Source organism: Actinoallomurus sp. NBC_01490, from assembly GCF_036227085.1.
Taxonomy (GTDB): domain Bacteria; phylum Actinomycetota; class Actinomycetes; order Streptosporangiales; family Streptosporangiaceae; genus Actinoallomurus; species Actinoallomurus oryzae.
In genome coordinates, this window is sequence record NZ_CP109433.1 from 7,554,214 (window position 1) to 7,610,556 (window position 56,343).

At 72.4% G+C, this 56,343-nt stretch carries 54 protein-coding genes and 1 riboswitch (2 of these 55 cut by a window edge); of the genes, 27 read left to right on the top strand and 27 right to left on the bottom strand.

Features of this window, described 5'->3' with window-relative positions:
• On the top strand, positions 1–1,057 hold the 3' portion of the coding sequence (locus tag OG417_RS34900; RefSeq protein ID WP_329237913.1) for a protein kinase domain-containing protein. The gene continues 941 nt to the left of window position 1, outside the view; only the last 1,057 of its 1,998 coding nucleotides appear in the window; the start codon falls outside the window, past its left edge; the stop codon is at positions 1,055–1,057.
• Between the two features lie 14 nt (positions 1,058–1,071).
• Here the strand turns inward: OG417_RS34900 and OG417_RS34905 are convergent, their stop codons facing one another.
• Both OG417_RS34905 and OG417_RS34910 read right to left on the bottom strand, forming a co-directional pair.
• Entirely contained in the window at positions 1,072–1,911 is an 840-nt protein-coding gene (locus OG417_RS34905; RefSeq protein ID WP_329237916.1) for an EamA family transporter, read from the bottom strand.
• A gap of 6 nt (positions 1,912–1,917) precedes the next feature.
• Complete coding sequence (locus OG417_RS34910; RefSeq protein WP_329237919.1) at positions 1,918–2,439, bottom strand: MarR family winged helix-turn-helix transcriptional regulator; 522 nt, start codon at positions 2,437–2,439, stop codon at positions 1,918–1,920.
• A 147-nt stretch (positions 2,440–2,586) separates the two neighbouring features.
• Here OG417_RS34910 and OG417_RS34915 point away from each other — a divergent pair, with 147 nt between their 5' ends.
• The gene (locus tag OG417_RS34915; protein WP_329237921.1) at positions 2,587–3,981 is read left to right on the top strand and encodes a sugar porter family MFS transporter; all 1,395 of its coding nucleotides are present in this window, start codon (positions 2,587–2,589) and stop codon (positions 3,979–3,981) included.
• 22 nt (positions 3,982–4,003) lie between these two features.
• Here the strand turns inward: OG417_RS34915 and OG417_RS34920 are convergent, their stop codons facing one another.
• Positions 4,004–4,924, bottom strand: a complete 921-nt coding sequence (locus tag OG417_RS34920; RefSeq protein WP_329237923.1) for an oxidoreductase — start codon at positions 4,922–4,924, stop codon at positions 4,004–4,006.
• 121 nt (positions 4,925–5,045) lie between these two features.
• On the opposite strand from OG417_RS34920, the gene OG417_RS34925 reads away from it, so the two are divergent.
• From OG417_RS34925 to OG417_RS34940, 4 genes are all read left to right on the top strand, one after another.
• Positions 5,046–5,576, top strand: a complete 531-nt coding sequence (locus OG417_RS34925; protein ID WP_329237926.1) for a TetR/AcrR family transcriptional regulator — start codon at positions 5,046–5,048, stop codon at positions 5,574–5,576.
• Positions 5,577–5,792: 216 nt separating this feature from the next.
• Positions 5,793–6,215, top strand: a complete 423-nt coding sequence (locus OG417_RS34930) for a Zn-ribbon domain-containing OB-fold protein (protein ID WP_329237929.1) — start codon at positions 5,793–5,795, stop codon at positions 6,213–6,215.
• Positions 6,212–7,354 carry a thiolase C-terminal domain-containing protein gene (locus OG417_RS34935; RefSeq protein ID WP_329237932.1) on the top strand — a complete coding sequence of 381 codons (1,143 nt, stop codon included), beginning with the start codon at positions 6,212–6,214 and terminating at the stop codon, positions 7,352–7,354. The genes OG417_RS34930 and OG417_RS34935 overlap by 4 nt, the downstream gene beginning before the upstream one ends.
• 92 nt (positions 7,355–7,446) lie before the next feature.
• Positions 7,447–9,552 carry a DUF6351 family protein gene (locus OG417_RS34940; protein WP_329237934.1) on the top strand — a complete coding sequence of 702 codons (2,106 nt, stop codon included), beginning with the start codon at positions 7,447–7,449 and terminating at the stop codon, positions 9,550–9,552.
• On the opposite strand, the gene OG417_RS34945 is transcribed toward OG417_RS34940, so the two are convergent.
• Together OG417_RS34945 and OG417_RS34950 are read right to left on the bottom strand one after the other, a co-directional pair.
• A complete protein-coding gene (locus OG417_RS34945; RefSeq protein ID WP_329237939.1) occupies positions 9,543–10,031 on the bottom strand; it encodes a DUF6194 family protein in 489 nt (162 codons plus the stop codon). The two genes, OG417_RS34940 and OG417_RS34945, sit on opposite strands and share 10 nt — an antisense overlap.
• Before the next feature lie 170 nt (positions 10,032–10,201).
• Entirely contained in the window at positions 10,202–10,861 is a 660-nt protein-coding gene (locus tag OG417_RS34950; protein WP_329237943.1) for a TetR/AcrR family transcriptional regulator, read from the bottom strand.
• Positions 10,862–11,016: 155 nt separating this feature from the next.
• On the opposite strand from OG417_RS34950, the gene OG417_RS34955 reads away from it, so the two are divergent.
• Positions 11,017–12,000, top strand: a complete 984-nt coding sequence (locus OG417_RS34955; protein WP_329237945.1) for an amidohydrolase family protein — start codon at positions 11,017–11,019, stop codon at positions 11,998–12,000.
• Positions 12,001–12,039: 39 nt separating this feature from the next.
• On the opposite strand, the gene OG417_RS34960 is transcribed toward OG417_RS34955, so the two are convergent.
• From OG417_RS34960 to OG417_RS34970, 3 genes are all read right to left on the bottom strand, one after another.
• Entirely contained in the window at positions 12,040–13,188 is a 1,149-nt protein-coding gene (locus OG417_RS34960; protein ID WP_329237948.1) for a phosphoribosylaminoimidazolecarboxamide formyltransferase, read from the bottom strand.
• A 32-nt stretch (positions 13,189–13,220) separates the two neighbouring features.
• A riboswitch (ZMP/ZTP riboswitch) is annotated at positions 13,221–13,305 on the bottom strand.
• A 10-nt stretch (positions 13,306–13,315) separates the two neighbouring features.
• Positions 13,316–15,511 (bottom strand): acetate--CoA ligase family protein, encoded by a 2,196-nt coding sequence (locus OG417_RS34965; protein ID WP_329237951.1) that lies wholly within the window; start codon positions 15,509–15,511, stop codon positions 13,316–13,318.
• Entirely contained in the window at positions 15,508–16,668 is a 1,161-nt protein-coding gene (locus OG417_RS34970; RefSeq protein WP_329237954.1) for an acyl-CoA dehydrogenase family protein, read from the bottom strand. The genes OG417_RS34965 and OG417_RS34970 overlap by 4 nt, the downstream gene beginning before the upstream one ends.
• 167 nt (positions 16,669–16,835) lie before the next feature.
• Between OG417_RS34970 and OG417_RS34975 the strand changes: the two genes are divergently transcribed.
• Together OG417_RS34975 and OG417_RS34980 are read left to right on the top strand one after the other, a co-directional pair.
• Complete coding sequence (locus OG417_RS34975; protein WP_329237957.1) at positions 16,836–17,471, top strand: TetR/AcrR family transcriptional regulator; 636 nt, start codon at positions 16,836–16,838, stop codon at positions 17,469–17,471.
• Positions 17,472–17,523: 52 nt separating this feature from the next.
• Positions 17,524–18,885, top strand: coding sequence for an NAD(P)/FAD-dependent oxidoreductase (locus OG417_RS34980; RefSeq protein ID WP_329237961.1), 1,362 nt, complete (start codon positions 17,524–17,526; stop codon positions 18,883–18,885).
• Here OG417_RS34980 and OG417_RS34985 read toward each other — a convergent pair.
• The 4 genes from OG417_RS34985 to OG417_RS35000 all read right to left on the bottom strand — a co-directional run bounded on the left by OG417_RS34985 (position 18,882) and on the right by OG417_RS35000 (position 22,471).
• Positions 18,882–19,892: a hypothetical protein gene (locus tag OG417_RS34985; RefSeq protein WP_329237964.1), complete on the bottom strand. Its 1,011-nt coding sequence runs from the start codon at positions 19,890–19,892 to the stop codon at positions 18,882–18,884. The genes OG417_RS34980 and OG417_RS34985 overlap by 4 nt on opposite strands.
• Before the next feature lie 181 nt (positions 19,893–20,073).
• Positions 20,074–20,709, bottom strand: a complete 636-nt coding sequence (locus tag OG417_RS34990) for a PHP domain-containing protein (RefSeq protein WP_329237967.1) — start codon at positions 20,707–20,709, stop codon at positions 20,074–20,076.
• A complete protein-coding gene (locus OG417_RS34995) occupies positions 20,706–21,551 on the bottom strand; it encodes a MaoC/PaaZ C-terminal domain-containing protein (RefSeq protein WP_329237970.1) in 846 nt (281 codons plus the stop codon). Before OG417_RS34995 ends, OG417_RS34990 begins: the two co-directional genes overlap by 4 nt.
• Before the next feature lie 2 nt (positions 21,552–21,553).
• Complete coding sequence (locus OG417_RS35000; RefSeq protein WP_329237973.1) at positions 21,554–22,471, bottom strand: SDR family oxidoreductase; 918 nt, start codon at positions 22,469–22,471, stop codon at positions 21,554–21,556.
• A 185-nt stretch (positions 22,472–22,656) separates the two neighbouring features.
• Here OG417_RS35000 and OG417_RS35005 point away from each other — a divergent pair, with 185 nt between their 5' ends.
• Positions 22,657–23,430, top strand: a complete 774-nt coding sequence (locus OG417_RS35005; protein ID WP_329237976.1) for an SDR family NAD(P)-dependent oxidoreductase — start codon at positions 22,657–22,659, stop codon at positions 23,428–23,430.
• Between the two features lie 186 nt (positions 23,431–23,616).
• Here OG417_RS35005 and OG417_RS35010 read toward each other — a convergent pair whose 3' ends face one another.
• From OG417_RS35010 to OG417_RS35020, 3 genes are all read right to left on the bottom strand, one after another.
• Positions 23,617–24,021 (bottom strand): hypothetical protein, encoded by a 405-nt coding sequence (locus tag OG417_RS35010; protein WP_329237979.1) that lies wholly within the window; start codon positions 24,019–24,021, stop codon positions 23,617–23,619.
• A 52-nt stretch (positions 24,022–24,073) separates the two neighbouring features.
• A complete protein-coding gene (locus tag OG417_RS35015; RefSeq protein WP_329237982.1) occupies positions 24,074–24,595 on the bottom strand; it encodes an SPW repeat protein in 522 nt (173 codons plus the stop codon).
• Between the two features lie 104 nt (positions 24,596–24,699).
• Positions 24,700–25,773: a glutamate--cysteine ligase 2 gene (locus OG417_RS35020; protein ID WP_329237985.1), complete on the bottom strand. Its 1,074-nt coding sequence runs from the start codon at positions 25,771–25,773 to the stop codon at positions 24,700–24,702.
• Between the two features lie 97 nt (positions 25,774–25,870).
• Here OG417_RS35020 and OG417_RS35025 point away from each other — a divergent pair, with 97 nt between their 5' ends.
• Positions 25,871–26,524 (top strand): hypothetical protein, encoded by a 654-nt coding sequence (locus OG417_RS35025; RefSeq protein WP_329237988.1) that lies wholly within the window; start codon positions 25,871–25,873, stop codon positions 26,522–26,524.
• A 100-nt stretch (positions 26,525–26,624) separates the two neighbouring features.
• Here the strand turns inward: OG417_RS35025 and OG417_RS35030 are convergent, their stop codons facing one another.
• Positions 26,625–27,284 carry a GntR family transcriptional regulator gene (locus tag OG417_RS35030; RefSeq protein WP_329237990.1) on the bottom strand — a complete coding sequence of 220 codons (660 nt, stop codon included), beginning with the start codon at positions 27,282–27,284 and terminating at the stop codon, positions 26,625–26,627.
• A 320-nt stretch (positions 27,285–27,604) separates the two neighbouring features.
• On the opposite strand from OG417_RS35030, the gene OG417_RS35035 reads away from it, so the two are divergent.
• The 3 genes from OG417_RS35035 (at position 27,605) to OG417_RS35045 (ending at position 30,586) form a co-directional block, all read left to right on the top strand.
• Positions 27,605–28,789, top strand: a complete 1,185-nt coding sequence (locus OG417_RS35035; RefSeq protein WP_329237993.1) for an acyltransferase family protein — start codon at positions 27,605–27,607, stop codon at positions 28,787–28,789.
• Positions 28,790–28,892: 103 nt separating this feature from the next.
• Positions 28,893–29,858 (top strand): non-homologous end-joining DNA ligase, encoded by a 966-nt coding sequence (gene ligD, locus OG417_RS35040; RefSeq protein WP_329237996.1) that lies wholly within the window; start codon positions 28,893–28,895, stop codon positions 29,856–29,858.
• Complete coding sequence (locus OG417_RS35045) at positions 29,855–30,586, top strand: maleylpyruvate isomerase family mycothiol-dependent enzyme (RefSeq protein WP_329237999.1); 732 nt, start codon at positions 29,855–29,857, stop codon at positions 30,584–30,586. Before ligD ends, OG417_RS35045 begins: the two co-directional genes overlap by 4 nt.
• Positions 30,587–30,654: 68 nt before the next feature.
• On the opposite strand, the gene OG417_RS35050 is transcribed toward OG417_RS35045, so the two are convergent.
• Positions 30,655–31,935 (bottom strand): serine hydrolase domain-containing protein, encoded by a 1,281-nt coding sequence (locus tag OG417_RS35050; protein WP_329238002.1) that lies wholly within the window; start codon positions 31,933–31,935, stop codon positions 30,655–30,657.
• A 210-nt stretch (positions 31,936–32,145) separates the two neighbouring features.
• Here OG417_RS35050 and OG417_RS35055 point away from each other — a divergent pair, with 210 nt between their 5' ends.
• The gene (locus OG417_RS35055; RefSeq protein WP_329238005.1) at positions 32,146–34,308 is read left to right on the top strand and encodes a molybdopterin-dependent oxidoreductase; all 2,163 of its coding nucleotides are present in this window, start codon (positions 32,146–32,148) and stop codon (positions 34,306–34,308) included.
• A gap of 13 nt (positions 34,309–34,321) precedes the next feature.
• Here OG417_RS35055 and OG417_RS35060 read toward each other — a convergent pair whose 3' ends face one another.
• A complete protein-coding gene (locus OG417_RS35060) occupies positions 34,322–35,515 on the bottom strand; it encodes a DNA polymerase domain-containing protein (RefSeq protein WP_329238008.1) in 1,194 nt (397 codons plus the stop codon).
• A gap of 149 nt (positions 35,516–35,664) precedes the next feature.
• Between OG417_RS35060 and OG417_RS35065 the strand changes: the two genes are divergently transcribed.
• From OG417_RS35065 to OG417_RS35080, 4 genes are all read left to right on the top strand, one after another.
• Positions 35,665–36,573 carry an alpha/beta fold hydrolase gene (locus OG417_RS35065; RefSeq protein WP_329238011.1) on the top strand — a complete coding sequence of 303 codons (909 nt, stop codon included), beginning with the start codon at positions 35,665–35,667 and terminating at the stop codon, positions 36,571–36,573.
• A 9-nt stretch (positions 36,574–36,582) separates the two neighbouring features.
• The gene (locus OG417_RS35070) at positions 36,583–37,170 is read left to right on the top strand and encodes a hypothetical protein (RefSeq protein ID WP_329238013.1); all 588 of its coding nucleotides are present in this window, start codon (positions 36,583–36,585) and stop codon (positions 37,168–37,170) included.
• Between the two features lie 164 nt (positions 37,171–37,334).
• Positions 37,335–38,513, top strand: coding sequence for an RNA-guided endonuclease InsQ/TnpB family protein (locus tag OG417_RS35075; protein ID WP_329238016.1), 1,179 nt, complete (start codon positions 37,335–37,337; stop codon positions 38,511–38,513).
• A 5-nt stretch (positions 38,514–38,518) separates the two neighbouring features.
• A complete protein-coding gene (locus OG417_RS35080) occupies positions 38,519–38,761 on the top strand; it encodes a hypothetical protein (RefSeq protein WP_329238019.1) in 243 nt (80 codons plus the stop codon).
• Here OG417_RS35080 and OG417_RS35085 read toward each other — a convergent pair.
• Positions 38,748–39,557, bottom strand: a complete 810-nt coding sequence (locus tag OG417_RS35085) for a dienelactone hydrolase family protein (protein ID WP_329238021.1) — start codon at positions 39,555–39,557, stop codon at positions 38,748–38,750. The two genes, OG417_RS35080 and OG417_RS35085, sit on opposite strands and share 14 nt — an antisense overlap.
• A 124-nt stretch (positions 39,558–39,681) precedes the next feature.
• On the opposite strand from OG417_RS35085, the gene OG417_RS35090 reads away from it, so the two are divergent.
• Genes OG417_RS35090 through OG417_RS35100 form a run of 3 tightly spaced genes read left to right on the top strand, consistent with a single transcriptional unit; the run spans position 39,682 to position 43,355 of the window.
• Positions 39,682–41,286 carry a glycosyltransferase gene (locus OG417_RS35090; protein ID WP_329238023.1) on the top strand — a complete coding sequence of 535 codons (1,605 nt, stop codon included), beginning with the start codon at positions 39,682–39,684 and terminating at the stop codon, positions 41,284–41,286.
• Positions 41,287–41,289: 3 nt separating this feature from the next.
• Entirely contained in the window at positions 41,290–42,384 is a 1,095-nt protein-coding gene (locus OG417_RS35095; RefSeq protein ID WP_329238025.1) for a phosphotransferase family protein, read from the top strand.
• A gap of 8 nt (positions 42,385–42,392) precedes the next feature.
• On the top strand, positions 42,393–43,355 hold the full coding sequence (locus OG417_RS35100; protein WP_329238028.1) for an acyltransferase domain-containing protein: 963 nt from the start codon (positions 42,393–42,395) through the stop codon (positions 43,353–43,355).
• A 332-nt stretch (positions 43,356–43,687) separates the two neighbouring features.
• Here OG417_RS35100 and OG417_RS35105 read toward each other — a convergent pair whose 3' ends face one another.
• Both OG417_RS35105 and OG417_RS35110 read right to left on the bottom strand, forming a co-directional pair.
• Positions 43,688–43,870, bottom strand: a complete 183-nt coding sequence (locus OG417_RS35105) for a trypsin-like serine protease (protein ID WP_329238033.1) — start codon at positions 43,868–43,870, stop codon at positions 43,688–43,690.
• Complete coding sequence (locus tag OG417_RS35110) at positions 43,867–44,502, bottom strand: S1 family peptidase (protein WP_329238036.1); 636 nt, start codon at positions 44,500–44,502, stop codon at positions 43,867–43,869. Before OG417_RS35110 ends, OG417_RS35105 begins: the two co-directional genes overlap by 4 nt.
• A gap of 396 nt (positions 44,503–44,898) precedes the next feature.
• On the opposite strand from OG417_RS35110, the gene OG417_RS35115 reads away from it, so the two are divergent.
• The gene (locus OG417_RS35115; protein ID WP_329238039.1) at positions 44,899–45,648 is read left to right on the top strand and encodes a hypothetical protein; all 750 of its coding nucleotides are present in this window, start codon (positions 44,899–44,901) and stop codon (positions 45,646–45,648) included.
• Between the two features lie 7 nt (positions 45,649–45,655).
• Here the strand turns inward: OG417_RS35115 and OG417_RS35120 are convergent, their stop codons facing one another.
• From OG417_RS35120 to OG417_RS35145, 6 genes are all read right to left on the bottom strand, one after another.
• Positions 45,656–46,297, bottom strand: coding sequence for an SRPBCC family protein (locus tag OG417_RS35120; protein WP_329238042.1), 642 nt, complete (start codon positions 46,295–46,297; stop codon positions 45,656–45,658).
• On the bottom strand, positions 46,294–46,641 hold the full coding sequence (locus OG417_RS35125; RefSeq protein WP_329238046.1) for an ArsR/SmtB family transcription factor: 348 nt from the start codon (positions 46,639–46,641) through the stop codon (positions 46,294–46,296). The genes OG417_RS35120 and OG417_RS35125 overlap by 4 nt, the downstream gene beginning before the upstream one ends.
• 45 nt (positions 46,642–46,686) lie before the next feature.
• Entirely contained in the window at positions 46,687–47,481 is a 795-nt protein-coding gene (locus tag OG417_RS35130) for an endonuclease/exonuclease/phosphatase family protein (protein WP_329238049.1), read from the bottom strand.
• Entirely contained in the window at positions 47,478–50,576 is a 3,099-nt protein-coding gene (locus tag OG417_RS35135) for an alpha-mannosidase (protein WP_329238052.1), read from the bottom strand. Before OG417_RS35135 ends, OG417_RS35130 begins: the two co-directional genes overlap by 4 nt.
• Positions 50,576–51,931 carry a 6-phospho-beta-glucosidase gene (locus OG417_RS35140; protein ID WP_329238056.1) on the bottom strand — a complete coding sequence of 452 codons (1,356 nt, stop codon included), beginning with the start codon at positions 51,929–51,931 and terminating at the stop codon, positions 50,576–50,578. Before OG417_RS35140 ends, OG417_RS35135 begins: the two co-directional genes overlap by 1 nt.
• A 161-nt stretch (positions 51,932–52,092) precedes the next feature.
• Entirely contained in the window at positions 52,093–52,929 is an 837-nt protein-coding gene (locus OG417_RS35145) for a class II fructose-bisphosphate aldolase (protein ID WP_329238059.1), read from the bottom strand.
• A 118-nt stretch (positions 52,930–53,047) separates the two neighbouring features.
• Between OG417_RS35145 and OG417_RS35150 the strand changes: the two genes are divergently transcribed.
• The 4 genes from OG417_RS35150 to OG417_RS35165 all read left to right on the top strand — a co-directional run.
• Positions 53,048–54,400 carry an FGGY-family carbohydrate kinase gene (locus tag OG417_RS35150; RefSeq protein ID WP_329238063.1) on the top strand — a complete coding sequence of 451 codons (1,353 nt, stop codon included), beginning with the start codon at positions 53,048–53,050 and terminating at the stop codon, positions 54,398–54,400.
• Positions 54,401–54,507: 107 nt separating this feature from the next.
• Complete coding sequence (locus tag OG417_RS35155) at positions 54,508–55,272, top strand: ATP-binding cassette domain-containing protein (RefSeq protein ID WP_329238066.1); 765 nt, start codon at positions 54,508–54,510, stop codon at positions 55,270–55,272.
• Positions 55,269–56,297 carry an ABC transporter permease gene (locus tag OG417_RS35160; RefSeq protein ID WP_329238068.1) on the top strand — a complete coding sequence of 343 codons (1,029 nt, stop codon included), beginning with the start codon at positions 55,269–55,271 and terminating at the stop codon, positions 56,295–56,297. Before OG417_RS35155 ends, OG417_RS35160 begins: the two co-directional genes overlap by 4 nt.
• A 36-nt stretch (positions 56,298–56,333) precedes the next feature.
• Positions 56,334–56,343, top strand: partial view of an ABC transporter substrate-binding protein gene (locus OG417_RS35165; RefSeq protein ID WP_329238070.1) — the start only. The gene runs 974 nt beyond the window's last position; the window shows 10 of its 984 coding nt (coding positions 1–10); its start codon is at positions 56,334–56,336; the stop codon falls past the right edge of the window.

Consider the following 56,343-nt stretch of genomic DNA (forward strand, 5'->3'; position numbering starts at 1 on the left):
CGGACCGGGGCGGACCGTCGAGACCACGCCGGACCGTACGGCCCCGGCCGGGCCCGCCGCACCGGGTGCCACCGCCCCCGGCGGGTCCCCGGCCGGGGGCCGGGGCAGGGTGCTCCTGGCCGCCGTGGCGGCGGTCGTCGTCGCGGCGGCGGTGACCGGCTGGCTGGTCACCCGCGACGACGGAGGAAAGCCCTCCGGGGCCACGGCCGGGGCGGGACCGGCGCCGTTGCCGAGCGACGCCCTGCTCGTGCGCATCGACCGGCAGAGCGGCTGGCCGAGCCGTTGCCACGGCAGCATCGGCAGGCTCGTCCCGACGACGCGTGTGGCGACCAAGGTGATCAGCGACGACGACAAGTGCGACATCCTGCCGCGCTGGTCGCCGGACCGGAAGCAGATCGCCTTCACCCGGAACGTCAGCGCCACGGTCAACGAACTGTGGATCACCAACGCCGACGGGTCCGGGACGCCCCGGATGATCACGAACATCATCGACGGCCGCACCCGTACCGCCTGGTCGCCGGACGGCAGGAAGGTGGCGATCGTCGCCAAGACGCCGTCAGGACGGCAGATCGCCGTGATCACGCTCGCCCGCCCGCAGACGCCGTTGCTGCTCACCGGCGACGGCGACGACAAGGACGACCCGGCCTGGTGCGGGAGCCGCATCGCGTTCTGGAGCACGAAGAGCGGTACCCAGCAGATCTACACCATCGACGCGGCGACGGCGGGCGGCCGGTGGACTCAGGTCACCCATGACGACCACGACGTCAACGACCCGTCGTTCTCGCCGGACTGCAAGACCATGGCCTACACCGAGCAGCCGACCAAGGACGCCCGGCACGTCTGGCTCACCCCGTCCGACGGCACCGGCACGCCGCGCCGGCTGACCTCGGAGGCGACCCGCGACATGGACGCGACCTTCTCGCCGGACGGCGCGTGGATCGCGACCGCCCGCGGCGAGACGGCACACCAGAGCATCTGGGCGATCCGCGTCGACGGCACGGGGGCGGTGCCCGTCTCCTCCGGCGACCTGGGCATCGCCCACCCCGACTGGTCGTGAACCGCGACGCCGCCCTAACCGAGGGTGAGCAGGCCGATCGCGGCGGCGGCACCGAGGAGGCCGGCGGTCTGCGGGACGTTCAGCCGCTCACGCAGCGCGGTGATGCCCAGCAGGACCGGGATCGCCGGGTAGAAGGAGGACAGCACGACCGCCACGACCAGCATTTCCTCCCGCGTCGCCGCCAGGTAGAACATCAGCGCGGTGGCGGCCAGAGCGCCGGCGCCCGCCGCGAGGAGCACCTGGCGTACGCCCGCGCGCCGCGCGGCGGCGCCGGCCGTCAGGAGCAGCGGGAGGATGGTGAGCGCGGCGGCGAGGCGGCCCGTGACGACCGGCCAGGCACCCGCGCGCGGCGCGGCCTGGGCCAGCGCGACGTACTGCAGGGCGATGCCGGTGCCGGCGACCAGGCCGTCGAACGCGGAGGCGCCCGTACGCCGTCCGCCGGCCGGACCACCGCGGGAGACCAGCCACAGGGCGGGCACGGCCACGGCGATGCCGAACCAGGACAGTGCCGAGGGGTGGTCGTCCAGCAGCGCGACGCCGGCCACGGCGGGCAGCGCGACGCCGCTGACCGCGCTGACCGGCACCACCACGCTCATGGCGCCACGGCTGAGGCCGCGGAACAGCGACAGCATGCCCACCCCGGTTCCGACTCCGGACAGCGCACCCCAGCCGAGGTCGGACGGCGGCACCGCGGTCACCGGGAACGCCGGGGCGGCGGCCAGCGCGAGCACGAGGCCGCCGACCTGCCCGGCGAGGGCGACGGCGACGAAGCCCGCGCGGCGTGAGAGCAGCCCGCCGCCGAAGTCCGACAGCCCGTAACACACCGCCGACGCGAGCGCGAGGAGCGTACCCACGCCCGCTCAGTCCGGCCGGTCGCGCTCGGCCTGACCGACCGGGCAGACCGCGTTGTCCGTGCAGGCGCCGCGGTCGCAGAACCGGCAGAGCAGCTCGGTGTCGCCGATCTCCCCGTACGCGCGGTCCAGCAGCTTGGCCAGCAGGACCGCCAGCGCCTGGTGCTCCTCGTCGTCGAGGGCGCCGAGCAGGTGGGTGAGCGGGGCGTCGCGCGCGGTCAGCAGGTCACGCGCGAGCCTCCGCCCGGCGCGCGTGCACGCCACGGTGACGCTCCGGCCCTCGCCCCGCCGCCGCTCCACCAGGCCGGCTTCCTCCAGGGAGTCGACCATGCGTGCGGCGGCGGACTGGGTGAGCCCCACCCGGCGGCCCAGCTCGGTCACGCCGACGCCGCGCGACCAGTACAGCACCACGAGGGCCGATGCTCCGCTCACGCTCACGCCCGCGGCCCGCGCGGCGCCGGCCAGCGCGAGGTCGCCCACGGCCAGAGCGGTGGCGCCCAGGAGGTTGGCGGTACGCGCTCGATCATGCATGACTCATGCATATCACAGCCCGGCGGGCTCACGGCGCGTACATGAAGGCACGCAAACCGGGTAGGCGCGATGACCGGTGCGGAAACGCCGCGGCTCGCGACGTCCGCGCCGATCGACGGCCTGAGAACGTCGAGAGGAGTACATGGCATGCCGAGTTTCACGCGCGAGGCGGCGCGTAATCCGTTCATTTTGAAGATCTCGCTGCTGGCCGCCCTCGGCGGGCTGCTGTTCGGCTACGACACGGGCGTCATCTCCGGCGCGCTGCTGTACATCAAGAAGGATCTGCACGCCGGCGACCTCTCCCAGTCGTGGATCGTCGCCGGCCTGCTCGTCGGCGCGGTGTTCGGCGCGCTCGCCGGCGGGCGCCTGGCGGATCTGATCAGCCGGAGATGGACGCTGTTGGTCAGCGGTCTCGTGTACGTCGTGGCCGCCCTGGCGGCGGCGTTCTCCCAGTCGTCCGGCCAGCTCGTCGCGGCACGGATGGTGCTGGGCCTGGCCGTGGGCGCGGCGTCGGCCGTGGTGCCGCTCTACATCGCCGAGCACACGCCGCCGAAGATCCGCGGTGGCACCGTGTCGTACAACCAGCTGATGGTCACCGTCGGCATCCTCGTGGCGTACCTCGTCGACTTCGCGCTGCGCGGCATCGGCTCGAACTGGCGCTGGATGCTCGGTCTCGGCGCCCTGCCGGGCGTGTTCCTGGTCCTCGGCATGCTCTTCGTGCCCTACTCCCCGCGCTGGCTGATGCAGCGGGACCGCCGGGACGAGGCCCGCGAGGTGCTGCGCCGCACCCGTGGGGGCGAGGACTACGAGGAGGAGATCACCGAGATCGAGTCGGTGCTGTCGGAGGAGCGCCGCGCCGGGCTCGGCGCGCTGCTGCGGCCGTCGCTGCGCCCCATGATGGTCGTCGGGATCGGCCTCGCCGTCATTCAGCAGGTCGTCGGCGTCAACACGGTCGTGTACTTCTCCCCGACCATCCTCACCTACACCGGCCTGCACGCCAACGACGCGATCGCCCAGGCGCTGTCGGTCGGCATCACGAACGTCATCTTCACCGTCATCGCGGTCCTGCTGCTCGACCGGGTCGGCCGCCGCGTGCTGCTCATCGTCGGCACCGTCGGGCTGACCATCGCCCTCCTGACGCTCGCCGCGTTCTTCGCCTTCCACTGGCAGCACTCCGCGCCGTGGGTGGCGCTGGTCGCCCTGGTGGTCTTCATGGCCTCGTTCGCCGTCGGGCTCGGCCCGGGGTTCTGGCTGATGATCTCCGAGATCTTCCCGCTGGGCGTACGGGGCACGGCGATGGCGGTGTGCAGCGTGTTCAACTGGGCCGCCAACTTCGTCGTCTCCTACTACTTCCTGCAGCTGGTCGACGCCATCGGCAAGGCCTGGACGTTCAGCCTGTACGCGGTGATGGGGCTCATCGGCATCGCGTTCTTCGTCACCAAGGTCCCCGAGACCAAGAACCGCACGCTGGAGCAGATCGAACGCGACCTCGGCGCCCCCTCGTCGCCCGCGCGCACGAGCACGCGCCACCGGACGGCCTGACCAGGTCGGGGGGCGAGCGCGCTCACGAGTGCTCCACGAGGTCGTAGCGGACGCCGGTCAGTTGCGCGGACCGCAGCCACAGACGGCGCTGCAGGTCGGCGTCGTGGGACTCTGCGCTCGACTCTCGGCGGACCGGATGTCCCTTGAATTCCATGCGGCCGTCCGGGCAGTAGTACTCACCGCCACGGGCCGCCGGGTCAACGGCGGCGCGCACCACAGACAGCGCTCCGATCTCGGCGGGATGGGTGATCGGCCGCCAGATGCCCCATGAGGCGCCGCGGGCCAGGGTGTAGACGGGCATGTTCCGGTTGAGCTCGGTGCGGGCGCCGCCGGGATGCGCGGCCAGTGAGACGGCCCGCGCGCCGGCCGCTTCGAGGCGACGCTGCAGTTCGTAGGCGAAGAGCAGGTTGGCCAGCTTGGACCGGCCGTAGGCCGATCCCGCCCGGTACTTGTGCTCGGATTGGAGATCGGTGAAGTCGATCCCGCCGCGGGGCTGGCGATGCGCAGGGCTGGTCACGGTGACGACGCGGGCGCCGTCGACGTCGTGCAGCAGGTCGAGCACCAGGCCGGTGAAGGCGAAGTGGCCGAGGTGGTTGGTGCCGAACTGCAGCTCGAAACCGTCTTCAGTGCGCCCGTACGGAGGCCGCATGATCCCGGCGTTGTTGATCAACAGGTCCAGCTTCGGGTAGTCCCGGTGCAGGTCGGCGGCGGCCTGGCGGATCGAGGCGAGGGAGGCGAGGTCGAGGTGCAGGGTCTGTGCTCCGCGGCCGATGCGGGCGGCGGCGGTCGCCGCCTTCTCAAGGTCCCGGCAGGCCAGCACGACGGTCGCACCGTGCTCGGCGAGGAGCCGTGCGGTCTCGAAGCCGGTGCCGGTGTTGGCCCCGGTGACGACGGCGATCCGTCCGTGCAGGTCGGCTATGTCGGCAGCGGTCCATCGGGTCATGACATCCTCCAGATGTCCGGATAATAACCGGGACGTCCGTCCCGGTTACGGTAACGGACTATCCGGGATGCTCATCCCGTTTGTCAATGAGTTCGAGCGGGAGATTCGGAGAGGTGTGCCGGTGCGAGCTGATGCGGAACGGAACCGGGCGAAGGTCCTCGAGGCGGCCTGGCGGGCATTCGCCGCCGAGGGTCTCAAGGTGCCGGTGCACGAGATCGCACGGCGGGCCGGGGTCGGCACCGGCACGGTGAGCCGGCATTTCCCGACGAAGGAGTCGCTCTTCGAGGCGGTCCTGCTCAGTCGGGTAGAAGCGATCGTGGAGCGGGCGGAGTCGCTGCTCGAGGCCGGCGATCCGGGAGCGGCGTTCTTCGACTTCTTCGCCGGCCTGGTCGCCGAGGGGGCGGCGAGCCAGGGCCTGGCCGAGGCATTGATCGGTGCGGGATTCGATCTGGAGGCCATCTCCACCGGCGACGACTACAACGTGATGGGCCTGCTGCAACGATTGCTGGTCCGGGCCCAAGAGGCCGGGGCCGTCCGGAGAGACGCCGAAATCAGCGATCTCAAGGCACTGATCGGAAGCTGCACGTCGCGGCGGGACGAGGCCGCACGAGAGCGGATGGTCGCCATCGTCCAGGCCGGGCTGCGCCCCTGAGTTACTTCGCGGCACAGGACGAACCCCGTGACCGCGTGACGGACGAGAGCGCCGGCAACGCCGCACGAACTCGGCCGCGGGACGCCGGGGCCCATGGTCGCGGAGTGTCACCGTCGGTGCGAGTCGCGACGCTGGCCATCTTTTAGAAAAGCGTTCTAGAATCAGGATCGCATCCGCGAGGGGGTGCTCAGGCAGCTTCCACGGAGGGGGCGAGGCATGTCCGCCGACCGGCCCAAGGCGATCCCCGGACCGACACCCGAGACGCGGCCGTTCTGGGACGGCGCCGCAGCCGGTGAGCTGCGGATCCAGCGCTGCGTCGCCTGCGCCCGGCACTACTTCTACCCGCGCCCGCTCTGTCCCCACTGCGGGTCGGGCGAGGTGGAGTGGGTGACGGCCAGCGGACGGGCCAGCCTCTACTCCTACGTCATCAGCCACCGCCCGGCACCGGGCTTCGCCGGCGACGGCCCGTACGCGATCGCCGTCGTCGAGTTGGAGGAGGGCGTGCGGATGATGACCAACATCGTGCACACCGAGATCACTCCGGAGAACCTCGAGCTGGACATGCCGCTGCGCGTGGTGTTCGAGCCACGCGGCGACGTCCACGTCCCCCTCTTCGAGCCGGCGCGGGAGGTGTCGTGACCGCGGTCATCGTCGGTGCGGCCGAGACCGACGAAGTGGGCCGGCTGCCGGAGCACTCGGCGTTCCGGCTGCACCTGGAGGGCGCCCGCAACGCGCTCGCCGACGCGGGCCTGACCAAGGATGACGTCGACGGGGTCGCGACGGTCGGCACGCCCGGCCCGGTGCAGGTCGCGCACGCGCTGGGCATCACCCCGGCGTGGCTCGACGGCACCTCGGTCGGCGGCACGTCGTTCCTGTTCCACGTACGCCACGCGATGGCGGCGATCGAGGCCGGGCTGTGCCACACCGTGCTCGTCACGCACGGCGAGTCCGGGCGGTCGCGGGTCGGCGCGCCGCCGCGGGCGTTCGGCCCCGACTCGCTGCTGGGCCAGTTCGAGCTGCCGTACGGGACGATGGGGCCGGCCACGACCTTCACCGTCACCGCCCTGCGGTACATGAAGGAGACCGGGCTCACCCACGAGCAGCTCGCCTCGGTCGCGGTCGCCCAGCGCCGGTGGTCCAGCCGCAACCCGCGCGCCGCGATGCGCGACCTGGTCACCGTCGAGGACGTGCTCGCCTCACGGCTCGTCGCCTACCCCTTCCACCTGCTCGAATGCTGCCTCGTCACCGACGGCGGCGGGGCTCTGGTCGTCACCTCGCGCGAGCGCGCGGAGGCGCTCGGCACCCGCAGGCCGCCCGTGTACGTGCTGGGCGCCGGCGAGTCGGCCGAGTCGCCGATCATCTCCCAGATGGAGGACTTCACCACGTCGCGGTCGTTCCGCCTGTCGAGCCAGGCGGCGTTCGCCGAGGCGAAGATCACCCACGGCGACGTCGACCACCTGATGATCTACGACGCGTTCGCGCACGTGCCGATCTACGGGCTGGAGGACATGGGCTTCGTCGGCCGGGGCGAGGCCGGCGCCTTCATCGCGGAGGGCCACACGTCCCCGGGCGGCCGGCTGCCGATGAACACCAACGGCGGCGGCCTGTCCTACACCCACACCGGGATGTACGGCATGTTCGCGATGCAGGAGTCGATCCGGCAGCTCCGCCGCGAGGCCGCCGCGCAGGTGCCCGGCGTCGAGATCGGCGTCGTCCTCGGCAACGGCGGAATGTTCATGTCCGCCGCCACACTGGTGCTGGCGAACCGCCTGCCCTGACACTGGTCCCCGGCATCCGCCCGTGCCTCCTCGGGCGGTGACCGGTCCCCCGGCGCCGCGCCCCGCGGTGCCCCGACTGAGCGGAGTGGCCCGTGGCAGATCCACGACGGCTCCTCACCGTCGCCTGCGTCACGCTGGCGACGGCGTTGTCTCTCGTGCCGGGCGCGGCGAGCGCGTCGCCGGCCTCGCACGAGCGCCTGACCATCACGTCCGTGTCCAATCCCCGGCCCGACCTCGTCAGCGGCGGCCAGGTGCTGATCCGCGTCGTCCCGTCGGGCTCCTCGGGCTCCCGCCGGGTGACCGTCACCGCGAACGGGCACGACGTCACCGCGGCGCTGCGCCGGGAGCCCGACGGCAGCCTCCTCGGGACGGCCGGCGGCCTGCGCGACGGCGCGAACACGATCGAGGCCCGGCAGTCCGGCGCCCGCGCCACGCTGCGCGTCGTGAACCACCCGATCACCGGGCCGGTCTTCTCCGGCCGGCAGCAGCTCCCGTTCTACTGCGAGACCCAGGCGTTCGGGCTGCCGGCGGCCGGCCAGCCGTACTGCTCGGCGCCCACGCAGGTCACCTACCAGTACCGCACGACCGCCGGGACGTACGCGCCGCTCGCCGACCCCTCCGCACGGCCGGCCGACCTGGCCACCGCGACGGTCGACGGCACGACGGTCCCCTACATCGTGCGGGTCGAGCGCGGCACGATCGACCGCGCGGTGTACGAGATCGCGGCGCTGTACGACGGCGCGGCGCCCTCGCCGACCACGCCGGACCGGAGCTGGAACGGCCGGCTCGTCTACACCTTCGGCGGCGGCTGCAACGCCGGATACCACCAGGGCCGCTCGACCGGCGGCGTGCTGAACGACCTGTTCCTGGGGCAGGGGTACGCCGTCGCCTCCTCCACCCTGAACGTCCTGGACAACAACTGCAGCCCGATCATCTCCGCCGAGGCGGCGATGATGGTCAAGGAGCACTTCGCCGAGACGTACGGGCCGGTCGCCCACACCATCGGCTGGGGCGGCTCCGGCGGCGCGATCCAGCAGTACGACATCGCCGAGAGCTACCCGGGCATCGTGGACGGCATCATCCCGGGCGTCTCCTTCCCCGACCCGCTGACGACGCTCGGGCCGGTGACGGACTGCCGGCTGCTGGACCGCTTCTTCGCCGGCGCGGGGGCCGCGTTCACCGACGCGCAGAAGAAGGCGATCGCCGGGTTCAACGACTTCACCACCTGCCCGTCGTGGGACCAGACGTTCGCCAGCCGCGCCACCGCGACGGACAGCTGTGACACGGCCATTCCGGTCTCCGCGCGCTGGAACGCGGTGACGAACCCGTCCGGCGTCCGGTGCAACGCCGACGAGCAGTTCGCCAACCAGCTCGGCCGCGACCGGCGGACCGGGTTCGTCCGCAGCACGCTGGACAACGCCGGCGTTCAGTACGGCCTGGCCGCGCTGAAGGCACACGCGATCACGCCGGCCCAGTTCACCGCGCTCAACACCGCGATCGGCGGCCTCGACTACACCGGCAGGCCCGTGGCGGCCCGCACCGAGGCCGACCCGAAGGCGCTCGCGGCGGCGTACGCGAACGACATCGTCAACTCCGCGGCACAGGGCCTGCGGCAGACCCCGATCATCGACCAGCGCACCGACCTCGACCTCGCCGGGCCGGGGAACGACATCCACACGACCGAGTGGTCGTTCGTGATGCGGCAGCGGCTGCTGCGGTCGAACGGCACGGCGGCCAACCAGGTCATCATCGAGAGCGACACGACCCCGGCGCAGGTCGCGGCGGCGGCCGCGTACGAGCTGGACGCGATGGACCGCTGGCTCACCGCGATCGACGCCGACCACTCGGGCCGTGACCTGCGGCACAAGGTCCTCGCGGACCGGCCCGCGGACCTGGCCGACGGCTGCTACCTGTCGGCCACGGACCGGATCCGCGAGCCCCTCACCTACCCGTCCGGCGGGCGGTGCGGCGCGCGGTACCCGGTGGCCTCCGACACGCGCATGGTGGCCGGGGAGCCGCTCGCCATGAACGCCATGAAGTGCGCGCTGAAGCCGCTGGACTTCCGCGACTACCCGGTCACCTTCACCGCGGACGAGCAGCGGCGACTACGGGCGACGTTCCGCACGGGCGTCTGCGACTACGACCGGCACCCCACCGGCTGGCGCAAGCCCACCGGCACCTGGCTCTCCTACCGCTGAGCCCCGCGGCCCCGTGCGGTGCGGCGTTGATACGCACGCACCGCACGGGCGTGGGCGCCGGTGAGGAGTTTCCGCGCCGGCTCCGCGGTCCTCTCCCCCGGGTTGAGGATGGCGACCCAGGACTGGGCCGCGTACACCGGGTGCGGAAGCAGCGTGTCCAGCGCGGTGTAGTCGACGTCCGCCGGCGGTGAGAGGTGTTCGCCGAGCAGCTCTTCGAACGCCGCGCGGCCGACGGCGATGTTGAGACGGAACACTCCGGGGCGGTTCAGGTCCGAGGCGGTGTCGAAGCCGTCGTAGTCCTTGGTGACGATCGTGGCGAAGGGCATCCGGCGGTCGGCGGGCGTGTCGCCGTCGGGGTCGTGGAAGAAGAACGTGTCGCCCCAGGCGACCTCCGGCGCTCCGGTCCGCGCACTGGCGGTCTCCGCCAAGACGCCGGGCAGAGCCGCCACGAACGCGATGATCTCGTGCTGCGATTCCATGCCTTCGAGCGTCTCATTGAAGCACCCAGTGAGACTTTCCCCGCGAAGTCGCAGGAAGAGCGCGGCCGAACCCTCAACGCCGGGAGATCAGGCAGCGCCGCTCGAGAGTCCGGGGCGCCGTACGGCTCCACCGCCACGACCTGGCCGGGCCCGTTCGTGAGGAAGACCCGTCACCGGTCCGGCCCGCCGGCGGCGAGACCGCCGAGGACCAGTTCCAGCTTGGCCGACAGCGCGGGGCCGAGTGCGAACGGCGCCGACCGCCCGGTGATCTGAGGCAGGGCCCAGCGACTGAGCGTGTCCGCGTAGCAGGCCGAGAGCACCTCGGCGACCGTCTGGGCCGGAACCGCGGCGCTGAACTCCCCTCGGTCCTGACCCAGCCGCACGACGGCTCGGAGCGGCTCGAAGGTCGGGAACGGCTCGCCGGCGTCGCCGATCTCCGTCATCCGGCCCTGAACCAGCACGATCGTCAACCGGACATCGGACTCGCTGAGCCGGGCGAACAGCGCGAACTGCCGCCGGAGGAGGTCGGCAGCGGACACCTGCCGGCCGTCCTCCTCCCCGGCCGCGCCCGGCAGAGCGGCGGCGAGCCGCTCACCCCGCTCGGCTCGCCAGGCCGCCAGGATCGCCTGCTTGGCGGGGAAGTGGTTGAACAGTGTCCGGCGGGCGATGTCCGCGCGGTCCGCGATGTCGTCCATCGTGGTATTGGCGTACCCGCGTGCGCAGAACAGCTCCAGCGCGGCCTCCAGGATGCGGCGCCGGGTGCGCTCACGTTGCCGGGCCCTGCGGTCGACGACCGGGGGTGCCTCGCTGTTGCCGGTGACGTTATTCATCTCCCTCATCATCCCAGGTACTGCCGCTGATCGTTCGGCCGTGGTGCACTTCAGTGCATTTTTGCACTAGAGTGCACTCATGGCGAGCGTCCGCGCCCGCCCGGCGACGGTCGTCGTCATCTCGTTGTTCGATCCGCGATGGGGAGGAACCACCGATGTCGGCTCACAGCTCGGTCATCGACTTTCACGCGCACTTCGTGCCCGACTTCTACCGGGACGCCGCTGTGGGAGCCGGATACGGGAACCCGGACGGCATGCCGGGCTTCCCGCACTGGAGTGTGGATGAGGCGCTGGCCATGATGGACCGGTGCGGGGTCGCGGTGGCGGTGGCCTCGGTGTCATCGCCCGGAGTCCATTTCGGCGACGACACCGAGGCACGGCGGCTGGCCCGCAGAGTCAACGAGTTCAGCGCGACCGTGAGGGACGAGCACCCGGACCGGTTCGCCTTCCTGGCCTCGCTGCCGCTGCCCGACGTCGAGGGCGCGCTCGCCGAGATCGCCTACGCCTACGACGTGTTGCACGCCGACGGCGTCACGCTGAAGACGAACGCCCACGGGCTGTACCTCGGCGATCCGGCGATGGAGCCGGTTCTGGACGCCCTCGACCAGCGGCACGCGCTCGTCGTCCTCCACCCGACGTCGCCGCCCGGCGGGGAGGCGGTCTCGCGGGGCTGGGGGCGGCCGATGATCGAGTTCCCGTTCGACACCACGCGGGCCGTCGCCGACCTCCTCCTGCGCGGCGGGCTCATCCGCCATCCGGGCATCCGGATGGTGGTTCCGCACGGCGGCGGCGCCCTCGCGACGTTCGCCGACCGCGTCGACGAGTTCACACGCATCTTCGCCGTCGCCGACGGTCCCGACGTGGCCGGCCAGCTCCGGAACCTGTACTACGACCTCGCCGGTTTCCCGGTCCCACGGCAACTGCCGTCGCTGCTGGCGATGACCGATCCCTCCCACCTGCTGTACGGAACGGACTGGCCGTGGACACCCGAGGCGGTCATCACCGCCGTCACCGCCGAGATCAAGGCGACCCCGCTCCTTGACGAGGACCAGGTCACCGCGATGATGACGACGAACGGGCTCCCCCTGCTCGACCGATTCGGCGCCGATGAGGGCGCGTCGTCGGATCCGGCGGCATAAGGTGTCCGCTCCGTACCGCGATGAGGCCGTCCGCCCGGCTCAGTGATGGAAGAGCCGGAGCCCGGTCCGTACGAGCGCGATCCCGTGTTCACGGCAGGCGTCGGCGACCTCGCCGGAGCGGATGGAGCCGCCCGGCTCGGCGATGTACGCCACGCCGTGGCGGCGGGCGTGGTCGACGTTGTCGCGGAAGGGCAGCGCGCCGTCGGAGGCGAACGCCACGCCGGTCAGACGGCGCGCCCACTCCTCGCGGTCCGCCGCGGTGAGGCCGGTGACCGGGCCGGACAGCGCCTCGGCCAGCCGCCGTTCCTCGTCGGGGGTCAGGCCGCCCTCGGCGTACCGGATCCGCCAGTTGAGCCGGTCCTGCGGCCGGACTCCCGGTGCGAAGGCCAGGCCCCGCACGGCCGGATGACGCCGTAGCCACCAGATGTCGGTCTTGCCCCCGGCCAGGCGGGTGCAGTCGACGCGCGACTGCTGCCCCGCGCCGACCCCGAGCGTCATGCCGTCGCGCACGTAGCAGACCGCGTTGGACTGGGTGTACCGGAGCACGACGAGCCCGAGCAGCAGGTCCCGTACGGCCGTGTCGGGCGGCGCCGCGTCACCGGCCGGGTCGAGCAGGTCGCGTGAGATCGGCGCCTCGTCCCGGTCCTGCGTCAGCTCGACGCCGAAGACCTCCCGCCGCTCGCGCGCCGGCGGGACGAACGTCGCGTCGGCCTCGAAGACGACGAAACGGCCCTTCTTCTTGCGGCTCAGGGCGGCCACGGTGCCGGGGGCGTAGCCGGGCGCCACGATGCCGTCGCTGAACACCGGGCCCAGGGCGTCGGCGAGCTCGGCGTCGACCGGGTGCGACACCGCCACGAAGTCGCCGTAGGACGACCGGGGGTCGGCGTCGCGGGCGCGCAGGTAGGCACTCGTGAGGTCCCCGACGTCGCCGAGCCCGTACGGCTCCGCGGCGACCGCGTCGACCGGCCCGGACACGGCCGCCCCGGCCGGCGACACGTGCTTGAACGACGCGGCCGCCGGACGGCCGAGCACCCGGCTCGCCTCCCGGACGAGCTGCCAGCCGTGGAGCGCGTCGAGCAGGTTGATGTAGGAGGGTGTGCCGTTCAGCGGCCGGAGCGGCGTGCCGCCGTCTCCCACCGATGCCGCCCGCGCCTCCTGGTGCGGGTTGATGCCGTAACGCAGCTGCATGCCGTGGCCTCCTCAGCGGTCGATGTCGCTGATGGAGGCGCCCAGGCGGTCGGCGCCCGCATCGATGGTGGGCCGCTTCCCGGTGGTGATCCACCCTCGCCAGTCGCGGCCGCCGCCAGCGTACCGGTCACGTACGCCAGGTCACCAGGGCGTCCAGGGCCTCGATGCGCGAGCCGCGGACCAGCAGCGGGTTGATCTCCAGCGACTCCAGGTCGTCGCCCAGCGCTCCGGCGAGGTCCGCGACGCGCGTGATGACCTCGGCGAGCGCGTCCAGGTCGGCCGGTTCGGTGCCCCGCGCGCCGGTCAGGAGCTTCGCGCCGCGCAGCTCGCCGAGCGCGCGGCGGACCTCGGCGGCGTCCACCGGCAGCAGGCGCAGCACCGAGTCCTTCAGCACCTCGACCCACACGCCGCCGAGGCCGACCGCGAGCACGAGGCCCCAGGCGGGGTCGCGCACGACGCCGGCCAGCAGCTCGACGCCGCCCTCACGCTGCGGCTGGACGAGCGTGCCCAAACCGGATGCGCCGGACGCGCCGACCGCCGCGAGGATCTCCCGGTGCGCGCGCCGCACGTCGTCGGCGGAGCCGAGCCCGAGGCGTACGCCGCCGACGTCGCTCTTGTGGCCCAGGCCCTCCGCGGCGGCCTTGAGCACGACCGGATGGCCGAACCGCTCGGCGGCGGCCACGGCCGCCTCCTCGTCGGGCGCGAGCTCGGACGGCACCACGGGCACGCCCGCCTCCGCCAGGAGCGCGGACGCCCGGTGCTCGGCCCACACGCCGGTCCGCTCACCGCGCACCACGGGAGGCGGCGTCACGGCACGCGGGCGCACGGCGGCCCGCTCGCGCACCGCCGACCAGCGGACGGCGGCGCCGATGGCCGACATGCCGTGCTCGATGCCGCCGACGACGTGCGGGTACCCGGTGCGGTCCTGGAGGGTACGGGCGAAGGAGCCGACGTCGGTCAGCACGTTGCCGACGATGACGACCGGGCGCGGCGACTCGGTGATGATGCGCGTGCTCTTCTCGTACAGCCGGAACACCGGTTCGGGGTCCGGCGGCTCGGCGCGCGGCAGGTCGGACAGGAGCATGACGACGTCGATTCCCGGGTCCTCGGCGACGATCCGCAGCGCGCGGGAGAGCAGGGTGCGGTCGACGACGACGTACCCGGTCACGTCGAGCGGGTTCGCGGGGCTGCCGAAGTCCGGCATGATCTCGGTCAGCCGGGCGACGGTCTCCTCGGCGAACGCCGGCAGCTCCAGCCCCTCGTCCTCGGCGCGGTCGGCGATGATCTCCGATGCGCCGCCCGACGGCGTGACGACGCCGAGGCGGGGCCCCGGCAGCGGCCCGGACGACGCGAGCAGCCCGGCCGTGATGATCAGATCCTCCAGCGAGCGGACGCGGATGACGCCGAGCTGCCGGAAGGCCGCGTCGATGACGGCGTCGTCGCCGACGAGAGCGCCGGTGTGCGCCTGCGCCGTACGGGAGGCGAGCCCGCTACGGCCGATCTTGAGTGCGACGATCGGCTTGCCGGCCGCCAGCGCGCGGCGCGCCACCCGGGCGAACTCCTCCGGCCGGCGGATCGACTCGAGGAAGAGCGCGATGACGCGGGTCGCCGGGTCGTCCACGAGGTGGTCGATGACGTCGGTGACCGAGACCACGGCCTCGTTGCCCATCGAGGTGAGCAGGCTCAGGCCGATGCCGCGCGCCTGGCTGAACGCGAGCACGGAGCTGGCCAGCGCGCCGCTCTGCAGCACGACGCCGACCGAGCCGCGCAGCAACGGCGGCGGGATCGGCAGGCCGTACGGGGTGATGCCGGCCCCGGAGCGGCGAGCCGACGAGCGAGCGGAGTGGGCGGTGAGGGACGAGCCGTCCGCGGAGCGAGTGAGGACGGGAGCGCGACCATCAGAGGTGTTGATGTAGCCGTTGCCGTTCGGACCGAGCACGGTCAGGCCGTTCGCCCGGCAGAAGGCGGTGAGCTCCTCCTCGCGCTTGCGTCCCTCCGCCCCGGTCTCACCGAAGCCCGCGGTGAGCACGACGTAGTGGCGGATGCCGAGCCGCGCCCCCTCCTTGAGCACGTCGAGCACGACCGGCGTCGGCACCATGACGTAGACGAGGTCGACCGGTCCGGGCAGGTCGCTCAGGCTGCGGTAGGCCCGCTCACCGTGCACGATCTCGGTGCGGGGGTTGACGAGGTAAACCGGACCGGCGAACCCGTGCCGCCGCAGGTTGGCGAAGGTCGCCACCGACCAGCCCGACTTGTCGGTGGCGCCCACCATGGCGATCGAGGCGGGCGCGAACAGGCCGCGTACACCCTCGGCGGCCGTCATTCGCCGATGCCGCCGAGGCGAACGTGACCCTTCAGGAGGTTGCGGGCGATCGTCCGGCGCTGGATCTCGTCGGTGCCCTCGTAGATGCGCAGGAGGCGCAGCTCGCGGTACCAGCGTTCGATCGGCAGCTCCTTGGTGTACCCCATGCCGCCGTGGATCTGCAGCACGCGGTCGACGACCTTGTTGGCCATCTCGGCGCCGTTGAGCTTGGCGATGGAGGAGGCGTGCCGGGCGTCGAGGCCGTTCTGGACGCGCCAGGCGGCGTACAGCGTGAGCCACTTGGTCGCCTCGATCTCCACCTGGGAGTCGGCGATCTGCCACTGGATGGCCTGGTACTCCCCGATCAGGTGGCCCATCGACTTGCGGAGGCCCGCGTAGTCGATCGCCATCTGCAGGAGGCGCTCGGCCGAGCCGATGGCCCTCGCCGGGATCATGAAGCGGCCGTTCCTGATCCACTGCATGGCGAGCTCGAAGCCCTTGCCCACCTCGCCGAGCACGTTGTCGTGCGGCACGCGTACGTCGTCGAAGACCAGGGACGCCGGGCCCCACTCGCCCATCGTCGGGATCGGCTCGGACTTCCAGCCCATGTCGCGGTCGACGAGGAAGCAGGTGACGCCCGCGTCGGGGACCACCGCGAAGACCATGACGAAGTCGGCCTCGTTGCCGTTCGTGATGAAGGTCTTCTCGCCGTTGATGATCCAGTCGCCGCTCGCGTCCTTGACCGCGCGGGTGGTGATGTTGCGGGCGTCGGAGCCCGCGCCGGGCTCGGTGATGGCGAAGCAGGACCGCCGCTCCCCCTCGATCGTCGGGATCAGGTAGCGCTGCTTCTGCTCCTCGGTGCCGGCGTAGAGGATGTTGTCCGCGCTGCCGCCGAAGGTGAAGGGCACGAACGTACGGCCGGTCTCGATGGCGAGGATCGCCGACATGACCGCGCCCGCGTTCAGCCCGCCGTACTCCTCGGGGGTGTTGATCCCCCAGAAACCGGCCTTCTTGGCCTTGCGCTGCAGCTCCTTGATCACGTCGGGGGCGAGGCCGGGGCGGCCGGCGCGCTCGTTGCGCAGCACCTCGTCCTCGAGGGGCATGACCTCTTTGCCGATGAAGCTGCGGACGGTGTCGCGGATCTGCCGCTCTTCGTCGCTGAGCGAAAAGTCCACCATCGGACGACCCCTCCACACGAGAAACAAGTTTCTAGAACGTGACTCTAAAACCAGCCTGCCCGCCGCCCCGGAAGGTGTCAAGACCGCAGGAGAGGACCTGTTCGGCCTGTTAGCGCCGATTTTGGAATACGGTTCCGTAACCTGGGAGGGACGACACGAGGTGTGTGATGGCACGCAAGACGAACAGCCGCGCGAACGCGAACGCATGGCGGTGGAGCCGGACCGCCGAGACCCGCCGGGGCATGCTGGAGGCGGCCCGTGAGGTGTTCACCGAACGCGGCTTCGCGGACGCGAGCGTGGCCGACGTGGTCGAACGCGCCGGATCCAGCGTCGGCAGCCTCTACCACCACTTCGGCGGCAAGGCCGAGCTGTTCCTCGCCCTGTGGGAGGACCACCAGGCCGCCCATGAGGCGGCCGCGTCGGCGGCCGTCGCGGCCCTGCGCGAGGCGGGCGAGACGAACCCGCTGGAGCTGTTCATCGCCGGGGCCCGGGCGTTCCTGGAGGGCTCGTGGCAGCGGCGCGACCTCGTACGGCTGCTGATGGACGGCGACGGGCCGCCGGGCTTCGAACTGATGCGCCGCACCCGCAACCGCGAGTGGGTACGCCAGAACGCCGTGCTGCTGGGCGCGGGCAGCGACCCGGTGGACCGCGTCACCGTGACCGTGCTGACCACCGTCATCGGGGAGACCGCCCGCGAGGTCGCGGCCTGCGAGACGAAGGCGGAGGCCGACACGGTGGCCGCCGCCGCGATCCACCTGATCCGCCGCCTCGACCCGCTGACGGATGTCGAGCAGCACGACTGACCGTGCGCGTCGCCGCCGTTCCGGCGGGATCGAAGGCGCGTAGCATCGTGGCGTGCAGACGGTGACCCTTGTGGGCGCGGGGATCGTGAATCTGATCACCGCGCTCGACCTCGTCCGGCACGGCTACGACGTGGCCGTCTACGAACGGGCACCGGACCCCAGGGCCGGAGCGGACTGGACCGCGTACGGATGCACGCGGGGCGGCGGGGACGGCCGGATGTTCACGCTGACCGAGGCCGACAGCTACCACAACCGGTCCTGGCACGCGGACGGCACATCCAACGGCCTGCTGAACCGCCCGATCTCCGACCACGGTTGGCTGGTCGCGAAGGCCGGCAGCCTGACCGAGGCCGAGCGGCGCTGGGCCGACGCCTTCCACGGTGTGCCGCCGGAGCTCGCGCAGACCTACAACGACGACATCTTCGCGGTGAACCGGGAGGCCGGGGAGCTGTGGACGGCCCTGATCGACGCCGAGCCCGCGCTGTTCGGCACGGACACCGGATACACCGACGGCGTCCTGCGCGTGTTCACCGAGGACGACTACTTCCGCTGGCACGTCGCCCGCAACGAGCGCGTCGGCGCCACCCGGCGGGTGCTCACGCCCGGCCGGATCGCCGCCGGCTACCCCGCGCTGGAGGCGGCCTGCTCCGACGGCACCATCGCCGGCGGCATCGAGGTGGTCGGCTTCACCGTCAACGTGCACCGGTTCGTGACGCGCCTCGTCGACCTGCTGGAGCCGGAGGTGCGGTTCCACTGGAACACCGAGGTGGCGCGGATCCGGTGGGCCTCGCCCGGCGTCGCGGCCGGGCTGGAGCTGGCGAGCGGTGACCTCGTGAGCGGCGGCCACTGCGTGCTGAGCCCCGGCGCGTACGGCAACGACCTGCTGCGGGGCACCGCCTCGTACGAGCGGATCCAGGGCATGCTCGGCGTGTGGTTCACCGTGCCCAACGTCGAGCCCCGGCTCGAACACTCGCTGAAGATCGCCCGGAAGGGACACCGGGCCGAGGAGACCAACGTCACGCTCGCGACGGCGGCGGACGGCGAGCCCGTGCTGGTGTGCGGGTCGGGCTACGGCTGGACCGGGCTGCACCCGGGCAACATCGACCTGGCCGAGCTGGACGTGCTGTACGACTCGCTGGAGGACACGATCCGCCGCTTCTTCCCCGCGACGCACGCGGCGGCGCGCGACGCCGGCACCTTCGCGACGAGCCGCCGGCTCTGCGTGCGGCCGTGGACGGCGTCCTGCCTGGGAGTCTTCGAGCGGCTCGCGACCACGACCGGCGGGAGGCTCATCGTGACCGGCGGCCACAACACCGGCGGCTTCGCCCAGTCACCCGCGATCGCCGAGGCCGTACGCGCCGCCCTCGAAGGCCGCGAGCACTCCATGCACGTCCGGTACGCCCCGACGCGCTAGTTCTTCCGTTCCCCGACCAGTTTGAGGATCACGTGGTTGTCCTCGCCGTACTTGCGGCTGAACAGGTTGTGCACGGTCGCGTAGTCCTCGGTGCTGGGCTCCAGGGTGACCAGCGAGAACGGGCCGCGTCCGATCTGCTCGCCGGTGACGTTGTCATCGAAGGTGCGGACCACGAGCCCGGAGATGCCGTTCTCCGCGTTGGCGGCGATGATGGGCTGCCCGCTGATGAACGTGTCCTCCTCCGACATCACGAACCCGACGTCGTAGGTCTGGCGGCCCGCACCCGAGTCGACGATGATCGTCGTCTTCCAGAACTGGTCCAGGGATCGGGTGCTGCCGGCCTTCCAGAGCTCGTCGAACTTGTCGCCGACGAACTTGCCGAGCTGGCTGTCCGGGCTGGTCAGGTACTGCGTGGCGTTCCAGGAGGTGACGTTCACGGGATAGAACGAGACGGTCACCTGGGTGTCGACCTGGTACATCTGCACCGGCGGCAGCGCCGAGTAGACCCGCACGTCGATGTTGTGGCGGTGCACCTCGGGGATGCCCGTGTGCACGAACTCGTGCAGCACCCGCAGGTTGTCGAGGATGTCGCCGACCACGTTCGTCTGCCGCAGCAGCTCGTCCGCCCGCTGCTCGGCCGCCCGCGCGTCCGGGCTCAGCAGCAACATCTTGATCTTGACCTGCTGGCGCAGCGCCTCGCGCAGGGATTCGAGGAACCTGTCCTGGTACGTGCCCTGGAGGAGGTCCGTCCACAGTTCGAGGATGAGGATCTCACGGCGGGCGTCGCTGGCCCGCTTGATGAACCCGCCGCGGTCGAAGCCGTCCCGCACCGTCTCGCGCTGCCCCTCGACGCGGGCCATGAACGGCGAGACGGCGAACAGCACGATGATCGTGCCGATGAGGTCGGCGCCGAGGTTCAGGCTGAGGTTCTTGCCGTAGTCGGGCAACGAGGCCGAGAGCACGAGGAGCACCGCGACGACCGCGCCGAGCACGACGGCGATCCACAAGTAGGTCTTGCGACGCTGTAAGTAAGCCCAGATGTAGCTTCCAGGCCTCGGGGGCCGGCCTTCCTCGCTCACCCAGAGATCTCCCACATCTTCGGTCTGACCACACATCGGTATATCACGCTGGCGTTCCGCGCGGTGTCGCTGAGCGACATCCGGATCGGGACCGCCCCGCCGATGGCCTTCATCGGCCGAGGTAGCCGACGTGCGGGCGGTACTCGCCGACGATCCGCCCCGCGCGGAGGGCCGCGAGGAAGTCCTGGGGGCCGTCGAAGTCTGGCATCTCGACGTAGGCGGCGCCGACGCCCTCCGGGTCGTGGGCGTCCGAGCCGGCGCCGCCCGGCAGGCCGTACGCCTCCGCGAAACGCGCCGCCCGGCGGTTGAGCTCCTGGTCGGCGATCTTGGCGTTGAAGACCTCGACCGCGTCGAGCGCACCCGCGGCGTGGAGCGCGGCCAGCCCGTCGGCGCCCAGGCCGGCCCGTGCGGGGTCGTACGGGTGCGGGGCGTAGACCAGCCCGCCCTGCTCGCGGACGCGGCGGACGGCGTCCGCGAGCGGCAGCACGTACGGAATGCGCCCGGTGAGGAACAGGCCGATCACCTCGCCGGCACCGGTGCGGATCTCCTCACCGACGACGATCCTGGCGCCGACGTCCCGCTCGATCGCCTCGCGCGCGCCCCGCAGCGTGTGGTGGTCGATCACGCACACGACGTCGAGCCGTTCCGCCCGTACCCGCTCGGCGAGCCGCTCGACGGTCGTGACGGCGTCGCCGGAGTGGACGGTGTGCAGGTGGCAGTCCACCCGCACCCGTCGCCGGCTCACCGGAAGCTCGCCCGGCCCCGGTCGATGACGACCGTTCCGTCCTCCTTCGCCGTACGGAACAGGGCGGTCGTCCCCTCGGCCCAGATCGACGTGGTCAGCGACTCACCGGGCATCACCGGGCTGCTGAACCGGCCCGACATCGCGGCGAACCTCGCCGGGTCCGAGCCGGCCATGGTGTGCAGCAGCGCCCGTCCGGCGACACCGTACGTGCACAGGCCGTGCAGGATCGGCCGGTCGAAGCCGGCGCGGGCGGCGAACGCCGGGTCGGAGTGCAGGGGGTTGCGGTCGCCGGACAGCCGGTAGAGCAGTGCCTGCTCGGGCCGGGTGCGGTACGTGACCTCGTGGTCCGGCGCGCGGTCCGGGAGCTTCCAGTCGTCGCGCGGGCCCCGGTCGCCGCCGAAGCCGCCCTCGCCGCGGATGAACACCGAGCCGCGCGAGGTGATCAGCCGCTCGCCGGTGTCCGGGTCGACGGCGGTGGACTCGGTGACGACCAGCGCGCCCGAGCCCTTGTCGTAGATGCCGGTCACCTTCGCGGTGGCCCGCAGCGTGCCCTCGGCGGGCAGCGGCCGGTGCAGTTCGAAGGCCTGCTCGGCGTGGACGAGCATCGCGGGGTCGAAGTCGCCGATCCGGCGGGCGCCGGGCACCTGGGCGAGCAGCACCGCGTACGTCGGCAGCACCCGCTGCGGCGTGCCGGCGGTGTTCTCGGTGGTGAAGGCGAGCTCGCTCAGCGGGTCGTCGACGCCCGCGCCGACGCCGACCGCGTACAGCAGCGCGTCCTTGGAGGTCCAGGAACGGTCGTGGGGCGCGGACTCCACGCCGATCGCACCGTGGTCGAGTGGCATGGTCAGCTCTCCGGCGTACGGCCGTCGGGCATGACGTTCGGCGCGGCCTTCTCGACCAGGCCGGGGATGACCTCGCCCAGCTCGGCCGGGTCCCAGCGCGCGCCCTTGTCGGCGCCGGGACCGGCGCGCCAGCCCTCGGCGACGCTGATGACCCCGCCGCGGACGTTGAACACCCGGCCGGTGATGCCACGGGCCTGGTCGGAGCCGAGCCAGACGACGAGCGGGGCGATGTTGTCGGCGGCTCGCGGGTCGAAGGCCTGCGGGTCGTCGCCGCCCTGCCAGCGCACGAGGTTCTCGGTCATGCGGGTGAGCGCGGCCGGGGCGACCGCGTTGACGGTCACGCCGTAGCGGCCGAGCTCGCGGGCGGCGATCACGGTCAGCCCGGCGATGCCCGCCTTGGCCGCGCCGTAGTTGCCCTGGCCCGCGTTGCCGTAGATGCCCGAGGACGACGTGGTGTTGATGATCGCGGCGTCGACCGGTTCGCCGGCCTTGGACCGGGCCCGCCAGTAGGCGCCCGCGTGCCGCAGCGGCGCGAACGTGCCGCGCAGGTGCACCCGGATGACGTCGTCCCACTCCTCGGCGGTCATGTTGACCAGCATCCGGTCGCGCAGGATGCCGGCGTTGTTCACCAGGACGTGCAGGTCGCCGTAGGTCTGCACGGCCGTCTCGATCAGGCGCTTGGCGCCCTCGAAGTCGGCGACGTCGTCGCCGTTGGCGATCGCCTCGCCGCCGGCCGCACGGATCTCGTCCACGACCTCACCGGCCGGGCCCGTCGACGAGCCGCTCCCGTCCACCTCCGCCCCGAGGTCGTTGACGACGACCTTGGCGCCCTGCCGGGCGAACTCCAGCGCGTGCCCGCGGCCGATGCCGCGCGCGGCACCGGTCACGATCACCACGCGGCCCGCAACGATGCCGCCCATTAGCCCTCCTTCGCCGGAGGAGTGACCGGACGCGCGTGCCCTTCGCCCGCTCCGTCACTCATGAGACCTCGGCCACTCCGACTCGCCGTTGTTTTTAGAATGAACTTCTAGAAAAGTCTCCGGAGGACTAGCCTTCGTGTCAACCCTGGGAGATCCGTTCCCCGGCTTCGGCGAAAGGACCGGTCATGGGCATTCTCGACGGCAAGGTGGCGATCGTCACGGGGGCGAGCCGCGGCATCGGCGCGGCCATCGCACGGCGGTTCGCCGCGGAGGGCGCGACGGTCGCCGTGACCGCCCGCACCGTCGACCCCGCCCAGACGCGTCTGTCCGGCACGATCAACGAGACGGTGGCGCACATCGAGGCGGCGGGCGGCCGGGCCCGCGCGTACGCCGCCGACCTGTCCGATCCGGCCGCCCGCGTGTCGCTCGTCCGCGACGTCACCGACGACCTCGGCCCGGCCGACATCCTGGTGAACAACGCCGCCGTCACCTACTTCTCCCCGGTCGCCGACTTCACCGACCGCCGGTACGCGCTGATGTTCGAGGTGCAGGTCACGGCGCCGTTCCACCTCGCGCGTCTCGTCCTGCCGGAGATGCGCTCGCGAGGGCGCGGCTGGATCCTCAACATCTCCTCGTTGGCCTCGCGCCATCCCGCGCTCGAGCGGAACCATCTCCCCGGCGGCACGGTGTACGGCATGTGCAAGGCGGCGCTCGAACGGTTCACGACCGGCCTGGCCGCGGAGGTCCACGGGGACGGGATCGCGGTCAACTCCCTGGCGCCGAACCGCGTCGTGCCCACCCCGGGCACGCTGTTCCACCGGCTCACCACCGAGGACGACCCGAACGCGGAGCCGCCCGAGGTCATGGCCGAGGCCGCCCTGGCCCTGTGCGGCGGCGCGGACCTGAGCGGCCGCATCGCCCTGTCCCAGGACCTGCTCACCGAACTCGCCGGGCGGTGACGGCCGCCCGGTTCGCGGCGCCGGGGATCTTGTGACCACGTTGTCGTTGATGATGAAGTTTTTGGGGATGCGTCGCCTTTAGGGTTGGTTCGTGGTCAGTGAACAGCACGCAGCCGACGGCGGACCGCGCGGCCCCGCTCTTGAGAGGGGCCGGGCGGGTGGCCATGGCCGGCTACGGGTGGCCGTTCACGCGCGGCTGGAGGAGATGAGGTTCCGCCACGGCGTCCTTTTGATGGTCGCGGGGGCGGCGGTGCTCGTCGCGGCGGTCACCGGCCTGACGCTGGCGCTGACCGGCGACTCGTCCGGAAAGAGCCCGGGTGCGGGCCCGCCGCCGATCGCCGCGCCGTCCGCGTCGTCCCCGCACGCTTCGAGCCCGGCGGCGCCGACGCCGGAGCCGCGCGGGTCGGCCCCGCGCCCGCAGGCCTCGTCCTCGACGCACGCGGGCGCTTCGAGCCCACGGCCGACGGCCCGCCCCAGCGGCTCCCCGACGGCGAGCGGACCACCGGAATGGTGGCCGACGGACGCCCCGTGGCCCGGACGTTCGCACCGGCACCGCAGCCCGCCTCCCCGGTGGCACCGCCGCTGAGTCAAGCCGCGGGCCTCACGGAGATGTCTCCGCGAGGCCCGATCGTCTCGGCTACCGCTACCGCATGGCGGTGGCCGCACGGGCTCGGCCGCGACGGTGCCTGGCCATCATCGCGACGGCCGCAAGCCCCAGAGCGAGGGTGACGAAACCGACCGCGACATTGTTGGCGACGATGCCCGCCCGGGCGCCGTGCCCGGCGGAGACCACCCAGGGCGAAATGATCATCCAGACCCCGAGCGGAACGATCACCCAGGCCAGGCCGAGCGTCCGCTCCGGAATCAGCGCCAGGCCCAGACCGATCACGGCGAGCGCGATGCCGATGATGAGGTTGTTCACCGTGTTCATGTTGCCGGTGTGAAAATGGATGACCCACGGTGAGATGGCCAGGTACAGACCGGTCATCAGGACCAGACCCTCGAGCATCTCCATCCGGCGGCCCTCGACCAGCCGTGCGTAGCGTTCGCGCATCTCGGCTGCGTCGGGATGCCCTGCCATCCCCGAAGAATGGCGAGAGATACCAGCCATTCCGATCGCCTTCTTTCGGAAAGAGGATGAGTCCCCTGATTCATCCTCTGTCATTATCTCTCGTACTCCATACCCCGGATCAGCGGGGTGACCTGGTCATACGTCATCAGGAACACCGCCCGGCGGCGACGGCGAGGCCCCGGGCGCGCGCCGTCGGCTCAGTCGCTCAGGGTCTGTTCGACCGCCGCGCGTACGACGGCGGCCAGGTCGCCGGTCCGGTCGTACGTGAGGCGTTGCCGGGTCGCGCCGTCGCCCCGGTCCAGCAGGCGGGCGGTCAGATCGAACGCCGCCTGACGATCGCCCAGATCGCTCAGCGCCGGCGTCACGTGGTCGAGCAACGTCCGTACCGCCTCCCTCGCCGGGACCGGGCGCAGGGCCACCGGGTGTACCAGCTCCCCCTCCAGCCCCGAACGGCTCGCCCGCCAGGAGGCCATCCGGAGCAGTTCCGTCCGCACCGGCGGGGGCGGGTCGCCGGCCCGCCATTCGCGGGCGGCGGTCTCGACCAGCGCGCGTACGAGCGCCGCCAGCAGGACCGCGTCGTCGGCCACCGTGCACACGTCCGCGATCCGGATCTCCACCGTCGGATAGTGCCGCGACAGCCGGGCGTCGAAGTAGATCATGCCCTCGTCCAGCAGCACACCGCTGTCGATCATGGCCTGGACGGTCTCGTGGTAGGTCTTCGGCGTGCCGAACAGCTCGGCCGGGCCCGCGGACGGCCAGCGTCCCCAGACCTGCTGCCGGTAGCTGGCGTACCCGCTGTCGTGGCCCTGCCAGAAGGGGGAGTTGGCGGTCATCCCGAGCAGCACCGCCAGCCACGGGCGGATCCGGTCCAGCACCGCGACGCCCTCGTCCTCGGACTCCACCCGTACGTGGACGTGACAGCCGCAGGTGAGCTGTTCCTGCGCGGTGAGGGCGTACTCCTTGGCCATCCGCAGGTAACGCTCCTTCGGCATGGTCGACGGGTACACCGCCAGCGGCGAGGTGGCCAGCGCGACGACCTGGCAGTTCTCGCGCCCGGCGGCGTCCGCGGCGGCCCGGCGGCGGGCACGCAGCTGGCCGGCCAGCTCGTCGAGCGTCGTGCACGGGGCGGTGTCGGTCTCGACCTGCTGGCGTTGCAGCTCGGCCTCCGGCCCGCCCTCGGCGCCGCCGGTGACGACCTCGGCGAGCGCCACCGTGGCGCCGCTGCCGGGATCGACGAGCAGCATCTCCTCCTCGACACCGAAACTACGCACGGTGAACCTCCATGCTCGCGAACGTGACGACCCGGATGCTCCGCTATCCGCTCCGGGGAAGGTCCCACTACCCGATCCGTGCCCTGAATATAGAGACATGGCCCACATCCCCCGTTCCGAGGACGATCGGCGCCCGGACCCTCCGGCGTGCGCGCCCGAGAGCCCCGCGGCGGAGCTGCCCATCGACCACTCCACGGAGTCCGCCCACGCCGTCGAGCCGCCCGAGACACCCCGTACGGAGCGGATGGAGGGCGCGCTCACCCGCGCGCTGCGGCCCGCCCCCGTGGTGCCGCGCTGGATCGGCTGGCTGATCATCGCCGTCGGCCTGCTCATGCTGCCGTGGGTCGCCGGACTCGTCTTCATCCTGCCGACACGACACGAGGCGGCGCACTACGGGGCGTCCTGGATCGGTTTCGATCTCGCCCTGTGCGGGATGCTGATCCGCACCGGCTGGCTCGCGCAGAAGGGGCGCGAGCACATCGAGCTGAGCGCCGCGATGACCGGCACCCTGCTGCTGGTCGACGCCTGGTTCGACGTGGTGACGGCCGACAGCCACCGCGAGCTGGCGATCGCGCTGCTCTTCGCCTTCTGCGGCGAGCTTCCGCTGGCGGCCTTCTGCCTGTGGGTCGCCGGACGCGTCGAGTTCCGCCGGCAGCGGCGCGCCGAGGCGATGTCACGCCTGGTGCGGCAGTGGTCGGCACGCCTCTCGTACGACCGGCGCTCCCCCTCGGCCGAAGATCCCGAACGGTGACCTCTCCGGCGCGGCGTCGGGACCCTCAGCCGTCGCCGAGGACGCCCGCCGACCCTGATCCGGACGGCCGCCGGACGCTCCCGTCGCGGGGTCCCGCGGGCTACGCGGGCTCGGCGTGCCGGCGGGCGGCCTCGGGAAGAGTGCGGATCACGCTGCGCAGGTGGGCGCGGGCGGCGGCTTCGGCGGCCTCCGCGTCGTGGGCGCGGATCGCGTCGATGATGGCGAGGTGTTCGGGCAGGGAGACCGTCGGGCGGCCCGGGTGCATCGCCAGGCGGAACTGGTGGCGGACGTTCTGGGCACGCAGGCGTTCGAGTACGGTCGCGGCGGTGTGCTGGCCGCTGATCTCGCGGATCCGGCGGTGGAGGCGTTCGTTCAGGCGCGAGTAGCCGAGCACGTCGCCGGACGCGACGGCCTCACGCATCTTCTCGCCGATCTCCTCCAGCTCCTCCGACTCGGACTCGGTGATCCGGGTGGCGGCCTTCGCGGCGCACAGGCCCTCCACCACCATGCGCACCTCGGAGATCTCGATCGCCTCTTCGAGGCGTACGGCGCGGACGCGGGCGCCGCGGTTCTGCACCCGCTCGACCAGTCCCTCGTTGGTCAGTTCGAGCAGCGCCGCACGGACCCTGGCGCGGCTCGCGGCGAAGCGCTCGGACAGGTCCGCCTCGACCAGGCGCTGGTTCGGGACGAACTCGCCGGTGAGGATGGCCTCCCGGATGTCGGCCACCACGGGCCGGTCGTCGCCGTTGTCCTCCCCCACACGGTCCCCCTGGCCACCGAGATCGTCTTGTGGATCCAACTCTAGCCATGAGCGGGCCCGCCCCGAGCGCCGACGGTCCTTCCGCGCGCGGGCTCACGCGAGGGCCCAGGTCCGGCCGTGGCGACGGCCCACGCGAGATCGCCCCCGAGCCTCGCCGGACCCCGAACCCCCTGCCCGTCGTGCACCGCGAGTTCCCGATTGGTCCCTGAGAGTTCGCCAAGTCCGGTTCGCCGGGGCGACCGGAGTGGGTAAGGTCGGCGACGCCAGTTCGGTCCTGGAGCCGCCGGGATCGATGAAGCGGACGACCGAAGTAGATCGTGATGAGCACCCCCCAGTCATCGGCGTTCGAGCCGCTCCCGCGGCCTCCGGCCGCCCTGCCGGCGCCGTCGTCACTCGCGGAGCCGGTCACGGAGCCGGCCGCCGCGGAGCCCGCCCGCAAGCCGCGACAGCGCGACCCGTTCTTCGACAACGCCAAGTTCTTCGCGATCCTGCTCGTCGTCGCGGGTCACATCATCCAGAACCTCCGCGACGTCCACTTCGCGCACGCGCTCTACCTGTTCGTCTACACCTTCCACATGCCGGTGTTCATCGTCATCACCGGCTACTTCACGCGGCGGTTCACCTTCGCGGGCGGGAAGGCGCGCAAGCTGCTCACCAACGTGGCCGTGCCCTACTTCGTGTTCGAGACGGCGTACTCCACCTACCACTGGGCGGTGGGGCACTCGAAGTTCGAACTCAGCCTGCTCGACCCGTACTACCTCACCTGGTTCCTGATGGCGCTGTTCGCCTGGCGGCTGTCCACGCCGGTCTGGCAGCAGATCCGCTTCCCCATCGCGGTCGCCGTCGTGATCAGCCTGCTCTCGGGGATGAGCCAGCTGCCCGGCACCCTGGAGATGAACCGCGTCTTCGGACTGGTGCCCTTCTACGTCCTCGGCCTCTTCCTCAAGCCGCAGCACTTCGAGATCCTCAAGAAGGGCTGGGCCGCCGTCCTCGGCGCGCTGACCATGGCCGGCGGGTTCGCCGTCACCTACCTCTTCGTCGACCGGCACATGGCGACCGAGTGGGTGTACTGGCGCAGCGGCAACCCGAAGCTCCACGTGAACAACCTCGTCGGGACGGGCATGCGGCTCGGCCTCCTCGTGGCGGCGACCGTGCTGGTCTTGGCGTTCCTGACGCTCGTGCCGCGGCGACAGCACTGGTTCACCTCGCTCGGGTCGGCCACGTTGTACGCCTACCTGCTCCACGGCTTCGCGACCAAGCTCGCGGACTACTACGGCTGGTACCACTTCGCGTTCCTGCACACGGTGCCGGGCGTGGTGGCGGCCGGGGCGGCCGGCGCGCTGCTGGCGACGCTGCTGTGCACGCCACCGGTGCGCTGGCTCATGCACTGGGCCCTCGAACCCAACATGGCCTGGGCGTTCACCGCCCTGCGCCGGCCGAAGAACTACCTGTACTCCGGACGCCGCCGGCGACACGCGCAGGCCGAGCCGGAGCAGGCCGGCTGACCTTCTGCGCGGACCGACCGCGACCGCCCGCGATCCCTCCGCTCACCCGGCCGTGGGCGTACGGGACTTGACCCGGCGTCCCGGCGCCCGCGAAGGTGAGCGGATGAGCGGCGCGGGCGAGACGCGGGACGGGGTGTCCCTGACGAACCTCGATCAGCCGCTGTTCGCGGGCGCGGACGCCACCAAGCGCGACCTGGTCGACTACCTCGACGCGGTACGCGACCGGATCCTGCCCGCGCTGCGCGGCCGGCCGCTCTCGGTGGTCCGCGTGCTGCGCGGCCAGGACCCCTTCATGCAGAAGAACGTGCCCAAGTACGCGCCGCCGTGGGTGGCCACGGTCACGCTGTGGGCCGAGACGTCCCGGCGCAAGGTGTCCTACGCGCTGTGCGACGACCGCCGTACGCTGCTGTGGTTCGCCAACCAGCGGGCGGTGGAGTACCACCCCGCGCTGATCCGCGCCGACGACCGGGCGCACGCCACCCACCTCGTCCTCGACATCGACCCGCCGGACGGCGGCGCGTTCGCCGAGGCCGCCGGCGCCGCGCGGCTCGTACGCGAGGTGCTGGCGGACGTGGGCATGGCGGGTGCCGTCAAGACCAGCGGCGCGAAGGGCCTTCACGTGTTCGTGCCGATCACGGAGGCGCCGCACGAGGAGGTCGCCGCCGCGACCCGCGCGGTCGCGGCGCGGGCCGAACGCCTCGACCCCGGCCTCGCCACCACCGCCTTCATCCGCGAGGACCGCGCGGGCAAGGTGTTCCTTGACTCGACCCGCTCCGGCGGCGCGACGACCGTGGTGGCGGCCTACAGCCCGCGCGTGCGGCCCGGTGCGCCGGTGTCCTTCCCCGTGTCCTGGGACGACCTGGACGCGGTGACGCCGGCCGACTTCACCATCCGTACGGTGCCCGGCCTGGTCGCGGACCGGGACCCGTGGGCGGAGGAGATGCCCGAGCCCCGCCCGCTCGACCCGGGCCTGGTCGAGGAGGGGCGCACGATCCCGGTCGCCCGCGTCCAGGCGATGCACGAGGGCAAACGCCGGGCCCGCGCCCGCCGCGCCAAGGAGGATCCATGACGATTTTCGATGATCTGACCGCCGAGCAGGACCGGCTGGAGGACATCCTGGCCGGCCTGGACGAGGCGCAGTGGGCCTCGCCGTCCGGCGCCGAGGGGTGGACCGTCGCGGACGTCGTGCTCCACCTCGCCCAGTCCGAGGAGGGCGTGTCGGCCTCGGCGGTCGGCGCGGGCGAGGCGATCCGCCCGTCGGAGGGGTTGTCGGTGGACGAGACGATGGACCGTCTCGTACGCGCGGAGCGCACGGCGCCGGAGCAGGTGTTCCGCCGGTGGCGCGAGGCACGGCGCGCCGCGGTCGCCGCCCTGCGGTCGGCCGATCCGGGGCGCCCGCTGCCGTGGGTGGAGGCACCGCTGAAACCGGCCACGCTCGCGACCACCCGGCTGGCCGAACACTGGGCGCACGGCCTCGACATCACCGGTCCGCTGGGCCTGCCCTTCCCCGACACCGAGCGGCTGCGTCACATCGCCTGGCTGGCCCACCGTACGCTGCCGTACGCCCTGGCCCTGACCGGAGCCGGCGACCATCCGGTGTCGTGCGCGCTGACCGCCCCGGACGGCACGAGCGTGTGGCGGTACGGCCCGGACGACGCGGAGTCGGCCATCACCGGGCCCGCCGGGGCGTTCTGCCGCGTCGCGGCCCAGCGGCTGAGCCCGGCCGAGTCCGGGCTGCGCACCACCGGCCCGTACGGCGCCGCCGCGCTGAACGTCCTGCGCACCTACGCCGCGTAACCGCCGGGCCTCCTCGGCGGCCCCGCACGGATCCCGGGCGGTCCATCGGTCCGGGACGAGCGGCGCGGTCAGAGGCGCGTGCCGGTGACGTCGCCGGACGGCCAGTCCGGCATGTCGTCCGCCGTGTCGTGCAGGGCCGTGTCGATGTCGCGATAGGGCTCACCCGACGGGTCGTCCCGCTGGTCGAACATGACCGCCCAGGTCAGGCCGTCGAAGCGGCGGACCAGCAGGGTGTGGGTGCCCGGCAGGCTGCCGCTGTGCCAGGTGACGGGGCCGCGGTCGGTCCGCCGCACATGCCAGCCGCAGGCGTAGTACCGGCCACGGGCGGCGCCCGTCTCGGGCACCGCGAGCGCCTGGGCCACCGACGCCGCGGACAGTACCGGGGTCACGCCGTCGTACACCCGCGCGAGCCGCACCAGGTCCACCGCCGTGGCCAGCCATCCGCAGTTGAACGCGTTGTTCTCCTGGTTGAAGGTGCCGTAGGGGGCGGCCACCTGCGCGCCCGAGGGGTCCATCACGGTCGTGCCCTTGTACTGGGAGTAGTAGGGCACCTCGCCGGCCGCGGGCAGCAGGGTACGGCCGAGCCGCATCCGCGTGATCCCGAGCGGGGCCAGCACGGCGTCCCGCACGTACGCCGCGTACGGCCGTCCGGTGACCTTCTCGATGATCCGGCCGAGGAGCAGGTAGCCGTAGTTGCTGTAGGCGAACGCCGTGCCCGGCGCGTGGTCGAGGGGCCGCGCCGTGACGTACCGGACGATGTCGTCCTGGCCGATCGGCAGCGGCCGCCCGAGCGCCTTGGCGATCGCCGCGTCCTCGAACATCGGGTCGCCCGACACCTCGCGGTCCCAGCCGCCGAGGTGTCGGAGCAGTCGCGCGACGGTGACCTCCGCGAGGCGCGGGTCGGCCGGCGCGCCGACCTTGAGCAGGTCCGTCATCCGGTCGGACGGCCGCAGCCGGCCGTCCTGAATGAGCCGCAGGACGGCGGCGGCGGTGACCGGCTTGCTGACGCTCGCGGTACGGAACAGGGAGGCCGGCCCGGTGTCCCGAGTCGCGCGGGCGCCCCAGCTGTAGCCGCGCGCCAGCAACAGCCGGCCGCCGCGCGCCACGGCGAGCGAGCCGCACGGGATGGAGCGCTCCTGCATGAAGGCCCTGACGGTGTCGTCGAAGTCCTCCAGGCCGCGCAGCATCGGCCCGGTGACGCGCCAGAGGTCCCTGCCCCCGGCGGGCAGGGTCGCGCCGGTCCGTACGGTGGCTCGCGCCGTACCCGGCCGGGCGGTTAAGACGGCGGCCGCCCCCGCGAAGCCCGCGAGCCTGCCGAAGTCACGCCGGGAGAACCGGTCGGCCGTCAACGCCCCTCCAGAAAACGCGGTCCTGCCAGGGCGGCGGGTCACCGGCCTGGTAAAACTGCGCGATCCACAGTCATCGCGGGCTACGCGACCGGGCGGCGGCCCGGCCACGCGGCCGATCGGGGCGGCTACCGCTTCTCTTCCCCGTCCCGGCCCGCGGATACGCCGCCACCGGACAAATGCCCTTCAAAAGTGGTTACTTACAATGCGGGTATGGCCACCGAGGAACGGGTCACGTACTGCCGGATCTGTGAGCCGCTGTGCGGTCTGATCGCCACGGTGGAGGACGACCGGCTGGTCCGGCTGCGGCCCGACGACCGGCACCCGCTGTCGCGCGGTTTCGCCTGCCCCAAGGGCATTGCCATGACCGACGTGCAGAATGACCCGGATCGCGTACTTCGCCCGTTGCGCCGTCGCCCGGACGGCTCCGGGTTCGAACCGGTGAGCTGGGACGACGCGCTCGGCGACATCGGCCGGCGGCTGCGGCGGATCCTGCGCGACCATGGCGGCCCGGCGGTCGGCTGGTACTTCGGCAACCCCGGCGCGTTCTCCTACTCCCACGCGCTGTGGCTCCAAGGGTTCATGACCGCGGTCGGCGGTCCGAACCTGTTCACGGCCGGCTCGCAGGACATCAACAACCGGTTCGTCGCGAGCCGTCTGCTCTACGGCTCGCTGACCCGCGTGCCCATCCCGGACCTGGCCCGCACCGAGTTCCTGCTGATCGTCGGCGCCAATCCGCTGGTCTCCCACGGCAGCGCCGTCAGCGCGCCGCGGATCCGGGACCGGTTGCGAGAGATCACGCGGCGCGGCGGCCGGGTGGTCGTCGTCGATCCGCGCCGGTCGGAGACGGCACGCGCCTTCGAACACCTGCCGGTACGGCCGGACGGCGACGCCTGGCTGCTGTTGTCCCTGCTGCACGTGATCTTCGCGGAGGGGCTGGAGGACGGCGCGGCCATCGCCCGGCAGGCGCGGGGCCTGGACGAGCTGCGCACCATGGCCGCCGGCCATCCGCCGGAGTCCACCGAGGGCCGTACCGGCGTGCCGCCCGACGTCGTACGCCGGCTGGCCCGCGACCTGGCCCGGGCGGGCAGCGCGGTGGCGTACGGACGCACCGGCTCGTGTCTGGGCCGGCACGGGACGCTGGTGGCGTACCTGCTCGACGCGCTGAACGTCGTGACCGGGAACCTCGACCGGCCCGGCGGCGCGGTGTTCGGCTCCTCACCGCTCGGGATCGAACGGCTCGCCGACCGCTTCGGCCTCGCCTCGTACGCCAAGCGGCGCTCCCGCGTGGGCGGCCTGCCCGACGTGCTCGGCAGTTTCCCGGCGGCGCTGATGGCCAAGGAGATCACCACGCCGGGCGCGGGCCGGGTGCGGGCGCTGTTCGTCTCGGCCGGGAACCCGGTCGTCTCGGTGCCGGACGGCGACGAGCTGTCGGCCGCCCTGTCCGGGCTGGAGCTGTTCGTCTCGATCGACCTGTACGTCAATGACACCAACCGGCACGCCGACTACGTGCTGCCGGCGGCGACCTTCCTGGAGCGCGAGGACCTGCCGGTGGCGAACCTCGGCCTGTTCACCACCCCGTTCGCGCAGTTCACCGAGCCGGTACTGCGGCCGTACGGCGAGGCACGGCAGGAATGGCAGATCATCGACGCGATCGCCCGCCGGGCCGGGCTGCTGCCCTTCGTCCCGCGCCCGCTGAGCCGGATCCTGGGCCCGGCGCTGCGCCGCCTCCCGTCGCCGTCGCCGGTGTTCCTGCTGGATCTGGCGGTCCGGCTGGGCCCGGGCGGCGACCTGTTCGGGCTGCGGCGGGGCGGCCTCAGCCTGCGGGCGCTGCGGCGGCGTCCGCACGGCGTGGTCCTCGCCGACCACGTACGGACGGGAGTGCTGCGGTCGGTGGTACGCCACCGCGACCGGCGCGTACGGCTGGACCCGCCGGAGATCCTCGCGGAGTACGCACGGCTCGGCGCGGAGGAGGACCCGGCCTACCCGCTGCGCCTGATCGGGCTGCGCGAGCTGCGGTCACAGAACTCCTGGATGCACAACTCCGCGACGCTGATGCGCGGCGACCGGACGCACACGGCACGGATCCACCCGGCGGACGCGGCCGAGCACGGCCTCACCGACGGCCGGGCGTGCCGGATCACCTCGCCGTACGGCACGATCGAGCTACCCGTGACGGTCACCGACGAGGTCATGCCCGGGACGGTGGCGGTCCCGCACGGCTGGGGCCACCGAGGCGGCGGCTGGCGACGCGCCAACCAGGCCGGCGGCGCCAACGTCAACCTGCTGACCTCCTCCGACCCCGCCGACCTGGAACCCCTGGCCGGCATGGCCCACCTCAACGGCGTACCGGTCCGCCTCGATCCGCCCGGCTGAAGTGGTCATACGTTCAGCCGGACCACGGGTCGTAGTCGATCTCCAGTGGTTCCTGCGGTGGGCGTTCGTTCTCGGGGACGTGCTGGAGGTTGATCCGGATGCGGTACCAGACCGAGCTGCGGCCGCGCATCCCATCGGTCAGGATGTCGGCGGCCTCCAGACGGCGCACCACATCGGGGTGGCGGGCCTTCCAGCGGTCCAGCGCCGCCAGTGCCTCGTCCTTGGTACGGGCGCGGGCGATTTCGATGAGGGGCATCGTCGGCTGCCGGCGGCCCTTGCCCTTCGGGGGCTTCTCCGCCGGGCCCAGGCGTTCGGCCAGCTCCAGCAGCGGTTCCAGGGAGCCCGCGGTGCCTTCCATGTCCGCCCAGGGGTCGCCGATGGACGCGTACCGTCCGGGGACCGTGGTCATGGTGTACTCCCCGGGACGGCAGCCGGGCACCTCATCCCAGGTGAGCGGGGTGGACACACGAGCGTCCCCGGTCGGCCGTACGGAGTAGGCCGAGGCGACCGTGCGGTCCTTGGCGTTCTGGTTGAAGTCGACGAAGACGCCCTGCCGCTCCTCCTTCCACCAGTGGCTGGTGGCCAGGGCGGGGGCGCGGTTCTCCACCTCGCGGGCGACGGTCTCGGCGGCGAGCCGTACGTCGCGGTAGGGCCACCGGGGATCGATGCGCGTGTAGATGTGGAATCCGCGCGAGCCGGACGTCTTGGGCCACGCGGTCAGGCCGTGGTCCTCCAGTACCTCCTTGGCGACCAGGGCGACCTCCACGATCTGTCCCCACGGGACGCCGGGCACCGGATCGAGGTCGATCCGCAGTTCGTCGGGGTGGTCGAGGTCCTCCGCGAGCACCGGGTGCGGGTTGAGGTCGACGCAGCCGAGGTTCACCACCCAGGCGAGCTGCGCGGCGTCCCGGACGACGACCTCGTCGGCCGACCGGCCCGACGCGTACTGGAGCCGCGCCACCTCGATCCAGTCCGGCCGCGTGGCCGGGGCGCGCTTCTGGAAGAAGGCCTCCTCGTCGATCCCCTTGACGAAACGCTTGAGGATCATCGGCCGGCCCGCGACGCCGCGCAGCGCGCCGTCGGCGACGGAGAGGTAGTAGCGAACGAGGTCCAGCTTCGTGTGACCGCCGGAGGGGAAGACCACCTTGCCCGGGTTGGTGACCGTCACCTCACGCCCGGCGACCTCCAGGACCTGCGACTTCGGCATGCGCTCACCATAGATCGCCACGTGCGCGGAAAGAACACCCGTCTCGGGAGTGACCTGCTCCCGACACCTACATTATACCAAAAGAATCGCATTTAAGCGACCATTAACGGGAAATGCGAAAATCAATTTGGTCCGCTATATTCGCGGCCATGAATTCCACGGAAAGGACCTTCGTCACCTCGGCCGGGCTGCGCCTGTGGACCGAACGGTCCGGCGCTCCGGAGGATCCGGCGATACTGCTGATCATGGGGACCGCCACACCGGCGATCGGCTGGCCCGCGGAACTCGTGGAGACGCTCGTCGGCGGCGGACACCAGGTGCTCCGCTTCGACCACCGGGACACGGGCCGGTCCGACTGCGTGGACTTCGCCACGCACCCGTACACGCTGGCGGACCTGGCCGCCGACGCCGTCGCCGTGCTCGACGGGCACGGCGTCACCGCCGCGCACGTCGTGGGGGCCTCCCTCGGCGGCGCGATCGCCCAGTGGCTCGCCGTGCACCGCCCCGACCGGGTCCGTACGCTGACCGCGATCATGTCGGGCCCGATGGGCGCGGACGCCGGTCCGGCCTGGGCACGCGCGCTGGCCGGGCAGACGCCCGACCCCGACGACCTGCCGCCGCCCGCGCCCCGGTTCCTGGAGCACCTGGCCCGGAAGGCTCGGATGCCGCGCACGACCCGCGAAGAGCGCATCGCCGCGGACCTGGAGACCTGGCGCGTGCTGAACGGCGACGTGCTGCCCTTCGACGAGCCGGCCGCCCGGCGGCTCGTGGCCGACTCCTACGACAGTGCCGGCGACCCCGCCGCGGCGGCCAACCACGACCTGGCCTCCCGGCGGATGACCGACGACCGGCGCGTCCCGCTGTCGTCGATCACGGCGCCGACACTGGTCGTGCACGGTACCGAGGACCCGCTCCGGCCACTGCCGCACGGCGAGGCGCTCGCCGCCCAGATCCCCGGCGCCCGGCTGCGGACGGTTCCGGGCATGGGGCACACGTTCCTCTCCCCCGGCCTCCCCCGCCGGGTCGCCGAACTCCTCCTGGAACACACGATGGTTTGATGGACGGTCATGAAGGGGTTCGCCCGCCGGGAGTTCCAGCTCGTGCTGCTGCGGCGCATGGCCGACTACCAGCCCGACCTGGTGGCCGGGGCGATGCGTTCGCTGGGGGCCTCGCGCACCGAGATGCGACAGGTGAACGCCCGCTGGCAGCGGATCCTGCGGTCGCGGGCCTTTCCCGGCGGTGAGCGCCGGCTGCGCCTCGTGCTCGGGCCGCCCGCCGACGGCGCCGAGCGGACGGTGGGCGACGTGACCTGCCGTACGGACTGGTGGGACCTGCCGCTCTGGCCCGATCTGCGGTTCGAGGCCCTCATCGGGCCCGGCGGGTCGGTGCTGCACGAGTGGCTGGTCCGGCCGGAAGGGGCTCCGGGACCGCGGATCGACGGCGTCGCGGACCTGACGCCGTGGTCGTGTGTCGTCTCCGACGTGGCGGAGCGCTTCCCGCCGGCCCGCCACCAGGCCGACACGGTGCCGAGCCGGTGGCAGGTGGGCTTCACGGCTCCGGGCGAGAACGCCGCCGCGCGCTCGTACGTCGCCCATTTCGTATGGGGACTGTTGCAAACCGTGGAGCCGGACGGTCCCCGTGCCGTGTCGCTGTGAGGAGACTTCATGCGAGTGTTGGGACGCCCCCGCCCCGTCCGTCCGGGCTCAGTTCGGGTTGATGCGGCCGATGGACTTCCAGTTCCCAGCGGATGAGACATGGCGTCGTCGAAGATGCGAGGCCGATATCTCCGAGTAAAAACAAGGTTACGCGGCGCAATGCCATGGTCGCGTTCGTGAAAATCGTTGTGTCCGTGAAACTCCGGCCGACCGCCGAGGTGGCGACGGCTTTGGGTGATGAGCTTTATGGGTGCAACGAGGGCGCCAATTGGGTGCCTGAAGTCGCCTATGAGCATTTCGGGCTGACGGTGCGTGAGCATGCACTGCGGAAGCTGGTGTATGCCGGGCTGCGTGAACGGGGCATCAAGTCTGCCGCCGCGCAGCAGCTCATCAAGAAGGTCGTGGACGCCTACACGACGCTGCGCGCCAATATCAAGGCCGGGAACCTCGGGCCGGGGAACTCCAAGCGGCGCCGCAAAGCCGAGTCCAAGCCGATCATCTTCCGTGCTGATGCGGCGCAGGCGTACGACCACCGCAACATGGGCTGGGACATCGACGCCCAGACGGTAGCAATTACGACTCGGCAGGGGCGCATGAAGGGCATACCGTTCGTCTGTTCCCCTGGGGCATTGAAGACCCTCGCTGCGTACCGCAAGGGCGAGGCTGATCTGCTGTGTCGTGACGGCGCGTGGTATCTCATCGCCACCTGCGAGGTGCCCGAGCCGGAGATGTACGAGCCGGACGAGTTCATCGGCGTAGACCTCGGCATCGAGAACATCGCCACCACCAGCAGCGGCTACAAGGCCGCCGGACGCGAGCTCAACCGCTACCGCAGACGGCAGCAGCGCTTGCGGGCCAGGCTCCAGAAGAAGGGCACCAAGTCCGCGAAGCGGCTCCTGAAGAAGCGTTCCCGCAAGGAAGCACGGCGGGCCAGGGACATCAACCACTGCATCTCCAAGAGGATCGTGACCGAGGCTGAACGCACCGGGCGAGGAATCTCTCTCGAAAAACTCAAGGGAATCCGCGACCGGGTACGGCTCCGCAGGCCCCAACGGGTCACCTTCCACTCCTGGGCCTTCGCCCAACTCGGGGAGTTCATCGTCTACAAGGCCCGCAGAGCTGGTGTGCCCGTGGTCTTCGTCGATCCCCGGCACACCTCCCAAACATGCTGCGAGTGCGGCCACACGGACGAAAAGAGCCGCGTGGACCAGAGACATTTCATTTGCCGGGGCTGCGGCGTCGTTGCGCACGCGGACCGGAACGCTTCCCACAACATCGCCCAGCGAGGCGAGACCGTGTGGAACGCGGGGCGTAAGTCACGCGTCCCGGCCACCAGCTCATAGGTCTGATGGCCAAGACGCGGGAGGCAACCTCACAGCCAGCGAGGCCCTACCTGCAAGCTCGAAGCTTCACACGAGAAGCTGACAGAACTACCGCCGCGGATGTCGGCGGGCACTTCTACGAGCATGCCGACCTGACCGAGGTGCGGCGGATCGCGGAGCCGGACTTCATCACCGTCGCCGACGCGCGCGAGCCTCGACCCGCTGATCCGGCCGCTGCCCGGCTGACGGACCGGCTCAGCCCGGGATGAGCCGCTCGCGCAGGAACTCCACGACCCGCTCGCGGGCGGCGAGGGCCGGGTGGCCGGGCTCCTCGCGCACCTCGGCGGTCAGCACCGAGTGCGCCGCCCGGCCGAAGCCGCCGGCGTTGCCCGGCGAGGAGTCCAGCTCGATGATCTCGAACGCGTCACCGAGACGCTCCCGCAAGGTCGCGAAGCGGTCCGGCGGGCACATGCGGTCGGCGCTGAAGCGCAGCCCGAGCAGGCACAGGCCGGATCCGGTCGTACGGTCGGCCACGGTGGCGAGTTCGTCCTGGGAGAGCCCCGGATCGCGCCGGCGGGCGCCGCTGACCGGGAAGGGCACCGCCGGCTGGCTGAGCACCGAGGCCAGCACGACCTCGTCCACGGCGGTCGCCAGGGCGAACCCGCCGGTGAAGCACATGCCGATGACGCCGACGCCGGGACCCGGCGTGCGGGCCGCGAGATCGCGGGCGAGTTCACGCAGGTAGTCCGCGACGGGCCGGTGGGCGTTGGTCGCGAAGGCGCGGAACTCGGCCGACACGCAGAGCCGGGCGATCGTCCCGGCGGAGTACGGGCCGGTGACCGGCCGGCCCGGCGTGCCGAACAGCGACGGGATGGCGACCGTGAATCCCTGTTCGACCAGGTGATCGGCCAGGCCGAGTACCTCGGGCGAGATGCCTGGGACCTCCGGGACGAGCACGACACCGGGTCCGTCGCCCTTCTCGTACACGTCATGCGTGATCCCGGCCCCGGTGAACGGGGCACTCTTCCAGCCGCTGAGCTCCGAAGTCGGCGCCGAACCCGTCACGATGCCTCCCTAGTCGTCGCGTGTCCGGGTCATCATCGCGAACCGGGCAGGGCGCGTCGAGCGGAATCGGTTTCCTCCTCCGGCCACGGGAACCGTCGGGCGGCGATTCACGTCTCATTCGCTGATGCCGGGCAAATCGTGGGAAAGCAACAGCATTCGCAAGGGGACCGGTGTCACGCTCATCGTGGCGTCGCTGATCTACGCGGGCTGGATCGTCGCCGACCTCACCGTTCGCGACCTGTGGGTGTCGCTTCCCTTCCTGCTGGCGAACGCCTTCCTCATCGGCCTGCTGTTCGTCACCGTGTACGACAACTGGAACCGGCTGCCGCTCGCCGTCGCCGCGCCGCCCGACCTCGCCGAACCGTACGTCGCCGTGCTCGTGCCCACCTACAACGAGCCCCCGGCGATGGTGCGGCGGACCCTGGAGAGCGTGCTCACCCAGCGGTGGCGCCACGACCGCCTCGTCGTGGTGATCGGCGACGACGGGCACCGCCCCGCCGTACGGGCGATGGTGGAGGACCTGCGACGGCGCTTCCCGACCGCGCCGCTGCACTACCACCGTCCGCCACGCCGGCACACGCCGGAGCGACGGGGCGACGCCAAGGACGGCAACCTCAACTCCATGCTGGACTTCGTCGTCCGCGCGTACCCGGAGGTCGAGTTCGTCGAGACCCGTGACGCCGACGATCTCGTGGGCGACCCGGACTTCCTGCGGCACACGGTCGGGCACCTCGTCCGCCATCCGGGCATCGCGTACGTGCAGACCGTCAAGGACGCGCACGTGAGCCCCGGCGACCCGTTCGGCAACCGGCGCCGGTTCTTCTACCGGGGCATCATGCTCTCGCGGGCCGCGGCCGGGGCGGCGTTCCCCTGCGGCAGCGGGCTCGTGTGGCGGCGGTCGGGCCTCGAGACGATCGGCGGCTTTCCCACCTGGAACCTGGTCGAGGACCTGTACTCCGGCTACCTCGCGCTCCAGCACGGCCTGCTCGGGGCGTACCTGCCGATCGACGGGGCGGTCGGCCAGGTCGCGCCCGAGGACCTGCCCAACGTCCGCAAGCAGCTCGGCACCTGGGCGATGGACACCATGAGGATCTTCTTCTGGAAGTCGCCGCTGACCGCGCGCGGCCTGTCGTTCCGGCAGCGGCTGCAGTTCCTGGAGGTCGGGCTGTTCTACCTGTCGAGCGTGCCGACGCTCGTGCTGATCCTCACCCCGGCGTGCTGCCTGCTGTTCGACGTGCGCATGTTCTCCCAGCACGTCGTCGCGCACGTCGTCTACTCGGCCGGGTACGTCACGCTGCTTGCGGTGTACATGTACGTGCTGGGCAACGGCACGTCCTGGCGCGAGGTCGTGCGGGCCAAGCAGATGTGGGTGGGGCTGATGTTCGTCTACATCTCCGCCTGCCTGCGCGCGCTGCGGTACGGGCCGCGCCGCAAGCCGGCGTACCGGGTCACCCGCAAGGACCGGCGGGCCGGGCTGTACCTCAAGGAGGTGGCGCCGCACATCGCCCTCGTCGTGCTGCTCGCCGCGGCCATCGCCCGCCACCTGCTGTCGCGCTCCGGCTGGCACCGGCTCGACCTCGGCTCGATCTTCTGGGCGGTCAGCTACGGGACCCTCCTGTGCGCCTTCATCCGTCGGAGCTGGTACGGGCTCGGAGAGCCGCCGCCCGCGCCCGCCGCCCCTGCCACCGAACCGGCCGCCGACGTCGGCGAGACCGCGCTGAAGGGCTGACCCATGACGCCGAGAACCTACTCCGAGCGCCTCGGGCGGATCACGGACCGGCAGCTCCAGGCCGCCCTCGACCGTCATCGGCTGGGCCGCCTCGTCGACGCCGAGCCGATCCCGCACGGGCACTTCGGGCAGAACCTCTTCCTGCGCAGCACCGGCGGCGAGTACGTGCTGCGCGGCAACCCGTCGTTCCCGGGCCAGTTCGCCACCGAACGGTTCCACGTCGAACTGCTGGCCGGGGCGACGCGGGTGCCGGTCCCGACGCCGTACCGGATCGACCCGGACCCCGGCGTGTTCGGGTGGAGCTACGTCATCATGCCGCGCATGCCCGGTCTCCAGCCGTCCGCCCCGGAGGTCCGCGACCGCCTGGGCACCGCGGAGAAACACGGCATCGCGCGGGCGCTGGGCGCCAACCTCGCGGCGATGCACGCGGTCACGAGCGACCGGCCGGGCCGGTTCGCGGCCGAGACCGGAGCGGCCGGGCCGCTGGAGGCGCCCGGCGAGTCGACCTGGAGCGCCGGGCCCCGCAGGCCGTGGACCGGCCCGTACGCCCGGTGGGTCGCCGAGCGCGTCACGCACCGGCTGGAGACGGCCCGCGGCCACGACGGGAGCGCCACCACCCCCGCCGACCTGGCCTGGGTACGCGGGCTCCTCGCCGACGGCGCCGAGGCGATGGCCGAGCCGTTCCGGCCGTGCCTCGTCGTGGAGGACTACAAGGAGGGCAACCTCGTGGTGACCGGCGAGGGCGCCGACTGGACGGTCAGCGGCGTCTTCGACCTGGTCGAGTGCTACTTCGGCGACCCGGAGGCGGACCTGGCGCGGACGGCGTGCTCCTATCTCGACGAGGACCCCTCCCTGGCCCGCGCCTTCCTCGGCGCCTACCTGACGGCGCGCCCGCCCCGGCCGGGGTTCCGCCGGCGCGCGACGACCTACCTGCTCCAGGACCGCGCGCTGCTGTGGGAGTTCTTCCAGCGCAACCACCTGCGCTGGTGGCCGGAGACGTGGACGTTCCGCGACTGGGCGGGCCGCTACCTGTCCCTCCTGGAGCCGGTTCTGAACGCCGGCGGAAACCCGGAGACGGAGGTCCGGCCCGGCGGATAATGAATCGGGTGACGAGCCGACGGAACCCCAGCGAGGTCGCCGAGCGACTCCACCTGCCGCCGGAGGCGGCCGCCCGGGTGCGCGGGCTGGACGGCGAGACGCCGCCCGAGCCGCGCCTGCCGCCGTACGCGGAGGCGCCGGCGCTGCTCGACCGGCTCGCGGTCGCCCCGCGGGACGCCGCGGAGATCCTCGCGGGCTGGCCGTCCGGCGACTGGCCGCCCGAGCTCGGCTGGCTCCTCGGGAAGGTCGTCGCCGCCGTGCGCGCGGACCTGGGCGGGGCCGCGTGGCTGGTGCCGGGCCCCTCGCTGCCGCGTGACCGCGGTCCCGCCTGGCGGCACTTCTACGTCTACGCCTACCTCGCCCTGCTGAACGACGTGCGCGCGTACCACGCGCGGCACGGCGTCCCGGACGACGTCTCGTGGACCACGCTCGCCGACCTCGGCCGCAACCTCGCCATCGACCGGCGCATGAACGGCGAGGGCTGGCCCGTGATGCTCCAGTGGCTGACCCTGCACGTCCGCGGCGGCATCTACGAGCTGGGCCGGCTCCAGTTCCAGCGGCGGCAGACCCCGGAGTCGCGGGCGTTGGCGCTGCACATCCCCCGCTCCGGGCCGCTCACCCCGAGAGCGTGCGACACGTCGTTCGCGTGGGCACGGGAGTTCTTCCCCCGGCACTTTCCGGACGAGCCGTACGACGAGGTGACGTGCGGCTCGTGGCTGCTGGACCCGACGCTCGCGGAGTACCTCCCCGCCGACTCCAACATCCTCCGCTTCCAGCGCCGCTTCGAGCTCCTGCCGGGCGGCGAGGACGGCACCGAGGACTTCCTCCGCTTCGTGTTCGGCACCCTCGCGACACCGCTGGACGAGCTCACGGCACGGACCTCGCTCCAGCGCGCCGGGCTCGCCCACCTCCGCGCGGGCGGCCGCTGGCTCAACCGCAAGGGCCGGATCGCCCTGAACGGCCGGCCGTGAGCGTCCGCCGACGCGGAGCGAGCGACCGGCCGGAGGCTCTGGGGCAAGGGCTCTCCGCCGACGAGCGGCCCTGGAGGCCGCTCCGGCCCGCACCGCTTGAGCCCCTGTTCGCCAAGGGGACTCGGTACCGGCTCGAACACGGCGCCGAGGTGGTCGTCGAGACGCATCAGGCGGGCGCGTTGCGCATGACCTCCGGGAAGCCGGCCGCCGCCGACCCTGGTTGGCCGCACCCCGACGTCGCGCCGTTCACCGCCGCCGGCGAGTACCCCGTAAAGCTCTCGCTCATCGTGGAAGAGACCTACGAGGACACCTTCGCGGACATCGCTCGCTGGTCAGTAGACGGCCAGGCCGTAGGCGTTGAGGATCTCGATGATCGGCTGGAAGAACGTGACGCCGCCCGAGGTGCAGTCGCCGGTGCCGCCGGACAGGATGCCCAGCAGGGTCGAGCCGTCGTACAGTGCGCCGCCGCTGTCGCCCGGCTCGGCGCAGAGGTTCGTCTCGATCAGGCCGTTCACCGGGTGCCCTCGGCGTAGTTCACCGTCGCGTTCAGGGCCAGTACGGTGCCGCAGTGCACGCCGGTCGTACCGCCCCGCATGCAGACGTGCTCCCCGACGTACGCGCTGCCGGCCCTGGTGATGTCCTGCTGGCCGACCGTGCCGTCGTGGGACACGTTCCCGGTGTAGCGGACGATCGAGTAGTCGTTGCCCGGGAAGCTGGTGCCGGCGGTCGGGCCGATGAGGGCGCCGCCGAGGGTGTACCAGGTGCTCGCGGCCGTTCCGCAGTGTCCGGCGGTGACGAAGTAGTACGCGCCGCCGCCCGTGACGTTGGCGCCCGCGGTGCAGCGGTATCCGCCGCCGGTCACCGGGTCGCCGCCGCTCAGCCGCAGGCCGAGGACGCCGTCGATCCGCCGCAGCCGCACGGCGTCGCCGTAGGGCCTGGTCGCGGCCTCGACCCGGTCGAGCCGCGCGCCGGTCACCGTACGGTCGGCGAGCACGACGACGGTGTCCGAGCGGGGGTCGAGCAGCCAGGCGGTGCCGGGGACCGCGCCCAGCGCCCGGGCCACCTGCCGGGCACGCGTCTCGCCGGAGGCCGTGTCCGCCCGTGCGGCGGCCGGGACGAGCAGCGCGGCGGCGACCAGCGCGATCACCGCGCCGATTCCTCTTCCGATCCGACGACGCCGTGGTCTCACGTGGTCCTCCTCATGCGCCGGCACGCGCGGCGGGGTGCGCGTTCCCGGCCATAGTGTGAATCCGCGCCCAGCCGCCGTACAGGTCCGTCCGAGACCGGTTCGGGCCAGGTCACAGGCCACCTCGGACGATCACCGAGGAGAGTGGATTCCGGTCCGGGACCCGGTGGGGTAAACCGAACCCCGAATCCTCGTGATCGCACGATCGCGCCCACCGGGCGCGCGCCGGGACCATGAACGCGTCCGGACCTCAGCGGAGCCGTCCACGCGGTACGGCTCCCTGGAGGAGGCGTCCCCGACCCTGACCTCGGCCGCCGCCGAGCACCGCGGCCGGCCCGTCCGTGAGGAGAGCACGTCATGACCACCACCGTCGACCGTTTCGCCGCCGCGTCGCGGATGGAGTGGATCAAACTGCGGACCCTGCGCTCGACGTGGTGGACGCTCGCGGTCACGGTCGCCGGCGCCACCGGGATCGGGGTCGCGGTGGGCGCGAACAGCAAGGACGCGTCCGCCGACCTGACCAACAACGTGCTCGCCGGCGTCGCGCCCGGCCTGCTGCTGGTCGGTGTCCTCGGCGTGCTGACGATGACCGGCGAGTACTCCTCGGGGATGATCCGCGCGACGCTCGCCGCGGTGCCGGACCGCCCGCTGCTGCTGGCCGCCAAGGCGACGGTCTTCGGCCTGGTGACGCTCGTGCTCGGCGAGGTGACGGCGTTCGTCGCGTTCCTCGCCGGCCGGGCCGCGCTGCACGGCCGGCCGGTCGCACCGGGCCTCGGCCAGCCGGGCGTGCTGCGCGCGGTCGTGCTCTCCGGCGTGGGCATCGCGCTGATGGGGTTGTTCGGCCTCGGGCTGGGCGCGATCGTCCGTCACTCGGCCGCCGCGCTCGCCACGTACGTCGGCGTGGTCTTCGTCGCCGGGCAGCTGCTGCTCGCCGTCGCGCCCGCGGCGGTCCGCTGGGTGCCGCTGGCCATCGTCGGCGACTCCCTCGGCGTGTCCCGGACGGCGGCCGGCGACCTGTCGCCCTGGACGGGGCTGGCGGTGCTGTGCGGGTACGCGGCGGTGGCCCTGGGCGCCGGTGCCTGGTCGCTCACCCGCCGCGACGGGTGAGCGGCGGTCAGGACTCCTGCGGGGGAACGGCCGTGTAGGCGGCGGTCGTGCGGGCCGCCGCCCCGCGGGCCTCCTCTTCCGGTGCGCCGCCGGCGATGTGCGCCTCGCACCAGCGCTCACTGCTCACGGTCATGAAGCGCCGGGCCTCGTCCGAGGCGGCCCACGCTGCGCCCTCGGCCGGGTCGAAGGTTCCGCCCGAGGACAGGTGGAGGTCGAGGCCGAGCAGCCCCATCTCCCATCCGATGCCGACCGCGCCCGGGCCGAACTCGGTCCAGTGCTCGTCCACCGGGATCGTGTGCTCGAGCTCGAACCGGGTGCCGCCCGCCGGCTCCGGGACGAAGCGGACCTCGATCCGGCTGTGCCCGCCGGCGAACTCCCACGTCGTCGCGAAGCTCTCCGGCGGGGCACAGCGCTCGATCGTGCCGCCCGCGTTGCCCTCGAACTGGAATCGGCCGCCCTCCTTCAGCTCGCCGGAGATCGGCAGGAACCAGCGCGGGATCCGCTCGGGGTTCGTGCAGGCGTCCCACAGCTCGTCGACGGTGGCGTCGTAGGTCCGGGTGAGGGTCACGACGCGGGCCTCGCCGGCCTCCAGGACGCGGTCGCCGACGGTGCGGGTGACGCTGTTGAGCTGCTCGATGACGTCGATCACTGTTCCTTCTCCTTCGGCTGACGGCGCTCGCGCCGGCCTCGGACCAGTTCGGTGGCCAGCGCGTCCAGGTGCGGCGTCCAGTAGCGACGGAACCGGTCGAGCCACTCGTCCACCTCGCGCAGCGGGGCGGAGTTCACCGCGTAGAGTCGCCGGGTCCCCTCGGGCCGCACGGTCGCGAAACCTCCGTCGCGCAGCACCCGCAGGTGCTGTGACACCGCCGGCTGAGAGATGCCGAACTCCTCCTGGATGACCGCGCAGACGGCACCGGAGGTCTTCTCACCGTCGGCGAGAAGCTCCAGGATCCGCCGGCGCACCGGGTCGCCGAGAACGTCGAACGCGTGCACGGCGGCCACGCTATCGGCAGCCGCTTATATAAGTCAACGCGAATATTAGTCCGCCGCTATGACGATGTCGCTGACCAGGCCGAAGTGATCCGAGGGCCACACGCCTGCGGTAGGCGTGGCGAAGGCGAGTTCGGTGTGGCGCGGCTCGCCGAGCAGGCCCGTACGGCCGGTGAAGATGTAGTCGATACGCCGCGACGGCTCGCGGGCCCGGCGGGCGTAGTCGTTGACGCGGGAGAACGTCTCCCCCGCCGACCCGTCGCCGCCGTGGATCCACGCGTCCGCGAAGCACACGCTCTCGCCGTCCACCACGTGCAGGCCCCGCAGATAGCGGATCTCGTCGGCGTCCGGCTCGGCGTTGAAGTCGCCCATGATCACCGGTGGCAGGTCGCCGGTGAGCTCGGCGGCCCGCGCGGCGATGAACCGGACCTGCGCGAGGCGTGCCGCTCCGTGATCGCCCTGCCAGTCCAGATGGGTGACGAACACCGGGAGCAGGCCGGCGGCCGACTCGACGGCGGCGTACAGCAGCGCCCGCTCCTCGGCGCCCGGCGGGGTGGGCAGCGGCAGGACGCGCTGCTCGCGGATCGGCAGCCCGCTGAGCAGCGCGTTGCCCAGGACGCCTTCGTCGAACCGCGCGGCGGGCGCGTACGCGACCTCGTACCCGAGCCCGGCGGCGATCGGCGCGGCCTGGCACGAACCCGACCGTTCGTCGCGCATGACCTCCTGCAGGCCGACGAGGGCCGGCGAGAGCCGGGCCGGCTCGGCCTGGATCAGACCGAGCCGGTCCTTCCAGGGGCCGCGCCGGCCCCAGAGGTTGAGCGTCGCGACGCGTACGGTCGTCATCCGGCCGGGCGCAGCCGCAGGGTCAGCACCTGGAACGGGCGGAGGGTGAGCGGGACGCTCCCGTCGCCGTCGAGCGCCACCGGCCGGTCCGGCAGCGGCCGCTCCAGCAGGTCGGTGACCTCTACCGAGGCGACCGGGAACGACGTGTGCAGCCGCGTGCTCGCCCGCCCGCCGAGGGACTCGTACACGCGCACGACGACGTCACCGGACCGGTCGTCGGCCAGCTTGACCGCCTCGACGGAGGCCGCGTCGCCCTCGACGGACACCAGCGGCGCCGGTCCGGACCCGCCGGCGGTCACCCGCAGGGGCAGGTTGAGCGCGTACCCGCCCGCCACCGCGCCGGCGACGGTCGCCCCGGGCAGCAGGGTGTGCGACATGCGGTGCCGCCCCTGGTCGGCCTCGGGGTCGGGGCTGCGCGGCGCGCGTACGAGGCTGTAGCGGGCGGTCGTCGTCGTGCCGCCGTCCTCGCGGGTCGTGCGGGTGACGTCGTGGCCGTACGTGGCGTCGTTGGCCAGGGCGATGCCGTAGCCGGCCTCGGCGAGGTGGATCCAGCGGTGGCAGGAGATCTCGAACCGGGCCGAGTCCCAGCTCGTGTTGGTGTGCGTCGGGCGGTGCACATGGCCGAACTGGATCTCGGCCGCGGACCGGTCGGCGTGCACATCGAGCGGGAACGCCAGCTTGAGGATCTTCTCCCGCTCGTGCCAGTCGATCTCGGTGTCGATCCGCACGGCGGGGCTGCCGGCGGTCACCGTGATCGTCTGGGTGATCCGGGAGCCGCCGAACGAGCGGTCCACGCGCACGGAGGCGACCAGCGGTCCCTCGTCCACCACGGTCACGGAGTCGGCGTCGGTGAGGTCGGTGTGCCGCCGCCGGTAGTGCCGGTCGACGTCCCAGGCGTCCCAGTGGTTGGGCAGGTCGGTGTGCAGCTGGAGCAGGTTGCCGCGGGCACCGGGTGCGAGCAGCTCACGATCGGCCACGAGGTCGCGTACGGAGGCCAGCAGGCCGTCCGCGTCGACCTCCACCCGGACGAGGCCGTTGTCGAGGACGCGCCCGTCCACCGTGACCGGCTCGGGCGGTGCCGAGGCGCCGAGCGGCGCCGTCCCCGAGCCCGGGACCTCGGTGAACACCGCCACCGACCCGTCGGCGAGCGTCTGGGCGGCCGCGTCCGGGGCGAGTTCCGCGGGTACGGTCACGACCTCCGCGCGCGCCCGCGGGCTCGTGTTGAACACCCGCCCGGGGCCGCTCTCCCCCGCCAGCGCGGCCGTCGCGGCACGCGTGATCTCCTCCAGCTCGGCGTGCACCCGCGCGTAGGTGGCCTCCGCCTCCCGGTGCACCCAGGCGATCGAGGAACCCGGCAGGATGTCGTGGAACTGGTGCAGCAGCACGGTCTTCCACAGCCGGTCCAGGTCCTCGTACGGGTAGTCGAAGCCGGCGGTCAGCGCGGCGGTGGCCGCCCACAGCTCCGCCTCGCGCAGCAGGTGCTCGCTGCGTCGGTTGCCCGCCTTCGTCCGCGCCTGGGTGGTGTACGTGGCGCGATGCAGCTCCAGGTACAGCTCGCCCGTCCAGACCGCCGCGTCGGGGTACTCCGCGCGGGCGGCGGCGAAGAACGCGTCCGGGTTCTCCACCACGACCTTGGGCGATCCTTCGAGGTCGCGCAGCCGCCGGGCCTTCTCCAGCATCTCCCGGGTGGGGCCGCCACCGCCGTCGCCGTGGCCGAACGGCAGGAGCGAGCGGGTGCCGCCGCCCTTGTCGGCGTAGTTGCGCACCGCGTGGGCCAGCTCGGCGCCGGCGAACGTGCCGTTGTAGGTGTCGGCGGGCGGGAAGTGGGTGAAGATGCGCGTGCCGTCGATGCCCTCCCACCAGAACGTGTGGTGGGGGAACTTGTTCGTCTGGTTCCAGGAGATCTTCTGGGTGAGGAACCACTCGTTGCCGGCCAGCACGGCGAGCTGCGGGTACGCCGCGGTATAGCCGAACGAGTCGGGCAGCCACACCCCGCGGGTCTCGACCCCGAACTCCTCCAGGAAGAACCGCTTGCCGTGGACGAGCTGACGGGCCAGCGCCTCCCCGCCCGGCAGGTTGCCGTCGGCCTCCACCCACATGCCGCCGACGGGCGCCCACTGCCCGGCCTTGGTGGCGTCGCGCATCCGCTGGAAGATCTCCGGGTAGCGGTCGCGCACCCAGGCGTACTGCTGCGCCTGCGAGCAGGAGAACACCAGCTCGGGGTAGTCCCCGGCGAGCGCGGTGACGTTGGCGAAGGTCCGCGCGGTCTTGCGCTGGGTCTCGCGGATCGGCCAGAGCCAGGCGCTGTCGATGTGCGCGTGGCCCGTGGCGGAGATGGTGTGCGCGCTCGCGTGCGCGCGCCGGGAGAGCACCTCGGTCAGCGTCGCGCGCGCCCGCGCGGCCGTGCCGGCGACATCGTGGATGTCCAGCTCGTCCAGCATGCGTTCGAGCGCGCGCAGGATCTCGTGGCGGCGCGGGTCGCCGGTGGACAGCTCGTGCATCAGCTCCGACAGCACCTCGACGTCGAGCCGCAGGTGCCAGACGTCCTCGTCGAGCACGGCGAGGTCGGCGCCGCCGAACCGGTAGAGCGGCTCGTCGCCGGCGGTCGCCAGGTCGCCCAGGGGCGTCGGGACGAACCCGTCGCCGAGGATGTCGGGGTTGGCGGCCATCTCGACGAGCAGGCCGACCTCCTCGCCGCCGGTCACGGCGTCGCCGACCGGGACGTACTGGTTCAGCGGCTCGATGCCCTTGATCGGCCGGCCGTCGAGGTCGTGCACGAGCCCCTCGGCCTGAAAGCCCGGCCCGCGGCCGGTGAACCCCAGGTCGAAGACGGCCTCGACGCGGCGGCCCGCCCACTCCGCCGGCACGGTCGCGGTGGCCCGCAGCCAGCTCGTCGCCCAGGCGCGGCCCCAGCGGTCGCCGGGCGCGAACGGGGTGTACGCGGCGGCGAGGGCCTCGGCGACCGGCACCGGCTCGCCTGGAACGTGCCAGACCTCGGCCGTCATCGGCAGCCGCTCGGCGTACGTCGCGGGCGCGAGGCGTTCGCGCACCACCCGGTCCAGCCGGTCCTCGACCTGCCTGCGATCGTCGTGCATCAGCGATCCGCCTTCCCGCGTAGGTACCCGAGATGAGGAGAGTCCGTCTCGTAGCGTTCGAGGAGCCGTCGCGCCACCGCGACCGAGTCGACCAGCGGATGGGTCGCCAGCGCGCGCAGCGCGGCGGCCCGCGAGCCGGTGGTGGCAGCCGTCAGCACCGCGCGCTCGACCGCCTTGATCGTGGTGACCAGGCCCAGCGCGTGGCCCGTGAGGGGGTCGGCGGTGACCGGCCGGGCGCCGTTGCCGTCGACGAAGCAGGGCACCTCGACCACCGCGTCGTCGTCGAGACCGGCGAGGGCACCGCGGTTGCGCACGTTGAGGATCAGGGTGGTGCGCTCGTCGTGGGCGATCGCGCGCATGAGCGCCAGGGCGACCTTCTCGTATCCCCCCGACTCCAGGTCGCCGGCCGCACGCTCACCGGCGCCCGCGGCCTCGCGGTTCTCGGCCATGTAGGTGGACTCGCGTGCCCGCCGCGTGGCCTCCCACGCTTCCAGCGCGGATCCCGGACCGCCCGCGGGGCGCGCGTAGAAGTCGCGCTGCTGCTCGAGCACGAGCGCGCCGCGGCTGCGCTCCGCGGCGCGCATCGCCGCGACCGCGTCGCGGTTGAAGTCGTAGTAGTGCAGGTACTCATTGGGGATCGCGCCGATCGCGCGCAGCCACTCGGCGCCGAACAGCCGGCCCTCCTCGAAGGAGGTCAGCGCCGCCTCGTCCGCCAGCAGGTCCGGCAGCACGTCGCGGCCACCGACGCGGACGGCCCGCAGCCAGCCGAGGTGGTTGAGGCCCGCGTAGTCGAACCAGGCGATCGCCGGGTCGACGCCGAGCGCGGCGGCGACGCGCCGGCCGAGCCCGACCGGCGAGTCGCAGATGCCGATCACCCGGTCGCCGAGGTGCCGGGACATCGCCTCGGTCACCAGGCCCGCCGGGTTGGTGAAGTTGATGACCCAGGCGTCCGGCGCGACCGCGGCGACCCGCCGGGCGATCCGCACCGCGACCGGGACCGTGCGCAGGCCGTACGCGATGCCGCCCGCGCCGACCGTCTCCTGGCCCAGGACGCCTTCCTCCAGGGCGATGCGCTCGTCGGCGACCCGCCCCTCCGTGCCGCCGACGCGGATGGCGGAGAAGACGAAGTCGGTGCCGGTCAGGGCCTCGTCGAGGTCGGTGGTCGCCGTCACCGACGGGGGGTCCGGGACCCCGGCGGCCTGGTCCGCCAGCACCCGGCCGATCACCGCGGTGCGCGCCGGATCGAGGTCGTGCAGGACCACCTCGGTGACGCGTCCCTTGCCCTGGTCGGCCAGGAGGGCCCGGTAGACGAGCGGCACGCGGAATCCGCCTCCGCCCAGGATGGTCAGCCTCATGCTCGGATCACCATGCGAGCACGGTAGCGCGCGTGCGACCGGTCCTCGTCGCCGCGCACGGCGGTCTGTGTCCTGGCGTTCGGCCGGCGCTCCTCATCTCCCGGACATTAGAACCTGACTACACGTAAAGGATCAACGCCTCTCCCGGCTTCGGGGCCGGGTCACCCGCCGGAGATGGTGCGGAGAATGCCGGCGACCGCGGCGGCCACTCCGTCGCGCGCGGGCCGGAGGTACTTGCGGGGATCGGTCAGGGCGGGGTCGGCGAGCGCATCGCGCACGGCGGCGGTGAAGGCGACGTTGAGCTGGGTGCCTACGTTGATCTTGGTGAGGCCGGCGGCGACGGCCTGCCGCAGGTCCTCGTCCAGGACGCCGCTGGAGCCGTGCAGCACGAGCGGGACGGGCACGGCGGCGCGGATCTCGCCGACCAGGTCGATGTCGAGGCGCGCGGCCTTGACGGTCATCGCGTGCGAGCTGCCGACCGCGACGGCGAGGGCGTCGACGCCGGTGGCGGAGACGTACTCCGCGGCCTCGGCCGGCTTCGTACGCGCGGTCGGCGAGTGCACGCCGTCCTTGCCGCCGACCTCGCCCAGTTCGGCCTCGAGCCAGAGGCCGTTGGCGTGGGCCCAGTCGGCGGCCGACCGGGTGGCGGCGACGTTGTCGGCATAGCCGAGCCGCGACGCGTCGTACATCACCGAGCCGAAGCCCGCGTCCGCCGCTCGGTGCAGCAGGTCCAGGTCGTCGACGTGGTCGAGGTGCAGGGCGACCGGGACGCCGGCGGTCTCGGCGAGCCGGGCGCAGGCCGCCGCGAGCGGCTCGACCCGGCCGTCGTGGTAGCGGACCGCGTTCTGGCTGATCTGCAGGATCACCGGGGCGCCGGCCAGCTCCCCGCCGGCCACGATGCCCTCGGCGTGCTCAACGGTGATCACGTTGAACGCTCCGACGCCACGGCCGGCGTCGCGCGCGGCGGCGACCAGCTCGCCGGTACCGGTCAGGGACACATGCCCTCCATCGAAAAAGAGCTCTGAACTGGGGGTTGACGATTCCAACGAATCCCAACTATAACCATGTAATCCCGAATTAACCAGGATGAAACGCAACTTCGATTGGTGGCTCACCGTGCCTGACCTGCTGGTTGGCCTCGATGTGGGGACCAGTTCCGTCAAGGCCGCCGTCTGTACGGCCGAAGGCCAGGAGCTCGCCCACGGAAGCGCTCCGCTCGCCTGGCGCACCGTGTCCGTCGGGACGGCTCTCGGGACCGAGACCGACCCCGGGCAGGTGCTGTCCACGGTACGTGCCGCCCTCGCCGACGCGCTGGCGCGGGCACCGGAAGGCCAGGTCATCGGCCTGGGCGTGGCCGGCATGGCCGAGTCCGGGGTGCTGCTCGGGCCGGACGGCCGGCCGGTCGCGCCGCTCATCGCCTGGCACGACAGCCGCGACCGCGACCAGGCCGCACGGCTGGCCGACGACCTCGGCGAGGAGGAGTTCGCGGCGGCGACGGGCCTGCCGCTCGGCACCCAGTGGTCGCTCACCAAGCACCGCTGGATGCGCGAACACGACGCCCGGATCGAGCGGGCCGTGCGGCGGCTGAACGTCGGCGAGTGGGTGGTGTACGCGCTGGGCGGCGAGCAGGCGTCGGAGTACTCCCTCGCCTCGCGCACGGGCTGGCTGCACCTGCGCGACCGGACGTGGTGGGAGCCGACGCTGGAGTGGGCGGGCGCGGACCGGTCACTGCTCCCGCCGCTGGTGCAGGCCGGGACGCCGCTCGGCCGGGCCGCCCCGGACCGGGCCGGCGACCGGCTCGCCGGCGCCGTGCTCACCGTCGCCGGGCACGACCACCAGGCGGCCGCCGTCGGCGCCGCCGCCACCGGAGACGGCGACGTCCTCGACTCGTGCGGCACCGCCGAGGCGCTCGTGCGCACGGTGCCGGCGCCGCTGCCCGAACCCGCGGTCGTCGAGCTCACCCGGCACGGAGTGACCGTGGGCTGGCACGCCCTGCCCGGCCGGCTGTCCGTCCTCGGCGCCACGCGCGGCGGCCTGCTGCTGCAGCACGTTCTGCGGCTGCTCGGCCGGGAGCGCGACGACCTGCCGGAGCTGGACCGCGCGGCCCTGGAGACGGATCCGGGACCGCTGCGCGTCCGGCTCGCCGACGACGGCACCGCGACCATCTCCGGCGCCGGGCGCGACGGAACGCCGGCGGCCGTCTGGCGGGCCGCGCTGGATGAGGCGACCGCCGAGCTGGAACGCCTGCAGCAGATCATGTCGGCCGCCGCGGGCCCGTACGGGCAAGTGGTGATGACCGGCGGATGGGCGCACAGCGAGGCGATGGTCGAGCTGCGCCGCCGGGCCTTCGGGGGCGCCCGGCGGAGCACGGCGGTACAGGCGGGCGCACGGGGCGCGGCGCTGCTGGCCGGTCAAGCGGCGGGCGTGCGCCCCGCCACCACCAGTCCGGTCCCCCGGGCGGGGTCCTGAGGACCGGGTTCACCCCCAGGCATGGCGAGGAGAGAGTTCATGAGTGAGCGAAGCGAGCGAATCAAAGAACACGCGTGCCCGGTCACTCCTCCGACGAAGGAGGGCTCATGAGTGAGCCGCTGCTTGAGGCCCGCGGCATCCAGAGGAGCTTCGGGCAGGTCCACGCGTTGCGCGGCGCCGACTTCACGGTGCACGAAGGCGAGATCGTGGCCCTGATCGGCGACAACGGCGCGGGCAAGAGCACGCTGGTCAAGATCCTTTCCGGGGCCGATCAGCCGGATGAGGGGCAGATCCTGGTCGACGGCGGGCCGGTCTCGATGCCCAGCCCGCACGCCGCCCGCGACCTCGGCATCGAGACCGTCTACCAGGACCTGGCGCTCGCCGCCGACCTGGACCCGGCGGCCAATCTCTTCCTCGGTCGCGAGATCTTCCGGTCGGGGCTGCTCGGCCGCCTGGGCTTCCTCGACAAACGCGCGATGGCCCGCGACACCGCGAACGAGATGGCCCGCCTCGGCGTACGGCTGAAGGACGCCACCGCGCCGGTCGCCGCGCTGTCCGGCGGGCAGCGGCAGAGCGTCGCGGTGGCGCGGGCCGCGATGTGGGCCAGCCGCGTGATCTTCATGGACGAACCGACCGCGGCGCTCGGCGTCGTCCAGACCGAACAGGTCCTCCAGCTGGTCCGCCGGGTCCGGGACGAGGGGATCGCGGTCGTGTTGATCAGCCACAACATGCCGCAGGTCCTGGAGGTCGCGGACCGGGTCGAGGTGCTGCGGCTCGGCGCCCGGGTGGCGCGGTTCACCGCGGCCGACGCCACCGTCGACGACCTCGTCGCGGCGATGACCAGCGGAACCACAGAGGAGCGTGCCGCATGACGACCGTCGACTCCAGCACCACGACGCAGGGACCGGCGCCGGCGTCGGCCTGGCGTTCCCTCGGTGACCGCGTGCGCCACGGCGAGACCGTGCGCATCTTCGGCGCGCTGGTGATCCTGTGCGCGGTCTTCTCGGTCCTGCGCCCGCACGCGTTCCCGACCACGGCGAACATCGTCAACATCGCCTCGGACGCGTCGGTGCTGCTCGTCCTCGCGGTCGGCGGGACGTACGTCATCCTCACCGCCGGAATCGACCTGTCCGTGAGCGGCGTGCTGGTCTTCGCGGGCGTCATCTCCGCCAAGATCATGGCCGCGCTCGGGGGCCAGTCGGTCGGCGTGCTGCTCCTGGGCCTGGCCGCCGGGCTGGTGGCCGGGCTGGCGTGGGGCCTGATCAACGGGGTGCTGGTCGCCAAGGCGCGCATCCCGGCGCTCATCGTCACGCTGGGCACGATGGGCGCCTCCCAGGGCGCCGCGCTGCTCATCACCAACGGCGTGGACGTCCGCGACGTGCCGTTCAACCTGGTGCTCAGCGTCGGCTCCGGCAAGGTGGCCGGGGTGCCGTGGCTGGTGGTCATCGCCCTGGCCGTGGCCGTCGTCGGCGGCGTCGTCCTGTCGCAGACCAGGTTCGGCCGGTACACGTACGCCGCCGGCTCCAACGCCGAGGCGCTGCGCCGCACCGGTGTCGCCTCCGCCCGCCATCTGATCAAGGTGTACGCGGTGGCGGGGACGCTGGCCGGCCTGGCCGGGTACCTGTCGCTGGCGCGGTTCGCCACCACCACCCTCGGCGGTCACGCGACCGACAACCTGTCCACCATCGCGGCCGTGGTCATCGGCGGTACGAGCCTGTTCGGCGGTCGCGGAACCATGATCGGCACGGTCATCGGCGTCTTCATCCCGACCGTGCTGCAGAACGGGTTCGTCGTCCTCGGCGTCCAGGCGTTCTGGCAGCAGGTCGCGGTCGGCGTCGTCCTCATCGCCGCCGTCTACCTCGACCAGATGCGACGGGCCGCCCGACAACGGCCCTAGGCAGCTCTCCCTCATTCGGAATCTCACGGAGGAACGATGCACACCA

Bases quoted from the DNA above. Each gene is read 5' to 3' on its own strand.
- OG417_RS34970 (WP_329237954.1), bottom strand. From the start codon at position 16,668: ATGGTGGACTTTTCGCTCAGCGACGAAGAGCGGCAGATCCGCGACACC.
- OG417_RS35060 (WP_329238008.1), bottom strand. From the start codon at position 35,515: ATGCCGAAGTCGCAGGTCCTGGAGGTCGCCGGGCGTGAGGTGACGGTC.
- OG417_RS35090 (WP_329238023.1), top strand. From the start codon at position 39,682: ATGCCGGGCAAATCGTGGGAAAGCAACAGCATTCGCAAGGGGACCGGT.
- OG417_RS34950 (WP_329237943.1), bottom strand. From the start codon at position 10,861: ATGAATAACGTCACCGGCAACAGCGAGGCACCCCCGGTCGTCGACCGC.
- OG417_RS34945 (WP_329237939.1), bottom strand. From the start codon at position 10,031: ATGGAATCGCAGCACGAGATCATCGCGTTCGTGGCGGCTCTGCCCGGC.
- OG417_RS35135 (WP_329238052.1), bottom strand. From the start codon at position 50,576: ATGCACGACGATCGCAGGCAGGTCGAGGACCGGCTGGACCGGGTGGTG.
- OG417_RS35075 (WP_329238016.1), top strand. From the start codon at position 37,335: ATGGTCGCGTTCGTGAAAATCGTTGTGTCCGTGAAACTCCGGCCGACC.
- OG417_RS34915 (WP_329237921.1), top strand. From the start codon at position 2,587: ATGCCGAGTTTCACGCGCGAGGCGGCGCGTAATCCGTTCATTTTGAAG.
- OG417_RS34965 (WP_329237951.1), bottom strand. From the start codon at position 15,511: ATGACGGCCGCCGAGGGTGTACGCGGCCTGTTCGCGCCCGCCTCGATC.
- OG417_RS34955 (WP_329237945.1), top strand. From the start codon at position 11,017: ATGTCGGCTCACAGCTCGGTCATCGACTTTCACGCGCACTTCGTGCCC.
- OG417_RS35045 (WP_329237999.1), top strand. From the start codon at position 29,855: ATGACGATTTTCGATGATCTGACCGCCGAGCAGGACCGGCTGGAGGAC.
- OG417_RS35095 (WP_329238025.1), top strand. From the start codon at position 41,290: ATGACGCCGAGAACCTACTCCGAGCGCCTCGGGCGGATCACGGACCGG.
- OG417_RS35155 (WP_329238066.1), top strand. From the start codon at position 54,508: ATGAGTGAGCCGCTGCTTGAGGCCCGCGGCATCCAGAGGAGCTTCGGG.
- OG417_RS35015 (WP_329237982.1), bottom strand. From the start codon at position 24,595: ATGACAGAGGATGAATCAGGGGACTCATCCTCTTTCCGAAAGAAGGCG.
- OG417_RS35140 (WP_329238056.1), bottom strand. From the start codon at position 51,931: ATGAGGCTGACCATCCTGGGCGGAGGCGGATTCCGCGTGCCGCTCGTC.
- OG417_RS35070 (WP_329238013.1), top strand. From the start codon at position 36,583: ATGAAGGGGTTCGCCCGCCGGGAGTTCCAGCTCGTGCTGCTGCGGCGC.
- OG417_RS34960 (WP_329237948.1), bottom strand. From the start codon at position 13,188: ATGCAGCTGCGTTACGGCATCAACCCGCACCAGGAGGCGCGGGCGGCA.
- OG417_RS35065 (WP_329238011.1), top strand. From the start codon at position 35,665: ATGAATTCCACGGAAAGGACCTTCGTCACCTCGGCCGGGCTGCGCCTG.
- ligD (WP_329237996.1), top strand. From the start codon at position 28,893: ATGAGCGGCGCGGGCGAGACGCGGGACGGGGTGTCCCTGACGAACCTC.
- OG417_RS35130 (WP_329238049.1), bottom strand. From the start codon at position 47,481: ATGACGACCGTACGCGTCGCGACGCTCAACCTCTGGGGCCGGCGCGGC.
- OG417_RS34920 (WP_329237923.1), bottom strand. From the start codon at position 4,924: ATGACCCGATGGACCGCTGCCGACATAGCCGACCTGCACGGACGGATC.
- OG417_RS35025 (WP_329237988.1), top strand. From the start codon at position 25,871: ATGGCCCACATCCCCCGTTCCGAGGACGATCGGCGCCCGGACCCTCCG.
- OG417_RS35115 (WP_329238039.1), top strand. From the start codon at position 44,899: ATGACCACCACCGTCGACCGTTTCGCCGCCGCGTCGCGGATGGAGTGG.
- OG417_RS35000 (WP_329237973.1), bottom strand. From the start codon at position 22,471: ATGGGCGGCATCGTTGCGGGCCGCGTGGTGATCGTGACCGGTGCCGCG.
- OG417_RS35080 (WP_329238019.1), top strand. From the start codon at position 38,519: ATGGCCAAGACGCGGGAGGCAACCTCACAGCCAGCGAGGCCCTACCTG.
- OG417_RS35035 (WP_329237993.1), top strand. From the start codon at position 27,605: ATGAGCACCCCCCAGTCATCGGCGTTCGAGCCGCTCCCGCGGCCTCCG.
- OG417_RS34910 (WP_329237919.1), bottom strand. From the start codon at position 2,439: ATGCATGATCGAGCGCGTACCGCCAACCTCCTGGGCGCCACCGCTCTG.
- OG417_RS35055 (WP_329238005.1), top strand. From the start codon at position 32,146: ATGGCCACCGAGGAACGGGTCACGTACTGCCGGATCTGTGAGCCGCTG.
- OG417_RS34995 (WP_329237970.1), bottom strand. From the start codon at position 21,551: ATGCCACTCGACCACGGTGCGATCGGCGTGGAGTCCGCGCCCCACGAC.
- OG417_RS34930 (WP_329237929.1), top strand. From the start codon at position 5,793: ATGTCCGCCGACCGGCCCAAGGCGATCCCCGGACCGACACCCGAGACG.
- OG417_RS35005 (WP_329237976.1), top strand. From the start codon at position 22,657: ATGGGCATTCTCGACGGCAAGGTGGCGATCGTCACGGGGGCGAGCCGC.
- OG417_RS34975 (WP_329237957.1), top strand. From the start codon at position 16,836: ATGGCACGCAAGACGAACAGCCGCGCGAACGCGAACGCATGGCGGTGG.
- OG417_RS35160 (WP_329238068.1), top strand. From the start codon at position 55,269: ATGACGACCGTCGACTCCAGCACCACGACGCAGGGACCGGCGCCGGCG.